This window comes from Tessaracoccus caeni, from assembly GCF_029211185.1.
GTDB classification, from domain to species: Bacteria; Actinomycetota; Actinomycetes; order Propionibacteriales; family Propionibacteriaceae; genus Arachnia; species Arachnia caeni.
This window is the reverse complement of sequence record NZ_JARGDO010000013.1, coordinates 54,665-110,448: the sequence shown is the minus strand read 5'-3', so window position 1 is coordinate 110,448 and position 55,784 is coordinate 54,665. Positions and strand designations below refer to the sequence as shown.

Sequence of the window (55,784 nt, the reverse complement as noted above, 5' to 3'; positions counted from 1 at the left end):
CCACGGAAGTCGACACGTGCCGCGGCCGCCTGCCACGACGGCTGCGACCGGCCGGGGTCGGCCGGGTAGTAGAAATGCGCACCACCGGACGGCGTGCGCACCACCGCCACCCACCCCTCCACGAGCCCCGCCCGGCGGGCACGACCGAAGGCGTCGAACCCGTTCCCGTCCGGCTTGCGGTCCACATCCACGACATCGACCCCAGACGCGGTGCCGGTGGGGACGCCGATGTTCGCGGACGGCCAGCGATGCCACCACGCCACAACCTGCGCCAGGTCAACGCTCGCCTCATGGAACCCATGCCGGGTGAGCGGACGCTTCTCGCCCGGCACGCACGGGAACACCGGCACCCCCGCCGCCGCGAGCCGCGCGGCGGCTTGCGGAAGCGGGAGCCCGCTGAGGGAGGCAAGGACGCTGGCGACGCTCATCACAGCCCCCTCACCACGGCATCCGCCGCACGCGAGGAACGCGCTGGCTCGACCAGTGCCGGAACTGTTCGCTCCGCCCCGGCCCCTCGCGACGGGGTGGCGGACTCACGGGTCAGGCCGGGTGGGTCGCCCGTGCCGACCTGGACGGTGTCGAGGGCATCGAGGATCGCCCCGGCGGTCTTGCGGACGCGTTCACCGGTGGCCTGCACGACCTCGGCCGGGTCCTTGTCCTTGACCGTACCCGCCCACCCGGAGATATACGGGATCGTGTAGGCGGTGGTGTCCATGCCGTGCGCGGCACCGATCATCAGCGCCACCGACTCCGCCTCGACTTCACCGATCCCGCGATGCCCGGTCGCATCCGGGTTGTCGGGGCCGTGGAGCTTCACATGTGCGAGTTCGTGCGCGAGTGTCTTCACCTGCGCGGCGTCGTCCATGTTCGACCGCACCGCCACCGTGCGGTTCGTGTAGTCCGTGACACCGTTCGCGCCACGAATCTCCCGCTCATCCGCGACGCGCGTCACCGTGAACCCTTCGGCCTCCACCAAGGAGGCAAGCCCTGCCCACAGCCCGTCGGGCGCCTCGCCTTCCAGGAGCGTCGGGGCAGGGCGCTCGGGCACGGGATCACCGCTGGTCTGCGACACATCCCAGACGTAGGCGGGCTTCGCGCCGACCATCCGGGAACGCACCACCTCGCCGGGCTTCGGCTTCTCGAACCGGCCCAGCCGCCGCCACGACTCAGAATCAGCCGGATTACTCGACGCGAACCGACCCGTCACCGGCGCGAAGATCACATACCCCGCCTGACCCCGCTCCACCTGCCGACCCAGCGACTGCCACTGCTTATAGCCCGCGACATAGGACGGCTCCGGCGACGCGACACGACCCTGCTCGTAAGCATCGAGATGCTGGGCGAGGATCAGCAGCGTGTTGCGGAACGAGCGCGCCCGGAACCGAGCAGCGAACTCCAGCGCACGCTTCCAATCCTCACCCGACACAAGCAGGTCGACCGCAGCCGTCAACCGCTCATGGAGCTGTTCGAGCTTCGCGTCGCGCGTAGCCCGTGCCTCCTCGTCCGTCGCCACCTGTGACCTCCTCCCGGCAAGGCCAACGGCACAAGCCGGTGACCCCTGCGACCATTAGGTGCGCCGGGGAGATCAGGAACGAGACGGACGGAACAGAGCGTGGCGACCGCCAGGCTCCACGATGAACCCGACGTGTCTCATCCGGTTTACCTGCGGTGCGGCGTAGAGTCGAAGTCCTTCAAGTGCTCAGGGTTCACACGACGAGAAGTACGCGACATACGGCGAGTCGAGGGGGTTGACGAGTCAGCCTGCCGGTGAGTGCGGAGGGTTTGCTTGGCGTCCTTCGGGACGCCCGCTGGCGCGGTACTGCGATGGCGTGATGCCGTAGCGGCGGGAGAACCAGCGTGAGGCGACCCGGGGATCGCGCCAGCCGACTGCGCCCGCAGCACGTGCCACAGTCCAGTCAGTCTCATCAATGAGCCGGGTGAACTCTGTCAGCCGTATCTCCGTGAGGTAACGCATCGGTGGAAAGCCGGTACAGGCAACGAACAGGCGGGTTAAGTGAGTACGGGAGACGGCGACGGAACGCGCGAGGGCCGTAGTCGTCCACGACTCAGCCATGCGGTCACGCAGAAGCTGCACTGCACGTCCCACGTGTCCGGCCAAGGAGATCGACATGAGTAGCCCGCCTGCCTGGCTCAACTCAGTACCATCTGAGTTGGCGGCCGCATCCGGCGCGAGGAACGCGGGAGTCACAAGGCCTACCCAACCGGCGAACAGTTCTACGGTACGTACTGCCACCACCTCCGGTGACTTCGTGCCGTTGCCGAGTACGCTCAGCTGCCGCCAGATCGGTTCGACACGGCGCAGGGTAGACACACCAGGATGCAGAACGAGTGGGCTCCCGTCCCAGTCGTGAGGATGCACGCCAGCGCGGAGCCGCGTCTTGTCGGGAAGGAACCATGCCATCTGTTCACGCAAGAAGCGTTCATCGCTGTACACCGCCCAGAGTCGGACGTATTGCCTCGGACGCATCTGGCACCATTCACCAGCTCCTAGAGCCAAGGCCATGCCAGGCATGAGAAGGTACCGGCCCTGTGCCGTCGAGATTTCAGCTGCGCCCTCAAGAATGTGCAGGATCTTTATCTCCGCAGGAATCACTCGCCTGGTCATTGCGCTGCGGGAGATTTCGATCGCCGTCAGAAGCCGTGCGCCGCGATTGATTAACCTCGTGCCGGGGTTGTCTGGTCTCGTAGACGACCCTTCATGTGGATCGCGGTATTCGCTTGCTCTCACAGTTCTCGCGCGTTGTTCCTATGTGCGGGTGACATGGCAACAGCCGCTATCAGCGCAGGGAGTCCTTTCTTAAGACTCTATTGAATGCGGTTGATATCATTTCGTAGAAACGTCTTTTGATGCCTCTTCCTTGGTGAGGGGGTGAGGAGCCGTTGTTTGTACGTGGTTGGCAGGTCGGTTCGCTGTCGAGAGTCGCCCGGTTCTTTCCATCCAGAGGTCGAAGGGGACGGTGAGGAACGGGAGCATCGAGGCGATGATGCCGGTGGGGAGTGCCCACCAGGTCCAGCGGAAGCGGATGGCGGCGGCGACGCAGGCGAGGACGAAGGCGATCCATGCGATTCCGTGCACCCACCCCCCAGATGGTGACGGGTAGGGGGCTGCCGTGGAGGGGGTATTTGATAGCGAGGGCGGTGAGCATGCCGAGCCAGCTGATGCCTTCGATGAGCGCGGTGGTGCGGAAGGCGAGTCGGAAGAAGCGTTCGTTTCGTGAGGGCGTGTGTGTCATTGATGCTCCGCGGCGTGGTTGCGGTGGTGACAATCCATAGGTCGTGATCCTCTTAGCGCGAGGCTTAGTGGGTGTTGTCTTCGTAGGCGGAGGCGGTGCTGCCGGGTCCGTACTGTCGGAGCAGCCACCCGGTGGTGATGACGCCTGCGGCGATCACGACGGCGATGATGATCATGATGGTCGTGTAGCCGCTGTTGAACGCGATAGCGGCGGCGTCGAGCAGGCCCGGATGGTCGCTGGCGAGGTCGCGGGCGGTGGCGATGCTGTCGGCGGCTTCGGCAGGGGCGCCCTGGGGGAGGTGGATGCGGGAGGTGTAGAAGAGGGAGAGGAGGCTGCCGAGGACGGCGACGGCGATGAGGCTGCCGAACTCGTAGGACACTTCCTCGACCGAGGCTGCCATACCGGCCTTGCGTGGGGGGACGTTCCCCACGATCGCGGTCGATGCGACTGACATCGTGGCCCCCAATCCGGCGCCGGTGACGGCGAGCCCGGCCACGAATACCGGGAACGCGGTCTGCACTCCGATGAGGGTGATGATCATGCCGATTGTGGCGAGGGTGAAGCCTCCGCTGATGATGATGCGCAGCCCGAGCCTGTGCAGGAACGCGCCGCCGAGAATCCCGGTGGGCAGAGACCCGATCGCGACAGCGGCCACGAGGAGTCCTGCTTGGAGTGGGGTGAACCCGTCGACGAGTTGGAAGCGTTGCGTGGTGACCAGTTGGATGCCGCCGATGGCGAACATTGCGGTCGCTGCGGTGATGATCCCGGCGCTGAACGCGCGGTTGCGGAACACCCCGAAGTCCAGCAGCGGATCGTTCGAGCGGAGCTGGCGTCTGGTGAACAGGACACCGCCGATGGCCGCGACGACCGTGGCGCCTGCGACGATCGCCCAGTTCTGCGGGGTGTGGGCGGCTTCTTTGATCGCGAGGACCGCGCCGGTGAGGGTGAGGAGGGCGTAGAGGGAGGAGATCGCATCCCACTTCTTCGCCCGGTCCCGGGTTCCTGCAGGGACGACGAGCGGGGTGAGGATGAGGGCTGCGATCACGACGGGGATGTTGATGAGGAACACCGACCCCCACCAGAACCGCTCCAACAGTGCACCCCCGACGATGGGTCCGAGCGCGGCGCCGACCACGGAGATGCTGCCCCAGATCGCGATCGCGATGTTCCGCTCCCGCACGTCATCGAACCCGAGCCGGATCAGCGCGAGAGTGGCGGGCATCATGCACGCCGCCCCCACCGCGAGGAGCGCACGCGCACCGATCAGGACCTCCGGTGTCGGGGAGAACGCGGCCACCAGCGACGCCGCCCCGAAGAGCGTGAGACCGACCAGGAAGAGACGGCGATGCCCGAACCGGTCACCCAAGGTTCCCGACCCCAGCAGCAGGCCCGCCATCACCAGCGGGTAGGCGTTGATGATCCACAGGCCTTGGGAGGCCGACGCGCCCAGGTCCACCGTCAGGGTGGGCAGGGCGGTGTAGAGGATCGAGTTGTCGAGCGTGATCAGCAACAGGCCGAACGCGACAGTCACCAGCAGCACCCACCGCCGCGATGACAGCGATGACGCTTGAGTGTTCACAGTGTTCATGTGCGGGGATGCCTTCTTGTGTCAGGAGTTCTTTCGATCATTGCGCCCGGCCGGTTGCCATAGATTCTTGTGTTCATCGCGCAGAGTCCGTGCTGGTGGTGTCCAGGGAGGCGGCGATGTGTTCCAGGAGCTGCACCCGCAGAGCCTGCGGGATGGGCTCCCCGGTGAGGGCTTCGTAGCTCCACAGCCCGTCGGCGGCCATCCGTGCGGTCAGCATCCGCAGCTCCTCCCGCGGATACCTGTCGTCCACGCCGGGCTGAGGGAGCGGGGTCGTCCACCGCGCGGCCACTTCCGCACAGGGTGCGAAGAGGTCACGGTGCGCGGCGCCGTCAGCCATGAACACCAGTTCCGCGCGGGTCATCGACCGGGCGACCCGCACATACGCCGCCAACCGCTCAGCACGGGTCGCCTCAGAAGCGGGTTTCCCGGCGGCTGAGACCATCTCCTTCTCCCAGTCGGCCGCCAACTGCTCATACACCCCACTCAGCAGTGCCGTCCGGCTCGGGAAGTGATACAGCAGGCCCCCCTTGGTGATGCCCGCCTGCTCGGCGACAGCGTCGATCGTCACCGCAGACAGCCCCTGCTCCTCAGCGACCCGCATCGCCGCCTCGACGATCGCAGACTTCTTACTCGGCCTCACCACCGTGCCGCCTCCTCCGTATCGACGCCGTACCTCACCAACCACTAGACTATACTAAATGGTACAGTAACCGTGTGTGGAGAGGAACGACAGCATGACGAAGTGGACGATCGGGACCGGGGCAGTCGTGACTGTGATCGGGATAGTCGCCTACATCGCGTCGGGGGCATCCAGCCTCACCGCGCTGATCCCCGCAGCCCTCGGCATCCTGCTGGTGATCGCCGGACTCATCTCCCGGAAAGAGGCGGCGCACCGGCACGCGATCCATGCGGCGCTGGCAGTCGCGCTCGTCGGCCTGGCCGGCACGCTCATGAACGTCCTCAAGCTCGGGGAGCTCCTCGGGGGCACCGCAGAGCGCCCTATAGCGGTCATCGCCAGCACCCTGACCTTCGTCGCGCTGCTGGTCTACCTGGTTCTCGGGGTGACCTCGTTCATCCGCGCACGCCGCTACCGCCGTGCCTGAAACCCGCCCCCTCGACACGCCCCACGTCGCCGGGCGGGGCGATGGTTGGCGGGCGCGGCTGTGGGAATGGGTCCGTGCCCGACCGCTCGTGTGGGCGAAGCTCTCCCTGGCCGCGAACATCCTGATCGTCGCGACCGGCGGGGCGGTCAGGCTTACCGCATCCGGGCTGGGCTGCCCGACCTGGCCGCTGTGCACCGAGGACTCCCTCTGAAGCGCCCCGGGTTTCAGTGTTCCAGTCGATGGTGGTGATGTCGCCGAGGTTGGGGGCGTCGGGCCAGTGGTGGGCGAAGACGCGGGCGACGGGCTCGTTGATCTCGGAGAACCAGATCGTGCGGGCGTCGAACACCTCCTCGACAGCGAGGTCGAGTCCGCCGTAGCCGGAGAACAGCGACCCGACCCGCAGGCGGCGGTCGCCCGGTTCGTCGCTGGCGTTCGGCATGAGGACTCCGGCAGATCGGTGATCCCCGGTCGCTGCCTCTGCGAGCGCTGACCGGGCTGGTTATCTGCCAGGTGCTCGCCGCGCCTCCCGCGCCTCCCGTGCCTCCCGTGCCTCGCTGACCGCGCCGCGCCCGGCCTCTGACGGAGCCTTCGTCTCCGCCTCCCTCAGAGCCACCACGCCTCTTGCAGATCGAGGTTGAGCCCGCCTTCGGCGGGCCGCTGCTCACCTCGTGAGCAGGCAGAGAGGGCGGGCCGGATGACGGTTTCGATGCGCGTGATGTCGGCGGGTGACGGGTATAAGTACCTGTTGCGCACTGTCGCGGCCGGCGACGGCGACCGCTCGCTCTCGACTCCGTTGACGCGCTACTACAACGCCGAGGGCACCCCGCCCGGTCGCTGGCTCGGTGCCGGGGTCGCCACACTCGGCGGCGGGCGGATCAGCGTGGGTGATCAGGTCTCCGAAGCCCAGCTCCAGCTGCTGGTCGGCATGGGTCGAGACCCGATCACCGGTGAACCGCTGGGCCGCGCGTACCCCGAATACCGAACCGTGGCCGAGCGGATCGAGGCACGTACCAGTGCGCTTGATCCCGCACTCGGGCCGGCGTCACGCGCGGAGGCGGTCGCGGCCATCGACACGGAGGAGGCCGGGCGCGGGACGCGGCGGGCGGTTGCGGGGTTCGACTTCACGTTCTCGATCCCGAAGTCCGCCAGCGTGCTCTGGGCGGTCGCGGACGCGGGGACGCAGGCGTTGATCGCGGACGCGCATCACGCTGCGGTTGCGGAGGTGGTTGCGTTCATGGAGCGGGAGGTTGCAGCCACCCGCACCGGCGCAACCGACCGCGACGGCGCGGTTGCACAGGTCGACGTCGCAGGTCTGGTCGCCACGGCGTTCGATCACTACGACAGCCGGGCGGGCGACCCGCACCTGCACACGCATGTCGTCATCAGCAACAAGGTGCAGACCGTCCTCGATGGCAAATGGCGGTCGCTGGATGGGCGGCCGATGCACGCCGCCGTGGTCGCCCTCTCCGAGCTGCACGAGGCGGTGTTCGCTGACCACCTCACTCGCTCGTTTGGCGTCTCGTGGGAGGCGCGCGACATGGGCCGCGACCGCAACCCCGCGTGGGCGATCGCCGCGGTGCCCGAGGCGATGGTGAAGGAGTTCTCCACCCGTGCCCGGCACATTGATGCCGAGACCGACCGCCTCATCGGCCAGTACGTCGACGCGCATGGGCGGCGGCCGTCGCCGGCGACGATCATGAAGCTCCGCGCCCAGGCCACCCTCTCGACCCGGCCGGAGAAGGAAGTCCGGTCGCTGGCTGACCTCACCGCCTCCTGGCGGGAACGGGCCGGGCAGGTGCTCGGGTCGGATACGACCTCGTGGGCGCGCGGCGTGACGGCAAACAAGGAGCCGTTGCTGCTGCGCGCGGACGACGTGCCGTTGGATGTGATCGACTCGCTCGGGGCAGACGTTGTGGCTGCGGTCGGTGAGAAGCGATCCACCTGGCATCGCTGGAACCTCACTGCCGAGGCCGCGCGGCAGACGATGGCCTACCGGTTCGCGTCGACAGAGGATCGCGAAGCTATCGTCGGCCTGGTCGTAGACGCCGCCGAAGCCGCTTCGCTGCGCCTGACCCCGCCCGAGCTCGCATCCAGCCCGGCCGCGTTCCGCCGACCGGACGGCACGAGCGTGTTCCGGCCGAAGCACTCCGCGCTGTTCTCCTCCGAGGAGCTGCTGGCCGCCGAAGACCGCCTCCTCGAACGCGCCCACACCACCACCGCACCGACCGTGCCGCTGACCACCGTCGAACGGGTTACGAAGCGGCCCGACAGCAAGGGCCGGATGCTCGGTGACGACCAGGCGGCCGCACTGACGAAGATCGCGCTCTCGGGCCGGGTGGTCGATGTGCTGGTCGGCCCTGCTGGGGCGGGGAAGACCACCGCGATGTCAGCGTTGCGGCGGGCGTGGGAACGCGAGCACGGACGTGGCAGCGTGGTCGGGCTTGCGCCGTCCGCGGTCGCCGCGCAGGTCCTGGCCGATGACCTCGGCATCCAGACCGAGAACACGGCCAAGTGGCTCGACACTCACGACCGCGCCGGCGAGACGTTCCGCAAGGGTCAGCTCGTCATCGTCGACGAGGCATCGCTGGCGGGCACGCTCTCCCTTGACCGCATCACCGCCTTGGCGGCGGAGGCCGGGGCGAAGGTGCTGCTGGTCGGGGACCACGCCCAGCTTCAGTCCGTCACCGCCGGTGGCGCGTTCTCCCTCCTCGTCCACGACCGTGACGACGCCCCGGAGCTGGTCGACGTGCACCGGTTCGTCCACCCGTGGGAGAAGACCGCGTCCCTCGCGCTGCGGCATGGGCGCACCGATGTCATCGACACCTACACCGAACACGGTCGCATCCGAGGTGGTGAGACGGAGGAGATGATCGACGTCGCCTACACCGCCTGGCGCAACGACACACTCGCCGGGCGAGCCAGTGTGCTCGTGACCGCCTCGAACGAGTCCGTCCAGGCGCTCAACAACCGGGCACGCGCTGATCTGATCCTCGACGGCACCGTGAACGCCCGCCGTGAGGTCGAACTGCACGACGGAATGAGGGCTGCGGTCGGGGATACGGTCATCACTCGCCGCAACGACCGCCGCCTCCGCGCGGGACGGTCCTGGGTCCGCAACGGCGATAGGTGGACGGTCACCGAGGTCCGTGACGACGGCGCTCTCACCCTCCGCCGCGCAGGGCGCACGTGGGGCGCCTCGGTCGTGGTCCCGGCCGAGTACGCGGCCGAACACCTCGATCTCGGTTACGCCGTGACGTCATACCGGGCGCAGGGCATCACCGTGGACTCCTCGCACGTCCTGGCGGATGCGTCGATGACCAGAGAGACGTTCTATGTCGCCATGACGAGGGGGCGCGAGCAGAACATCGCCTACGTCGCCGTCGACAAGCCCGACCCCGCCCACGACGGCCCTCGCCCCGGCGACAACACCGAGGCGACAGCCCGGTCCGTGTTGTTCGGGGTGCTGCAGCACGTCGGTGCCGAGCTGTCGGCGCACGAGACGATCACTGCGGAGCAGGACACCTGGGCCTCGATCGCGCAGCTTACCGCCGAGTACGAGACCCTGGCCGCCGCCGCCCAACACGACCGCTGGGCCGCGCTCGTCCGCTCGTCTGGGCTCAGCGACGACGACGCCGAGGACGCGATCGCCTCACCCGCATTCGGAGCGCTGACTGCCGAGCTCCGTCGGGCCGAGGCCAACCAGCACGACGTCGAGACCCTGCTGCCGCGCCTCGTGCGAGCACGCGGGTTCGGGGACGCCGACGACATCGCCGCGGTCCTGCACTACCGTCTTGCCCGCGCGACCGCCAGGCCAGCGGGAGCCGGGCGTGCACGCAGAACACCACGTCTCATCGTGGGCCTCATCCCCGAAGCCACCGGCATCATGCCATCCGAGATGCGGCAAGCGCTGACCGAGCGACGCGACCTCATCGAAGCCCGGGCCGATGCTCTCCTCGACACCGCACTCACCGAGAAACACGAGTGGATCACGAAACTCGGAACCCCACCCAAGACTGCACGAGCGGCCCAGGCATGGCGGAACGCCGCGCGCACCATCGCCGCCTACCGCGACCGCTACGGCATCACCGGACCCGCACCCCTCGGAGCACCCGCCGAAGCCGAGACGCAGAAGATCGACGTCGCCCGCGCCCGTGCTGCGCTTGACCGAACCCGCTCGCTCGAAAGAGAACCGAACAGCGCACGTCAATCGCCTGCTACTACTAGGCCGGTCCGACGCTCCTTGTAGCGCCTGAACGCCAACCTACGAAGCCCGCGACCTGGTAGCGTGAAGATGTGTCCCGTACAAGGAGGCTACGAGAAGATGCCGGAAGATAACGAGGTTCTGACCGCTGATGAAGCGGCAGCGCTCTTGCGTGTCTCCACCAAGACAGTGCTCTCACTCGCCCGCGCGGGGTCGCTGCCCGGAGAGAAGGTGGGACGCGCTTGGCGCTTCGTGAGGAGCGATGTCCTTGCGTACGTCCGCGGTTCACTGCCGCAGGCAGGAGCAGAGCACAATGAGTGAGGTCGTGACGGCACTGTCCGAGATGAACAGTGTCCTAGGCGGTGACAAATGCTAGATACTTCGAACTGGCCCGAAGTTGAGCTTGACGTCCTGAAAGAAATCCAACTCGATCCAAAAAACGTTCGCCTTGAAGTGGCCGACGCGAAGGTCGAGGCCGACATCATTGAAGACCTGTTCGTCAACGAAGATGCGTTAGCGCTTGTCGAGGGCATCTGCAAGGTCGGCTATCTGACACACGAGACGCCGGTCGTCCTAAAGCGACGCGGTAAGTATGTGATGGTTGAGGGGAACCGCAGGCTCGCTGCACTCAAAGCCATCCAGAACCCGATGTTGGTCCCCGACTATCAGGCGCGAGTCGCGTCGCTGGCGGCCCTTCTGCCAGACCGCTCTGCGCTCGCGAAGGTCCGGGTCATGGTTGCACCGAACCAGACCGAAGCGGATCAGTTGATCGCGGCTATCCACACCGGGAACCTGCGGCGGGCCTGGAGTCCCAGCAGGCAGGCGGCGTTCTTCCAGGCGCAGATCGACGCGGGGAGGAAGCTCCGTGAACTTCTGACTAGGTATCCCACGATCGACGTTCGCAAATTCGTCTTTCGAGCGCACATCATCAATCTCTTCAAGTCCGTGCATTACGACGAGGCCGAGCTTCAAGACTTCCTTGCAACAAAGAAGTGGGCCAGGGGCCTATCGACGCTGGCGCGCATCTACGAGTCGAAAGAGTTCCTTGACCTGACGGGGCTTACGATGGATTCAGACGGCAACGTCACGAAGACGCTCTCGGACGAAGTCTTCAAAGATGTTGCTACGGCAATCGTTCGCGGGATGTACGACGAGAACATCAACACGCGCAGCCTGAACTCGGTCTCAAGTCCTCGCTACACGCAGCTGATGAAGGAACTGCGTCAGATCGTTGCTGACGCGGGAGAAGCAGCTCCGCCTAACCCCACAACCCCAACTACAGGGACGACTCCCGACGGAGGGAACAACCCACCGCCCGGTGGCCCCGGCGCTAAGCCGACTCCGCCCACGGGGGCACCTGGTCTCGGAGAACCTCCGAGCGCTGCGCCTGGCACCGCGGAGCCGAAGCCTCCGAGGAAGCGTCCAGCCAAGAAGAAGCTCAGGAACCTCGACCTCGGGCAGATCAAGGCTCCCGCGAGTTACCCCGAAGGGTTGAAACTGCTGCTCGGCGAACTGTCTGAGGTCGACGTGCAAAAGTTCCCTAACGCCACCTTCCTAATGATCCGGGCCGTACTGGAAAAGTCGATCAAGGCGTATGCGGAGGCAAAGTCGATCGACATCAAGGGCTCCGGGAACAACCAGAACGGCCGTGTCCAACTTGGCCACGCCCTGAACTGGCTCTTGGAACACGTCAAGGCGAACGGCCCGAAGCACCTGATCCAGGTCATCGAGGGCGTCAGGACAGGGAAGCTCGTTACGTACACGAACTCAGGCGACTCGCTCAATGCGATCAACCACAACCACCACTTCCTAGTCGATCCCGACCAAACGTTCTCAATGTGGGCCTCCATCGACTCGATCATGAGATACGTGATGAAGCCATGAGCACGAGCGCCATCGGGGTGTCCACACGACGCCCGCGAATCTCACCGCTCCGGTACCCGGGCGGAAAGTCTGCCTTGTACTCGCGCCTGCGCAAGATGATCCGCGATATGGACCTCGCAGGCTGCACCTACGTCGAGCCGTATGCGGGCGGAGTCGGCGCCGGTCTCAGTCTCCTGGTAACGGGGCAAGTCGAGCGCGTCGTCATCAACGACCTCGACCCGGCTATCCACGCATTCTGGACTACGGTTCAGTCCGAGCCCGGATGGCTGATCGAGCGAATCCACAAGGCCAAGCTTGACGTCACCGAGTGGCGGCGGCAGCGCGAAATCTATGTTGCCGCCGACACCAGCGATCTGTCACAGCTCGGATTTGCCACCTTCTATCTCAATCGCACGAACAGGTCCGGGGTGCTCAACGGCGGCCCGATCGGCGGGCTAGACCAAACGGGTAATTACAAGATCGACGCCCGCTTCAACCGGGACGGCCTTGCTGAACGTATCCGAATACTGTCGCTCTATGCAGACAACATCGTCCCGACGTCGCGCGATGGTATTGAGGTCATCGCTGAGTACGCTCCCAAGGACGATGTCTTCATCTACGCCGACCCGCCCTACTTCGAGAAGGCCGGTTCGTTGTACCTCAACGCCTTCTCTGCAACCGACCACGAAGACCTTGCGCGGGTCCTCAACTCCGTCGCAGACAGGCCGTGGATTCTTACCTATGACAACGCTCCACAGGTGGCGGAGCTCTACGCGGCGCGTCGGCGTCGAGAGTTTGAGCTCCACTACTCAGCGCATCGCGTCGGCAAAGCCACTGAGGTCGCCGTGCTCTCTGAATCCGTTCCGGAGATCGGACAGGGCTGGCCGCTCACGCCGACAACGTTGACGTAGCCAGCTCCTACGGGACGAGGGCCGCCCACCGCAGAGGAGGCGGAAGAACTATGCCTCCTCGCGCTCGGGCGGACGGATCAGCCGCACGTTTGATACGCCGCCTTGGTTGACGCAATCCTGAGCGAGGTCGTGAACACGCCAGTAGAAGTCAAGGTCGGCAGCCGCCGCGTTCACGGTGCTCTCGACAGGCATGTAGCGGTGCAACGGTGTGGAGACACCACCGTAGGAGTGGCCGAAGTTATCCACCGTGAGGATCGTCAGGGCCTCTGATCCGGTCCACTCGATCCCGACGCGCACGTCGTACTCGTCGTTGCCCGTCGCGTCGGCGGTCGTCCGGATGAGAGCCATCAGGCCTGCGACGCCGCACTCGACCGCGTCCGACTGGACCTGCGATCCCTCGAAGTACCCGTCGCTACTCATGCGGTGGCCGCCGATTGCGGCTGCGAGCGTGACTGATCCGTCGTGGTGGAGACTTGCCCATGCTTCCTTCCACTGTGATCTGTCGCCCGTTGCGGTGTTGACGGCGACCCAGCGCCGCGATCCCGGTCGTGGGTTGTGCCGGTCGACGTTTTCCAGCGGGTGCACACCTCCACGTCCGGCGTAGAACAGGGCGAGGCCTTCGGCCTTGGTCAGTACGTCGCGCGCTCCGTCGCGCGTCAGGCGGTTGTGGAGGCGAGGGACGCGCGGGTGGGCGACAGCGATCAGCCAGGCGCGTTCGCTCGTGGCGCGGCCGCCCGCGGTCTCGGCATACAGGTTGTCGAGCGCTTCGCTGGCGTGGCGGCGTTCATCGAAGCGTGCTCGGTACATCGCCTCGATCTGTCGTTCCTTCATCCATACGGTGTCGGAGTCGTTGCGCACCGGAGCGCCGAAGTAGTCGTTGCGGTAGATCAGGTGTGGCCCGTCAACGCTTGCCGGCACTTCCACGACGACAGCGCGGGCACCCTCCGTTCCGAGGCGGTGCACGTTGAGGCCGAAGACGGGCGGGGAGATAGCGGTGATCGCTGCGGAGCGCAGGGATCGCTCGTACGCTTCATCGAACTCTCCGACGTCGACTCGCTCTGTCGCGGCCTTCTGCGACTCGCGTACTCCGAACACGATGACGCCGCCGCCGCTGTTCGCCATCGCTGCAACGTCCTTGGGGAAGTCTGTTTGCGGTAGTCCCTTCGCCGGGGGCAGCTCTGACTTCCAGTCCAGGTCGGTCGTCTCCATGACTCCGCTGCTCACCGCCGCATCCAGCAGTTCGTCCGTCAGAGGTCCAGGAGCGACCCCGAGGGCGCGATGCAGAGCGGTGAAGATCATGACCCCCAGCGTAGGGATCACCTGCGACAACTGGCGGTGACGCCGACCAGTGGCTGCCTACAGCGCGCGCCCCTCCCGATGAGCGGACGGGGTGATGCCCGACTCACGCGCGAATGCCTGCCCGCCGCCACCTGCGGGCGAGTCGAGGAGGGCCGTGACGTCTGTGGCGTCGGTGATGAGGGACGCGATGCCTTCGCGCAGGAGCCGGTGCGTGCCGGAGCTGGCGGCACTGGTTACCGGGCCGGGCACGGCGCCGACCGGGCGTCCGAGCTGCGTAGCGCGGGCGGCGACGTTGAGGGAGCTGGAGCGATAGCCGGCCTCCACGACGACGGTTGCACCGGAGAGGGCACCGAGGATGCGATTGCGGGCGAGGAAACGCCACTTGGTCGGCGCGGAGCCGGGCGGCATCTCACTGGCGAGCAGGCCGAGGTCTCCGACTCGTGCCAGCAGCTCACGATTGCCGGATGGGTAGAGGCGATCCAAGCCGCCGACCATGACGGCGAGGGTCTGCCCGCCTGTGGCGAGTGCGGCTCGGTGTGCGGCGGCGTCGATGCCGTAGGCGCCGCCGGCCACGATGATCCGCTCAGCATGGGTCAGATTGGAGGCGAGTTCGCCCGTGACGTGCTCGCCGTAACTAGTGGCGGCGCGGGCTCCGGTGATCGTGACGCGATCGTTCAGCGGCGCGGTGAGGTAGGAGACAGCGCCTCGCAGCCATAGAGCGGTGGGGGCGCGGTTGCCCAGATCGTTGAGGGCGGTCGGCCACTCATCGTCGCTGGGGATGAGGATGCGCAGCCCGAGGCGGTCAGTCTCCGCGAGTGCCTGCGTGACCGTGCGGGCATCCATTCGCGGGGCGACCTTGTTGCGCCACAGCCTGGCCTCGACCGCATCGACGTTCTTCGGGAGTGCGCCGGCACCGGCTGCCAGGCGCACGGTCTCGACCGCGCCGACCGCGGCGAGGAGCCTGCCGGTCACGGCGTCGTCGGGCTCCAAGGTCGATGCCAGGGCGACCCGTGCGGAGCGTTCGTCCTTGGCGAGAGAAGTGATCGTGACCATGCCCGGCTCCCATCCGTGTGTGCCAGACAGGTGCGCGAGCGCCGCCCGAATCCCCGGGCGCACCTCTTACGAATGTCGCCGGAGCGTCGTACTCTGGAGGGGAGGCAGATTCCTCCTTGATGTGGCGTCCCTCGCGGACAGGCCCTCGGGCCACTCTCTACGCACTGTCTCGTCACCTGACCGTGCCACGAGAGGAAACGCCATGATCCGACTGCTCTGGGCGCTCAGCGCCCACGCCCGCTACTACCTGCGGCGTTACATGCCCACCAACATCGCGCTCGACGCGATCCGCACCCGCCGCGGCCTGAAGTGGGGCATCCTCGCGATGCTCCTCGCGGTCCCGTACTTCCTCGCAGCGAACTACTGCATCACGCTGATCGAGGGCGGCGGCCCGGGCTGGCTGAACCTCCTCGTGCTCCTGTTCTGCTGGAATGCGCTCAAGTTCCTCATCATGGGCCTGGTCAGTGTCATCTTGCTCGTCCGCGCCCGCGTCCAGGAGGCCGTCGAGCGTCGCCGCCCGCCGCATGAACGAGGCACAGTCCCTCAAGTACCCGATGGCGAGTGTGGCGTGATGGGCGCCGTGATCTACACCCGCAGCGCACGCCCGAACTGGGCAACCCACGCTCACCAGCGGGCCGCCTGCCAATGCCTGGCCGCCGAGCTCGGCTACGAGGTCAGCGGCGAGTTCCACGACAACGGCCGGACACGACCCGCGCTCGACCAGGCCCTCGCCACCATCCGCGACGGGCAGGCATCGGCGCTCATCGTCGCGGACCTCTACCGACTCAGCCGACCGTCTACCGAGTTCGCCCGCATCATCGAGGCGCTGGACGAGGCCGACGTGCCCCTCTACGTCGTCGGGCAAGGCCGCGTGAGCCTTCCCGCGACTCCCGAGCTCGGCATCATGCTGGCGATCGCCGAGTACGAGGCCAAGCACTCCGAGGAGGACTTCACTCTGTAACCGCCACCCGACGTCCCCGAGGGCGGATGGTCGCACCTGCTGCGGCCACCGCCCTCTTCACTGCCCCCTGACTCACCCCGAAATGCAGACCAACCTCCATCAAGGTCATCCCGCCCTCGTAGAGCCTCACAGCCTCGCACGTGTGCTCCTCAGCCAGCCCTCGCACGCGCATCGGGACGGAACGGCGGACGAGGTGCGCGGCCACCGTTCGGTGGTAGACGCCGAACCGCTCACCGAGCTGCGCTAGCGTCATGCCCTGCTCGTACAGCGCCACCAGCTCATCAACCTCGGCGGCGCTCAGAGAGGTTTGAGTCTTCCCAACTGACCGCACCACACGACCCCGCGAGTCGGTCACCGAGGGTTCGGATGGCCGTTCGCTACGCTCGTAGGCACCCCGAGACAGGCGAGAAGCCACGGTTTTCAGGGCCGGGCCAGGGTTCTCAAACTCTCTACGGAGGTGCACCGACGTCTACCAGCGTGTTCGGGATTGTTCGGGTTAGGCCCGGGGCGTTCCGTGTTTTGGACGGAGCGCCTGAAGCTATGGGGAAACGCCATCCGTCGAACGCCTCAGGGGGACACCATGGCTTGGACTCATTGTCGCATCGTGGTCGCCACCGTGGCGGCCGTCGTTGGTGTGGGCCTGGTGGCCTGCTCCGCGACTCCCGGCCCCGAGACGCCTTCTCCGACGGTGAGCTCGTCGCCGTCGACGGCCGCTCCCAAGGCCACGGATCTCAGCATCACGTGGCTGGCGGTCGCGGGATCGGAGGGCTCGACGGGCACCACCGTGATCAGCAGGAAGGAGCCCGCCGAGAAGGGCGACTTCAGGGTGGAGTTCTCCGAGAACGAGGTGGGAGGCATCGGTTCTCAGTCGCAGGCAGGGGCCTGGAACGCGGCGATCATTTCCACCCTGCTGCTGGGACAGCCCCTGGAAGGCGAGTTCCGGTTCGAGACGGACGGGCGGATCGACGGTCCCAGCGCCGGCGCGCTCACCACGGCCGGGCTCATCGCGGTGGCTCGCGGCGACGAGTTCCTGGACAACGTGACAATGACCGGCACGATCAACGCGACGGGCACCATCGGACCGGTTGGGGGGATTCCGGAGAAGGTCGGCGCGGCCGCTGACGCCGGCATCACGAAGGTCCTGATCCCGCTGGGTCAGCGGATGACACCCGATCACAAGGGCAAGCTGGTCGACGTCATCAAGGCGGGGGAGCGCGACGGCGTCGAGGTGGTCGAGGTGGGCGACATCTACGAGGCCTACGGCCTGCTGACGGGCGTCAACATCGATCTGCCCGGAGTCTCGCGGGATCCGCGGCTCGACTCAGCGTCTTACGACAAGGTCAAGCCGCAGGCCGATATCGCGATGGCTCGCTACTCGTCGGCGAAGAAGGACTTCGACCGACTCCCCGACGAGATCCAGCAGGTCTTCATCGAGGCCGGCCTGATCGACCTCGTGAAGGACTACGCGAACAAGGCCGAGGATCTCCAGCGCCAGGGGCTCCAGGCCGGCGCCTACAACCTTGCCAGCCAGGCGGCGAGCGCCCTCGAGGCGGTCGTGGCAACGGGCGAGCTCACGGTGCCGCTCTACACCAAGGGCCTGGCGGGGCTCGACGTGCTGTTCGAACAGGCCCTCGACTCGTCGACGGCGGAGCGGGAGTTCTTCGCGTTCCTCGACCGGCTCTCCACCTACTCGCCGAAGAACGTCGCGGACGCCGAGGGGCTCATCAACGCGTATTCCGGCGCGTTCGATGCCTACTCTCTCGTGCTCTTCTCGCAGACCAGCATCGAGACCATCCAGGCGCGCTACGAGGCCGACGACTACTCCTCCTTGGATGAGTTCTTCAGCGCGCTGGTGACGCCGGTGCTCTGGTCTCAGCTGGCGCGCTCGCAGCTGACGTCGACCTCCGCCGTCTTCGAAGCCGGACGCGACAACCCCGGCGCCGCCTTCTCGGATGAGATCGATCTCGAGCAGGTGGGACACTTCTTCCGGCGCGGCGCTGACGCCAACCTCACCGCTTTCACAGAGAACGTGGTGGCGCCGCTCGCCGACTCGCGTGGGGTCTCGACCGAACAGATGCTCGCGGCGCTGTCGAACGTCGACATCTCCATCGCCGCCGCCGTGACGCAGCAGCAGGTGCAGCCCGGGATCGCCGACTACATCGGCGAGGGCAAGCCCAACGCGGCCTATGCGACGCTCGGCTATGGCCTCATGAACTACGTGCGAAACCAGTCGCTGGTGGACAAGTACTACAACAACGCGGTGCTCGACGAGAACCTCGCCGTCGTCGACGTAGAGTACGACGCCGTCCTCGGGCATGCGCTCGACCTGGGCAAGCAGCAGGTGGCCGCGGAGATCGGCCGGCTGCGCGAAGGAGGCACTGAGCCGGTGCTGAGCGTCGCCGGATACGAGGTGGCCGGGCTGCTGCGCGGCGGCGATGTGCTCGAGCAGTTCCAGGCCGTGACCCAGTACAACTCGGTGTTCCTCATCACCCGTACCATGAGCTACCTGTCCGGCGATCCGGGAGGCACGATCGAGTGAGGGATTCCGCCAGCAGGTGCCATCTGCTGGCGGGATTTCTTGGAGGTGCCCCATTGATCAGCGCTTTCCTAGGTTCTCGATCGTCCGTCCGGATAGCGTGGGGAGAAGGATCTTGGAGGTCAGGTGAGTGATGTGTGGAGGCCGTGGGTGCCGCCGACGAGCCTCGACGAACTGGTCGCCCGGCTGCGTGCGCGCCGCGTGGAGGCGGGGTCTCCCTCGTACGCAGATCTGGCGCTGCGCATCGCGGAGGCGAGGGTGGCCCGCGGCGTCGCGCGTTCCCGGTTGCCGGGGCGGGTCACCGTCTACGACTGTTTCCGTGACGGCCGACGGCGCATCGACGCCGAACTGCTGCTCGATATCGTGCGTGTCCTGGGCGCCGATGACGACGAAGTCTCCGTCTGGCGGCAATGGTGCGGCGCGCTTCCCCATCAGTCGCAGTCGGATGCCGTCGTGTCGTCGCGTCTGGGCGTGCCGATGGAGTCGTCCAGTTTCATCGGCCGCGACCGGGAGGTCGCGCTGGCGAGCAGGGCGGGTCGGATCCTCATCACCGGAATGGGCGGGGCGGGCAAGACCCGGCTCGCGGGGGAGGCACTGCGTCGGCTGCGGGCCGCCGGGCGCCTGAACGATGTGCTGACGATCGACGTGCGGGGCACTGAGACCGACCGGCCTGCCCGCGTCACCGCCGTGCTGGACGCGATCGAACGGGCGCTCGAACTGGTGAGCCCCGGCGACTCGCTTCACGATCGGGTCGTGGCCATCGCTGGCTGCCTTGCGACGCGACGAGTCGGGCTGCTCCTCGACGACGTCGCGGCCGCCGATCAGGCCCGCGATCTCCTCAGATGGTGCCGCAGCACGCCGATGATCCTGACCAGCCGGATGACGTTCGACCTGCCTTCTTACGTCAAGGTGATCGACCTGTCCCCGTGGAGCGCCAAGGAGGGGCTCGAGCTGCTGAGCGACCGGATCGGTCCCGCGCGCGTGATGGCGGAGCCCGACGCTGCGGCGGAGATCGTCGAACTCACCGGCGGTCTGCCCCTGGCGGCCGACCTCGTCGCCGCCAGGATCGCCGAACGGCCGTCGTGGACGCTGTCCGACCACGCCGCGGCGATGCGACGACGCAGCGAGGCCGCGCAGCTGGATCAGGCCATTCAGTCCGCGATCGCCGGGTCGTACCAGGCCCTCTCGGAGGGGGAACGCCAAGCGTTGCGCCTGCTGGCGACGCAGCCTTGCGAGGATCTGTCGGCCAGGCAGTTCGCCGCGCTGTTGGGTGCGTCGCCGGATGCGTCGGAGGTGATCGCCGAAGGGCTGGTTCGTGCGCACTGCGCGCAGCTTCCCGCCGAGGGCCGCATCGGATTGCACGACCTCATCAGGGCCTTCGCCGCGGCCAGGTCCTGGGATGAGGATGCGCAGAGCACCCGCGATGCGGCGCTGTGCCGGCTCGGCGAGGATCTTCTGGAGGGTGCGTGGACGGCGGCCGAGTCGCTGTATGCCGGGTCGGTGGCGCGGTCGCGGATGCCGGGTCGTATCGTCGCCGAGATCCCCGGTCGAGAGGCGAGCATGTGGCTGCGCAGCGAACTCGGCCGCATCGTCGCCGTCTCGAGGGCGCTCGCACCCTGGCATCCCGCCGGCGTCGTCGACCTCGTCGAGGCGGTCGGCAGGTTCGTCTACGAGCAGACGCCGCTCGCCTTCGCCCGGGACTTCTTCCAGGAGGCCATCGACGCGGCGAACCGATTGGGCGACTCCGCGGCGGCAGCCGTGACGCACTCATTCTTCACGCAGGTGCTGGTCGCGGCAGGCGACCCGGGAGCGCTGGACGAACTGCGGATCGTGCGCCGGCACGCGAAGGAGGCCGGCATCGCGCGGATCGACCTGGCGGCCATGAACAGTATCGGGATCGTGCACGGCCGCGCCGGCGAACTCGTCGAGGCGAGAGACGTCTTCCTCGAGGTGGCGCGCGCCACCGACGGGGTGCCAGGCGGCGATATGGTGCGAGCGGTGGTGCGGGACAACGCTGCCATCGCTATGCACCGTTTGGGCGATCACGCGGGATCGGCGGAGGAGCATCGCGCCCTGATCCGCGAGGCCTGGGCGTCCGAGGGCGTGCCCGTGCCGGTGATCGCCCTGGCACATGCGAACCTCGCCGAGCCGCTGTTCGCGCTCGGAGACATCGACGGCGCGGAGACGGCGGCAAGGGAAGCGCTCGCCTTGGCGGAGGGACGCAGCGCGCGCATCTCGCTGCAGGCGTTGGTGGCGCTCGCCTTGGCCCGGCTCGCTCGGGGCGACGCGGCGGGGGCGCTCCCGGGTCTTCGTCGCGTCCAGGAGCAGAAGGATCAGATCTCCGATCCCAGCCAGCGGGCGAACCTGCACATTGCGCTCGGCGACGTGCTCGTCGCGGTTGGTGAAGAGGCCGAGGCCGTGGAGCATTGGGAGCGGGCGCTCGGCGTCGCGTCGCGGGCATCGTTCACCTACGAGATGGCTCGGGCGACGCTGCGGCTCGCCCGCCGGGCCGCGCGCGACGACGCCCGCCGCGCCCGTCGACTCTACGACGAGGCGGTCACCCTGTTCGCCCAGTCGGGAGGCGCCGAGCCGGACGCTGCGGTTGCAGAGAGTTCCCAGCTGCCGCGATCCCGGGCTCAGCGGTAGTGTCACGTTCGTGCGCCTCGGGAACACCGGTGGCGTGAGAGTCATTCGGCAAGGGCGGGGCATCGAGATATGGCACGGGAGATTCTGCTCGTCAGGCACGGTGAGGCGTACAACAGCGTCGAGCCTGATGGGTTGCGGGAGGTGAGCGACCGCTCCAACCCGCCGCTCACGCCGAGGGGTGAGGCGCAGGCAGAGGCGGTGGCTCGTCGGGTGGGGCAGTTCGCGCCTGACCGGGTGGTGGCCAGCCCGTTCCTGCGCACCTCGCAGACGGCGTTCGCGTATCTGGAGTTGGCTGATGCTCTGGGGGCCACCGACGTCCGGCTGTCGGAGCACTTCATGTTCCGGTCGCTGCTGGATTTCCCTGGCGTCGATCTGGAAGACCACCAGGCCCGCTTCGCAGACCGGCTGAGCGTGGCGCCCGAACTCACGACGCGAGATGCGTTTCCGGCCTTCCCCGAGTCCGACGCTTCCGTGCTGGCCCGTGCTTCCGACCTCGTCGACGAGTGGCTGGCTCGCGACGACTGGTCGCGCCTGGCGTTCTTCTGTCACTGGGCGACGGTGGTTGCGGTCACCCGGGCATTCCTGCCGGAGGCCGACTTCGAGCCGATGCACTGCTCCGTGACGCACCTCGTCGAGGAGGAAGATGGCTCCTGGCGGGCCATTGACATCAACGCGTCGGACCACCTGCCGGAGCAGCTCCGCACCCTCTAGGACATGCTGTTTTCGGGCCGAGTGGGACGGCATAGGGATGTCCGTCGGTGAGCAGACCTGGGCTCGCGGCGAGTCACATAGCCGATGATCCAGAGCCCACTAGATCCTTAATAGCTCCCTCGCGCCCTCCGGGTACAGGGGCCAGCCGTCGTCGATGGGGACCCAGCCGATGGGGCTGCCTTCGTCGAGAACCTTCAGTCGGGCGTCGAGGGGGATCGCGTCGATCTCGTCGGAACTGACGGCGAACACGTGGGAGATCTCGTGGCCGGGGTTGCCCTCGTATTCGAAGATGTTCTCGATCACGCCCAACAGTGTGACCTCGCCCAGGGACACGCCCAGTTCTTCCCTGAACTCGCGCCGCAGAGCGGCCTCCGCTGTTTCGCCGAACTCGATGCCGCCCCCGATCGCACGGTGGAAGACCTGGCCCTTCACGGGATCCTCCCCGTCCAGAACGAGGATGTGGCCGTCGCGGGTGGGGAGCCCGACTGCAATGTTGCGGATCGAGCGGTGGGGCGTGGGCATGCGTGAAGTCTAGATCCGGCCAGGCGATTGTCAGTACTCTTGGCGTCCGTGCGTCCGTGCGTCCGTGCGTCCGGGCTCAGCGGCGACCCCATTCCCACGTCGGGCGGCTGAGGAGGCCTTGGCCTTCGACGACCGTCTCGCCGGTGTCCTTCTGCAGCTCGACGACGGACAGGTCGGGTTCGAGCAGCAGGTCGGACAACTCCTCGACGAGGCGCTCGGAGTGGGTGACCACGACGATCTGTGTGTCGGCGCTGGCGTACGCGATCAGCCGGGCCAGCGGAGGAAGCAGGCTGGGATGCAGGCTGTTCTCGGGCTCGTTGATCGCCATCAACGGTGGGCGTACAGGGGCGAGTAGGGCCGCCAGCCACATCAGGTAACGCAGGGTGCCGTCGGAGAGTTCGGCTCCTCGCAGCGGGCGGAGCATCCCGGGCTGGGTGAGGCCGACATCGAATAACCCGCTCACAGCGTCGATAGCCAGGCGGCTTCCGGGGAAGGCGTCAGCGACGTACTCGTCGACGGGCTCTTTGCCGCGCTCGACGATGGTCTGCAAGGCGGCAGCAACGTCGCTGCCATCGCCGGCCATGGCCCAGGTGCGGGTGCCGACGTGCGGCTGCCGGGCGGGAGCCGCGGCGTCGGTGCGCAGCGCGTCGTAGAACCGCCAGGACGCGAGCTCGTCGCGGAGGGTGCGGGCGTCCGACAGTTCGCCCAGCATGGAGCGGTGGCTGGGAAGCTGGCTGCTCACCTCCTGCCAAGGACGACCGTCCTTGACTTCCAGCCTGGCCAGCCGACGGCGTGCCAGCAGCGTGTTGGCCCTCATGACGGGGCCGAGCCAGATGGCCTCGCGCTTGATCTCGGGATCGTGGTCGAAGGCCGATCTGCCCGGGATGGGGATGCCCAAGTCGATCAGGTAGGAATAGCCGTCGGCGCCGAAGCCGAGGCGCAACGAGATGGGGCCTTTTCGGACGGTGCCCTGCAGTATCCCCGTGCGGCGAGCCCCCACCAACGACTCCGGCCCGGCCCAGAGCACCGAGTCGAGGCCGCCTTCGCGGGCCAGTGACCCGATCGCGTCGCCCAGCGCGCAGCCGGCGAGCAGACGAAGGGCGCGATACAGGCTGGACTTGCCGGACCCGTTTGGCCCCGTGACGACGGTCACCCGCCCGAGCGGGATGGCCACGTCCCGCAGTGATCGGTACCCGGCGACGGCGATGGTGCGATACATGGCTCGCACTCTAGGAGGCGGGGCTGACAGTCTTGTCGCCCAGCGCCTCCGGTGCGCCTTACGACCGGATTTGGGCGAGGGAAGTCGTTGTAAGGCGCACGGGAACGATCACCAGCTCGACTTGGTGATGCCCGGCAGCTCGCCCTTGTGGGCGGCATTGCGGAAGTTGACCCTGGAGAGCCCCGCCTTGCCGAGGTAGCCCCGGGGGCGACCGTCCACCTGATCCCGGTTGCGCACCCGCACGGGTGACGAGTCGCGCGGCAGTTTGGCGAGCGCCCGCATCGCGGTCTCGCGCTCCTCCGGGCTGAGCGAGGCATCCTTCACTGCGGCGCGCAGCGCGTCGCGTCGCTCCCTGTACCGCTCGACGAGCGCCTTGCGCTTCTCGTTGGCGACGATCTTGGACTTCTTGGCCATCTGTGTGTTTCTCCCGTTGTGTCTCGGTGCAATCCGGCGATTGCGGATTGCACCGCCGATATGAATAGAATGAGAACCGTTATCGGTTAAGTGTGTCCAAGTGTCGTCTCCCGTGCAAGTCGTCGGTCTTGCCCTCGGAGTGCTGGTCACCTGGTGAAACGGAGAATCCATGGCTGTCCCCAAGCGGCGCATGTCGCGCAGCAACACGCGCCACCGGCGCTCGAACTGGAAGGCGACTCCCGTCGACCTCGTGCCAGTGCGGATCCAGGGTCAGGTCTATCGCGTTCCGCGCAAACTGGTCCGCGCCGCCCACGCCGGCTACCTCGACCTCAGTACCTTCCAATAAGGAGAATGAAGATGAACAAGCATGCGCTGGCTGAAGCCGTGGCCAACGACGCCGGGCTCGATCGAGCAACCGCCGAGAAGGCCGTCGTTGCGGTCGTCAGGGCTGTGACCTCCGCCCTTGCGGCGGGGGAGCGGGTCTCGATCCCTGGGTTCGGCACGTTTGAGACGCGTACCCGCGCCGCCCGGACCGGGCGCAATCCCCAGACGGGCGAGCCCATCGATATCCCCGCGGGTGTCACGCCCGCGTTCAAGCCATCCGCCGCGTTGAAGCAGGCTGTGGCTGGATCCTGAGGCGATATGAGTCGCTGGAGGGGTGAGCGGATTTCCGTTCACCCCTCCTTGTGTGTGCCGCGCGCCGGTATGTGGGGCGGATAAACTGAGGCGGTAGCCGTTCTCATTAAGAAATGGTTATATTGCAATCTATTTATATGTGTGATGGAATGAGGCCATGGAGATGGAGGCAGGCCTTGTCGAGGCAGCGCAGCTCTTCAAAGTGCTGGGCAATGAGTCTCGCCTGCTGCTTCTGAGGTTGATCGGCGAGCAATCGCGGACCGTGGGGGCCCTGGCGGAGGCGACGAACATGTCGCAGCCGCTGGTGTCGCAGCACCTGCGCACCTTGCGCGGGGCTGGCCTGGTCGCGGCGAATCGCCGCGGCAAGGAAGTGGTCTACGAGATCGCCGATCTGCACGTCTCCCATGTGGTCTCGGATGCGCTTGAGCACGTCCGGGAGCCTCGTTCGGCGTCGCTCGACGCCGAGCAGAATCTCACCCCGTCCCGGAAGGATGCATCATGAGCACCGACGTCCACGCCACCCATCACACCACCGCCGAGCACGCCCATGGCGACGACTGCGGCCACGAGGCCGTCGAGCACGGGGATCACGTCGATTACGTTCACGACGGCCACAAGCACGCCGTTCATGGGGATCACTACGACGAGCACTGACCTCATGCACTGACCTCGCGAGGTGACGAGGGGGCGAGCGCAACACCCGCTCGCCCCCTCGTCGTCTTTGTGTTCGCCCTGCGTGGCTCTCAGTTCTTCAGTGTCGCTGGAGCAGCCAGAACGGGGTCTGATCGAGCTGCGCGGCGCTGAAGCCGGCCTCCTTGGCCTCCCGGGCGAACAGCTCGGGGGCGGGATGGTGGTAGACGTGCTCCGTCGTGTCCTCGGTGAGCACCCGTTCGCCCTCGAGGGAGAGGTAGGTCATCCGCCAGCGCATCACCTCGGTGCTCACGGGCCAGGCCTCGGCGATCCCGCGGTAGGTGACGTCTCCGATGGTCGCCACCGTGAACTCGTAGGGCTCCACCCGCTGGGGGCGTTCGGGATGCTGCAGGTCGACGAGCACCGCCCCATGCGCGGGAAGGCGAGACGCCAACTCCGCGAGAACGGCGGCTCGCTCGCCCGCGTCGAAGTGCCCGATCACCCCCAGTGCGATCGCTCCGCCGATCCTGGCGGGCAGCGTCGCGTCGAAGAATGCCTCGGGTCGCACCGTCACCCGCGCGAACCACTCCGGGTGGGCGGCGATGCGCGCGAGAAGGAGCGCGCGCATCGCCGGGCTCGGTTCGAGTGCCAGTGCGCTCCCGGCGGGCAGCTCCGCCAGGATCCACTCGGTGAACGCGCCGGACCCCGCTCCGATGTCGAGGATCGGGCCCTCATCCGGGCGAAGGTGGGGGAGCAGGCGCCCGAGTGCGGCGTACTGTGCGTCGCGATAGGGGCGCGCGAACAGCTCGTAGGCGCTCGCGGTGGCGGCGTAGCGGTCGGTCACGACGCCTCCGTCATGCTGCCGCGGTGGATGGGCCCGAGCCAGGGCTCGAAGCCGTCCTCGAAGGCCTCCCAATAGGGGCCGTGCTCCTCCATCTCGGCGTCGGTGAGCAGGCAGGCCTCGAAGGCCGCGGCGAGCGCGTCGCGTCCGCCGTCCAGCCCGACGACGGTGATCCGGGTCAGGGGAGACTCGTCGCGACCCCAGTCCTCCTCGGTGCCGACGCTCAGCTGGCCGCCGGCGCCGTTCCAGATGCAGAGCTGGTGGGGGCGCGTCGGAAGCCAGAAGCATCCGCGGGAGCGTCGGGGACCGCCGCCGAGAACGGCGATGAACTCCATGAGCCGGTCGGGGTGGAACGGCCGGTCGGAGTGCACGTCGAGCACCCAGGCCTCGCCTTCGGGGGAGGGGAGTGGGCCGCGTCGTACCTCCGCGACCCACTCGTCGCTGGTCTCGCAGTGGTGAAGCCCGGTGGTCAGTTCGGCGCCGTCGAGCGCGCTCACCGAATCGAGGAGGCGGGCGCCCGGCCGCATCAGGGCGTTGATCAGGTCACGGCCGTCGGTCTCGATGTCCCCGGGGGTGAACACCACGTCGGCGTACTCGACCAACGCGCAGGCGGTCTCGGCCAGGCCTCGACGGTCGTCCTCGCGAACGGGCAGGTCCACCTCGCACAACAGCTCGTCGCCGAGCAGGTCGCCCTCGAGCGTGGTGTCGCTCAGTGCGGCGACCACCGCGCTGATTCGCACGTGCGGCACTCGTGCCGGATCCCATGCGGAGACGCGGCATACCTGGGCGGGGCTCGCCGTGGCGGGGAGCTGTGCGACGATCGCGTCCCATTGCCCGGACGAGGCGAGCCGTTCGAGGGTGGGGACGACGTCCTCGCGCAGCGCGCAGCTGGCGCACGCGTGATCGAGCTCCAGCTCTTCCTTCTCGATCAGGCCCGTCGCGTCGGAGACGGTGCGGGTGAGGGTGTCGCGGGTGGGGTCGAGGTCATGGCGCACGGCGACGGCCTTTGGCAGATCCCAGCCGAGGGCCATGGTGGCGATCGCCATGGTGTCGGCGTCGAAGCCGGCCACCAGGATCACGGGCACCTTGAGGGGCGAGACGTTATTCACCGATCACCCCTGACGGGCCTTCATGCGCGGGTTGCGCTTGTTGATCACGAAGACCCGGCCACGGCGCCGGACCACTTGGGCGCCCGGCTGCATCTTGAGTGCACGTAGCGAGTTGCGAACCTTCATCGGTTGTTCCTCCCCTCCGCGGTGGTGCGCGAGGACTGGCCGTAACGCCGCTGGAAGCGCTCGACGCGGCCCTCGCTGTCCAGCACGCGGCTGCGGCCGGTCCAGAAGGGATGGCTGGCGCTGGAGACCTGCACATCGATCAGCGGGAGGGTTTCGCCGTCGAACTCGATGGTCTCGGTGGCGGGTGCCGTGGAGCGGGTGCGGAAGACCAGGTCGGCGGACTTGTCCCGGAAGACCACGTCCCGGTACGGGGGTTCAATGGTGTGTTTCATAGTTCCTGCTAGAATAATCGATAATGATTCTCGATACTAGCATGAGGAGCGACATGGCACGCAGATGTCAGGTCACCGGGGCTGAACCCCAATTCGGAAACAACGTCTCGCATTCGCAGCGGCGCACCCGTCGTCGGTGGAACGTGAACGTGCAGTCCAAGCGGTACTGGGTGCCGACGCTGGGCCGCTTTGTGACGCTCACGGTGAGTCCGCGCGGCATTCGGACCATCGATCGCCGGGGCATCGACGCGGTCGTCGCCGATCTCCGTGCCCAGGGGGTGCGGCTCTGATGGCGAAGAAGGGAAAGGACGTCCGAGGGATCATCAAGCTGCGCTCGACGGCCGGCACCGGCTACACCTATGTCACGCGCAAGAATCGTCGCAATGATCCCGACCGGATGAGCCTGCGCAAGTACGACCCCGTGATCCGCCAGCACGTGGAGTTCAAGGAGTCGCGTTGACGTGAATCGGGTGCCGGTCATCGCCGTCACCGGGTATCTCGGTGCCGGCAAGACCGCCCTGCTCAACCACCTGCTGCGCACTCCGGGCGCGCGGCTGGGGGTGATCGTCAACGACTTCGGTGAGCTCAACGTCGACGCGGCCCTCGTAGAGGGGCTCGTGGACGAGGTGGCATCGATCTCCGGTGGCTGTCTCTGTTGCCTGCCAGACTCCGGTGGGCTGGATGAGGCGCTCGAGAGGTTGTCTCATCCGCACCTGCGTCTCGACGCCATCCTGATCGAGGCCAGCGGCGCCGCCGATCCGCTGGCCTTGGCTCGGGTGATCCGCTTCAGTGGGGCGGAGCACGTGCGGCCGGGTGGCCTGATCGAGGTGATCGACGCCGTGCAGCACTTCCGCACCGTCGACGTGCATCCGACACCGCCCGCTCGCCATCGTGCGGCAACCCTCGTGGTGATCGGCAAGAGCGATCTCCTCCCCGAAGGAGATCGCGATCGCGTGCTGGCGCGGATCGAGCGGCGCGTGCGGGCGAGGAATCCCGACGTCCATCTGGTCGTCGCGAAGAACGGTCGTGTCGACCCGGACCTCCTGTTCGATGTTCTGGCAGAGGGTGAGGTGCAGGATCGGTTGCCCTTCGCGGAGGGGCTGCGCGACATGGATCCGGATCATGGCGAGCACCACCACGAGCATGCTGCAGCGGTATCGCGGGAGCTGGCTGGTCCGCTCTCCCCGTCGGCACTCCTCGACCTGCTGCAGAGCCCGCCCCCTGGGGTGTATCGAATGAAAGGCCGAGTTCGGGTGCGAGGGCCGCGGGGTGATCGGGGGTACCTGGCGAACCTCGTCGGTGGCTCGATCCATATCTCGCCGCTGCCTCAGCCCCCGTGTTTCGGCGAACTGGTGGCCGTCGGCATGTCTCTCGACGTGGCGCAGGTGGGGGCGCATCTCGACGAGGTGCTGCGCGCGCCTGCCGACCGGCCCGATGTGGCCGGGCTTCGGCGTCTCTTTCGTTACGTGAGGCTCAGTCGCTGAGCCGGGGTGCGAGAAAATAGTTAATTGAGAATCATTCTCGATTAGGCTAAGTTGGGTGGTACTCCGATCGTCCGAAGCAAGGAAGATACCCATGCCAGATCCTCAACAGTTCGCCCGATTCGAATCCGCGCGCGGGTTCATTGCCGCCCTCGATCAGAGCGGCGGCAGCACCCCCAAGGCGCTGCGCCAGTACGGCATCGACGACTCGCAGTACTCCAGCGAGGAGGAGATGTTCGATCTCATCCAGGAGGCGCGCGCCCGGATCATCACCAGCCCGGTGTTCACGAGCGACCGGATTCTCGCCGCGATCCTGTTCGAGGGCACCCTCGACAGGCAGATCGATGGTCGTCCTGTCGCCGAGTATCTCTGGTCGGTGAAGGGGACCCTGCCCTTGCTGAAGATCGACAAGGGCCTTGCCGATGAGCGGGGCGGCGTGCAGCTGATGCGCGACATCCCTGGCCTGGAGGAGACGCTCGCTCGTGCCGCGGCGCAGGGCGTCTTCGGCACCAAGGAGCGCTCCGTCATTCACGCCGCCAATCCTGAGGGGATCGCGCAGGTCGTCGATCAGCAGTTCGAGGTGGGTGCTCGTGTGCTGGCCGCCGGCCTGGTGCCGATCCTGGAGCCGGAGGTCAACATCGCGGCTCCCGACAAGCAGCAGGCAGAAGAGCTGCTGAAGGCGGCCCTGTTGCGCGGGCTGGATGGACTGGGCGACGAGAAGGTGGCCCTCAAGCTGAGCATCCCCACGGTGGACGGCTTCTACACCGATCTCATCGAGCATCCCAAGGTGGCTCGCGTCGTCGCTCTGTCCGGTGGCTACAGCCGCGACGAGGCCAATGAGCGTCTGGCTCGCAACCCGGGCCTCATCGCCAGCTTCAGTCGTGCGCTGCTCGACGGGTTGACGGCGCAGCAGTCGGCCGAAGAGTACGACCGCACCCTCGACGCCTCGATCGAGTCGATCTACCAGGCCTCGATCGCCTGATCGTCGCCATCCCCAGACGTGCCGTCTGGTCCGGGAAGGGCATTGCCCGGGCCAGGCGGCCACTTTTTACCCATATGCTTCTTGCGGACAGCCCACTTGCCCCAGGAAGGACACACGATGAAGCGTCAACTCCCGAACCTGGCGGAACTGCTTGAGCTCGTGCAGTTCAGAAAGCCCGAACTCAGCGCCAAGAAGCGTCGTCTCGACGCGGCCCTCACCATCTACGACCTGCGCACGATCGCGAAGCGCCGCACCCCCAAGGCCGCCTTCGACTACACCGACGGCTCGGCTGAGTACGAGCTGTCGCTCACCCGGGCGCGCCAGGCGTTCGAGGACATCGAGTTCCATCCCGACATCCTGCGCCCCGCGGCCAACGTCGACACCTCGACCGAGATCCTCGGCGGACGCAGCGCGTTGCCCTTCGGCATCGCCCCGACGGGGTTCACCCGTCTCATGCAGACCGAGGGCGAGATCGCCGGCGCGACCGCAGCCGGTGAAGCCGGCATTCCCTTCACCCTCTCGACGCTGGGCACCACCTCGATCGAGGACGTGAAGGCCGCGAATCCTCACGGCCGCAACTGGTTCCAGCTCTACGTGATGCGCCAGCGCGAGATCTCCTACGGCCTCGTCAAGCGTGCGGCGGAGGCGGGCTTCGACACCCTGATGTTCACCGTCGACACCCCGGTCGCCGGCGCCCGCCTGCGCGACAAGCGCAACGGTTTCTCGATCCCCCCGCAGCTCACGCTGGGCACGGTCATCAACGCGATTCCTCGCCCGTGGTGGTGGATCGATTTCCTCACCACCCCGACGCTCGAGTTCGCTTCGCTCTCCAGCACGGGTGGCACCGTCGGTGAGCTGCTCGATTCGGCGATGGACCCGACGATCAGCTACGACGACCTCAAGATCATTCGCGAGATGTGGCCCGGCAAGATCGTGATCAAGGGCGTGCAGAACGTCGCCGACTCGGTGCGCCTCGTCGACTACGGTGTGGACGGCATCGTGCTGTCGAACCATGGCGGTCGTCAGCTCGATCGGGCGCCGATTCCCTTCCGGCTGCTGCCCGAGGTGGTGCGAGAGGTGGGCAAGGACGCGACGATCATGGTCGACACCGGCATCATGAACGGCGCAGACATCGTCGCCTCGGTCGCCCTCGGCGCGAAGTTCACCCTGATCGGCCGGGCCTACCTCTACGGCCTCATGGCAGGCGGGCACGCGGGCGTCACCCGCACCATCGACATCCTCCGCTCGGAGATCGAGCGCACGATGAAGCTGCTCGGTGTGTCGTCTCTTGAGGAACTCGAGCCACGGCACGTCACCCAGCTCACCCGGCTGGTTCCGGTGGGCGAGGCGACGAGGCAGGCGGCCGTCCAGATCGGCTGAGTTGGCCACGGCCTCTCCGCCCGATTCTCCGGTCCGTCGAGTACGGCCACGTAGTCACCGAGGTTGCCGCTCCGTAAGTGGCCTGCCGGTGGCTCCGAGTGGACGCCTTTGCGCGCGGTAATGGTAACGATTATCATTTTTAGAGTCCGGTCGATGTGCCGGGCGAGAAAGTGATGGACTCATGACCGAAGCTCTCAGACTCGACGACCTCAAGGTGCGCGTCGGCGGCACCTCGCTGCTGCACGGCATCTCCCTGACCCTGTCCCGCGGGGAGAGCGTGGCTCTCCTCGGCCACTCGGGGTCGGGCAAGTCGCTGACCGCCGCGACGATCGCCGGCTCGCTCTCGCGGCTGCTCGACGCCACCGGCGACCTCACGATCGAGGGGGAGCGGGTCGATGTGATGTCGAGCCGGCGCCCGGCCGGCCGGATCGCCTGCGTGCAGCAGGACAGCGCGAGTGCGCTCAACCCATTGGTGCGGGTGGGCCGGCAGCTGGGGGTTCCGCTGAGCAACGCGGGACTGGCCCCGGTCGCGGCCCACGCGCGCGCCGTCGAGGTGCTGGACGCGTGCGGCATCGAGGAGCCGGAGCGCGTGCTGCGCTCCTACCCCGCCGAGCTGTCCGGCGGGCAGCGTCAGCGGGTCTGCATCGCGCTCGCCCTGCTGTGCGAGGCGAGCATTCTGGTGGCCGACGAGCCCACCACCGCGCTCGACGTGGTGAGCCAGGCCCAGGTGCTGGGCACCCTCTCGGCCGCTCAGGAACGGGCCGGCATGGCGCTGCTGTTCATCACCCACGACATCGCCGCGGCCTCCCAGATCTGCGACCGTGCGGTGGTGCTTCAGGGCGGCCGCGTGGTGGAGGAGGGCGACTTCGAGACGCTCATCACCGCCCCGCGACACCCGTACACGCGCGAGCTCGTCGACGCGGTGAGGGCCGCATGAGCGCGCCGGCCTACGCAGCCGACGCCGCACTCGAGGCGGCGGGGCTCACACACCACTACCGCCGGGTCAGCAGCTCTCCCTTCCGTCGGCCCGAGCACGTGCACGTGCTCACCGGGCTCGACATCCGGATCGGCACCGGCGAGGCGCTCGGCATCGTCGGGCGGTCGGGCTCGGGGAAGTCGACGCTGCTGCGCATCCTGCTCGGTCTGGAGCGCCCCGACTCGGGCGAGGTGCTGGTGGGCGACGAGCCGCTGCGCGGCCGCTCCACCCGGGGGCTCCGCCCGTTCCGGCGCCACGTGCAGTACATCCCGCAGGATCCCGCCACCAGCCTCGACCCACGGATGACCGTCGAGCAGCTCGTCGTGCATCCGATGCGACGCCTCGGCGTCCCCGGTGACCACCGCGCGCTCGCCCGGCAGGCGCTGGCCAGCGTGCACCTCGACGAGCACCTGATCGGACGACGCCCCGGCGAGCTATCCGGCGGGCAGGCGCAACGCGTGGCCATCGCACGGGCGCTCGCGACGGGGGCCCGGATCCTGCTGGCGGACGAGCCGGTGAGTGGCCTGGACCGCCCTCTGCGCGACGAGGTGCTGCAGCTGTTCGGCGACATCGTGCGCGAGCAGGGCGTCGGCGTGGGTTTCGTGAGTCACGACCTCGACGCCGTGCGACTGCTGTGCGGCAACTCGTGCGTGCTGGCGGACGGCCGGATCGTCGAGGAGGGCGTGACCTCTGAGTTGCTGACCAACCCCAAGCACGACGCGACCCGCGCGATCGTCAACTCCCGTCCCCGGCTGCGCGTCGTCGAGCCCGAGGCGGGATCGGCGGAGTGACCATCACCGCCTCCGACGCCACCGCGCCGGCGGATGCCCGCTCGGCGGCGCCCCGCGCGGGGGTGCTGCTCGGCACCCAGCTGCTGTTCAACGTGGGCTTCTTCGCGGTGGTGCCCTTCCTCGCGGGGATCCTGCGCAACGACTTCGCGCTCGCCGGCGCCACCGTCGGTCTCGTGCTGGGCCTGCGCACCGCGGCCCAGCAAGGCCTCTTCCTCTTCGGCGGGGCCTTGGCCGATCGGTTCGGCGCGCGGGCCCTGATCCTGATCGGATGCGCGGTCCGGGTGACGGGGTTCTCGCTGCTGGCCTGGTCCACCGCCGAGGTGCTCGCCCTCGGGCAGGGGCTGCGGCTGGCCGTCTTCGTCGCCGGCACCGTGCTCACCGGCATGGGCGGGGCGCTCTTCTCGCCCGCCGTCGAGGCGCTGGTGGCGCGCGCCGACGCGCGACGCCTGGATCTGGGCCGCAAGACCACGCTGTTCGCGCTGCTCGCCGTCTTCGGCGAGGCCGGCGCCGCGATCGGGCCGCTGGTGGGCGCGGCGCTGCTGGGCTGGGGCTTCGCCGCCGTGGCCGGATGCGGGGCGGCCCTGTTCGTCGTGATCGCGATCGCGCTCTCACTGCTGCTTCCTCGCGAGATTCCGGCGCGGGGCGCCCGGCGGCCGGTCTTCGTGAGCTTCGGCATGGTGCTGCGCAACCGTCGCTTCGTCGCGCTGGCCGTGCTGGCCTCGGTCAACCTGCTGGCCTACAACCAGCTCTACCTCGGCTACCCCGTCGAGCTGGAACGCGCCGGGGCGGACGACGGGGCGCTCGCGCTGGTCTTCGCCGTCGTCTCCGTGCTCACCATCGCCCTGCAGCTGCCCGTTGCCCGGTTCTCGCGCTGCTGGGGCGAGGCCCGAAGCCTGCGGCTGGGCTATCTGTTGCTGACGGCTGCCTTCGCGGTGCTCGCGGCCGCGGCACCTCGAGAGCCCGCTGAGGGCATCGCGGCTTTGGCCCCTGCCTTCGCCTCCACCGTGCTGCTGACGCTCGGCCACCTCATCCTCACTCCGTTGGTGCTGTCCCTCGTTCCGCGATTCGCAGACCGCGAGTGCTGGGGCGCCGCCTACGGCCTGCTGGCCACCTGCGGAGGGATCGCGGTGCTCGTCGGCAACACCGCCCTCGGCGGCCTCTACTCGCTCGCGGATGCGCCGGCTCCCTCGGCGGCCTGGGTGTGGCTCGTGCTCGCCGCGCTGCCGGTGATCTCCGCCTGGCTGGTGCCCCGCCTCGTTCCCGACTTCGCGACCGCGTAGCCCCCATCTCCCCCGAAACCCGACAACGAATCAGACATCGAACAAGAAAGCGACACAACCATGCGCAAGACCCCGTCCCCCCGGCGGATCATCACCCTGCTCGCCGTCGCCGGCCTGGCCCTGCCGCTCAGCGCCTGCTTCTCCGACACCACCCAGCCCGGCGCAAGTGCCTCCGGCACCGCGGGTGCGTCCGGCGACGCGAGGATCAGCATCGCCATGCTGCAGCCCCCGCGCAGCGGCCTCACCCCGCTGAGCGATGACGCCTTCAAGCTGTCGCGGTGGAGCATGGCGGAGACCCTCATCACCCTCGACGAGAACGGCGACGCCCAGCCCGGCCTGGCCACCGAGTGGAATCAGACCAGCCCCACCGAGTGGCGGTTCACCATTCGCGAGGGCGTGAAGTTCCACGACGGCACCGACTTCACCGCCGAGCGCGCCGCGGCGTCGCTGACCGCCGCCACCAAGGCCACGCCGCTGCCACGCATCCTGAACGGCGTCGGGATGGTGGTCAAGGCCGACGGCACCGACGTGATCGTGACCACCGAGAACCCCGATCCGCTGGTGCCACAGCGCCTCTCCAGCCCGCAGCTCGCGATGCTGGCCGAGGCCGCCTACGGGGCCGACGGCGTGGTCGACCCTGTAGGCCACGGCACTGGGCCGTTCGAGCTGGTGGCCGTCGATGGCACCGCCGGCGCGACGCTGAACCGCTACGACGGCTACTGGGGCGAGAAGGCCGCCTCCGCCGGGATCGACGTCAAGTTCGTTCCCGACGGCACCGCTCGCGCCGCCGCGCTGCGCACCGGCACCGCCCAGGTGGTGGAGGCGATCCCGGTCGGTCAGGTGGCGCAGATCGAGGAGAGCCTGGTGCACGAAGTGCCGATGCCGCGCACCAACACCCTCTACCTGAACACCGAGTCCGGGCCGTTCGCCGACCCGGCGGTGCGCGCTGCTGCGGCGGAGGCCATCGACCGAGCCACCGTCGTCGACACCGTCTACGAGGGTCGAGCCGACGTGGCCGCCGGCCTGCTGGGCCCGGCGCTGCCGTGGGCCGCCGACCTGCGCAGCGGCGCCGCCTACACCGAGGAGCTCGAGCACCACGCCACCGCGCCGGCCAAGGTGGACGGGGTGAAGATCACGCTGGGCACCTTCACCGATCGCGCCGAGCTGCCCGAGGTGGCCGTGCTCATCGCGCAGCAGCTGGAGAAGGCGGGCTTCGTCGTAGAGCAGGACGTGCGCGAGTACACCTACATCGAGGCGGATGCCCTGGAGGGCAAGTTCGATCTGTTCATCCTGTCGCGTGCCACGATCATCGACTCCGGCGACCCGGTGGCCTACCTGGCCAGCGACTTCTCCTGCGAGGGCACCTTCAACATCTCCCAGTTCTGCGACGAAGAGGTGGACGCCCTGATCCAGAAGGCGTCCGAGACGGAGGCCGGCCCGGAGCGCCGGGAGGCGATCATGATGGCCGAGGCCGCGATCCTCTCCCGCGACGCGGCCATCCCGATGCTGCACGAGCGCGTCATCCAGGGTGAGGCCGCCGGCGTCTCCGGCGTCGACCGCGATCCGCGCGAGCGCACGCTGATCACCTCGAAGAGCGTCGTGGAGTGAGTCCCGTGGGATCCCTGCGCGGTATGAGCGGCCCGCTGATCGTCGGCGCCTCGCGCGCGGCGGCCATCGCGGGCGTGGTGGTGCTCATCGGCATGCTGCCGTGGCTGTCCGGGCGCAGCCCCGAGTACACGGTGCTGCGGGCGCGCTATGCCGACCTCGAGGCGACGCCCGAGGCGCTGGCGCTGGTGCGCCAGGAACTCGGCTTCGACCGCGGGCCGTGGCTGATGTTCCTCGACTGGCTCGGCGGCCTGCTCCGGGGCGACGCCGGGGTGTCCTGGATCAACGGGAAGCCGGTGCTGCCGGGCATGATCGGGGCACTGGGGATCTCGCTCACCCTGATGCTGTTCGCCATCACCATGGCGCTCACCTTTGCCGTGCTGCTCGCTGCGCCCGCGCTGCGGGCCGGCCTGCGGGGCGTGCCGTCGCGAGGCTCGGGTGCCGCCGCGGTGGTGATGACGGCGCTGCCGGAATTCCTGCTGGCCTCCGTGCTGCTCGTCGTCGGCGCCGTGTGGCTGGGCTGGTTCCCGCCCTACGGGTGGAACGGGCCGCTGTACGCGGTGCTGCCCGGCCTGGCGCTCGGCATCCCCGCCGGTGGCCTGATGGGCCGGCTCATCGCCGACGCCATCACCGCCACCTTCGCGGAGAAGTGGATCGTCACCTGGCGGCTCGCGGGCTTCGGCAACCGCCGGATCGCGCTGGCCGTGATCCGGCGGGCCCTGCCGTCGATCCTCAGCCAGGTGGGCCTCGCGCTGATCGGGCTGACCGGCGGAGCGGTGGCCGTCGAGGAGGTGTTCGCCATTCCCGGGCTGGGACGGGCGACGCTGGGCTCGGCGGCGTCGCAGGACATCCCTGCGCTGCAGGCCGGCATCCTGTTGCTGCTCCTGCTGGCCGTGACGGTGGGCATCGTGGTGTCGGCCTTGCGGTGGGTGCTGCTGGGCCCGGCCTTGCGGCTGGGCAGCCTGCCGGTGCCTGCGCCGGAGGTGCGCTTCCGGCGGCGCGACCTGGTCGCTCCGATTCTGAGTGGAGCCGCGCTGGTCATCATCGTCGTCGCGGGCCTGTTCCGCGACCCGTACGCCGCGGTGCACGGCCGGCTGGCGCCCCCGAGCCTTGAGCTGCCGTTCGGCGCCGACGCCCTTGGACGCGACCTGTTGGGCCGCGTCGGCCACGGGGCGGTGACAACGCTGGGCGTGGCGGTGCTCGTCGTGCTCGTATGTCTGGTGATCGGGCTGATTCTCGGCTGCTTCCCGAGGGCTGTCACCGGTCCGCTGGAGGTGACCAACGCGGCCCCGCCGATCATCGCCGGCCTCATCGTCGCCGCCATCTCTGGTCCGTCGATCGAGGGCGCTGCCATCGCCGTGGCGCTGGTGAGCTGGGCGCCGCTCGCCGCGCACACCGCGGCGCTGGTGGTCGAGGCTCGGGCGCAACCCTACGTCTCGCTGCTTCCGGTGCTCGGCGTCGGCAGGGCACGCATCCTGTTCCAGCACGTGCTGCCGGCGGTGATCGGCCCGGTGTCGCGGCACGCGGTGCTGCGGCTCCCCGGCATCGCGCTGGCCTTGGCTGCTCTGGGTTTCCTCGGGCTCGGCCCGCATCAGCCCACCCCCGAATGGGGGCTGGTGCTGGGAGAGGGCATGGGCTACGTGGAGCGCGCGCCGTGGACGGTGCTCGCCCCCGCGGCGGCCCTGATCCTGGCCTCGGTGCTCGCGGTCTCCCTGGCCTCGCTCCCGGTGGGCGGTGCCTCGCGACGCGGACGCTCCGGCGCCGCAGCCAAGGCGCGTTCGGTGGCCCTGGAGAGCGTCGGATAGCCGGATAGCCGGTGGCCCCGTCCGGACTGTCTGGAGGCACGACTATGGTCGAGGCGTGAACTCCTCTTCCCGCGCCCCGTCGGCGCGCGCGCTCAGCCTGCCGGTGAGTGCGCGAGCCCGACGGGGCGTCGTGCTTCAGGTGCTGGGCGGCGTGATCGGATCGCAGATGCTGGCCTGGTTCCTGATCGTGCTGGCCGACCTGATCGCGGGGGAGCGGTGGCTGTGGTTCGGTGACGCGCGCGTGTGGGCGGCCGTCGCCTTGCTGATCGTCGCTGCGCTCGCCCAAGGGCTCGCCGCGCTGGTCGGCGATCGCAGCTCGACGCAGGAAAGCGCGCGGCTGCACCGGTTGGTGCTGAGCCATTGCTTCGACCTGGGCCCGGCGGAGTTCCGCGCTCAACAGACGGGGCGCACGGTGGCGCTGCTCACCGACGGCGTCGAACGCGTCGCGCAATACCGGGGTAGCTTCCTCGGTGGCGCGATCGGTGCGGTGGCCGGCCCGCTGCTGATCGTCGTCGCCATCGCCGTTGCGATCGACCCGCTGAGCGCGGCCGTGCTGGCGCTCTGCATCCCGTTCATCCCGCTCGCCATCGGCGGCTTCCAGCGTGCGTTCCGCAAGGTCTCGACGGCGTCACGGGCCGCCCGCGGCAAGCTCGCGGCCGACTTCCTGACGGCCATCCAGGGCCTGCCGACGCTGACGCTGCTGCGCGCCGCGCATCGGGCGGGCGATCGACTGGCCGCCACCGGAGAGGAGAACCGGCGGGCGACGATGGCTTTGCTGGCGCGCAATCAGGCCATCTTGTTCGTCACCGACCTGGTCTTCTCCCTCTTCATGGTGGGCGCGGCCGCCCTGCTCGCCTTCTGGCGGCTGGATGGCGGGGCGATCGATGCGGGCCGGGCGCTCGCGTTGGTGCTCCTGTCCACTCTGCTGGCCGCGCCCGTCGACAAGGTAGGCAGCTTCTTCTACATCGGTATGGCCGGGCGCGCCGTGCAACGCCAGTTGGCCGGCCTGCTGAGCCGGCCGGCGCCGGCTCCCGTGCCGGGCGCCCGGGTGGGCGCGGACGACGGGGTCGTCGTCGAGATCGAGGATCTGGCCTTCGGCTACAGCCCGGGGCGGCCGGTGCTCGACGGCGTGTCCATGCGGGTGCCGAAGAACTCCCGGGTCGCCGTGTTCGGGCGCTCGGGTTCGGGCAAGTCGACGCTGATCTCGCTGCTCGGCGGCGACCTGCTCCCGCGGCGCGGGCGCGTGATCGTCGGCGGGGTGCCGCTCGTTCCCGGCTCGCAGGACGAGGTGCGCGCCCGGTCGGCGGTGATGCGTCAGCACACCTGGCTGTTCTGCGGATCCCTCGCCGAGAACCTCCGGATCGGCCGGCCGGAGGCCTCCGACGAGGAACTGTGGCGGGCACTCGAACGGCTGGGCCTCGACGGCTGGGCTCGCCGGCTGCCCGAGGGGTTGAACACCCCGTTGGGGGAGCGGGGACTCGCCGTCTCCGGTGGCCAGGCGCAGCGCATCTCGCTGGCCCGCGCGATGCTGTCCGGGCGTGAGCTCCTGCTGTTGGACGAGCCCACTTCGCAGGTGGACCTCGAGTCCGAGCGGATCATCTGGGACACCCTCGACGAACTGGCCGCCGATCACACGATCGTGATGGCCAGTCACCGGGGCTCCGCCGCGGCGCACGCCGACCGGACGTTCCGCGTCGAGAATCGCCGGCTCGTCGAGGGGAGGGCCGATGGCACCGACGCGTGAGGCCGTGGGCTGGCTGCTACGGGTGACCAGGCCGGTGCTCAGCCCGCTGGGGCTCTCGGTGGTGTTCCGGCACGTCGAGCGGCTGGCCGGGCTGGGACTGCTGGCCGTGGGCGCCGGGGCGGTGACGCGGCTCGCCGCCGATGTCGGCGGTCTGTCGATGGTGGATCCCGGGTGGCTGCCTCGCACCGCTACCGGGCTCGTGATCCTGCTGGTGGTGCTCGCCCTGGTCAAGGGTGTCAGCCGCTACCTGGAGCAGTTCTTCGCCCACCTGGTGGCGTTCACGGCGCTCGAGCTGCTGCGCGTCGAGCTGTACCGGGCGCTGGTGCCGCAGGCGCCGATAGTGATGCACGCCTCCACCTCGGGCGACCTGATGGTGCGCGCCACCAAGGACGTCGACCGGATCGAGGTGTTCTTCGCGCACACCTTCCCGCCCGCGATCACGGCGGTCACCATCCCGCTGATCGGGGTTGGCGTCGTTGGGGCGGCCGTGTCCTCGCCGGTCGCGGGTCTGCTCGCCGTCGGGCTGCTTGTCAGCGGCCTGGCTGTTCCTTGGCTCGGGGCCTCCCGTTCGCTCGTTGCGGCCGGTCGTGCCGCCGAGCGACGAGGCCGGTTGGGCCAGCACCTCACCGACTCGCTGCAGGGCATGGCCGAGGTCACCGGCTACGGCCATGCGACGCGGCGGCTGGACGAGATGGCCGCGCTGGACGCGCAGATCGCCGCCGACGAGGCGCCCCGTGCCCGCATGCAGGCGGTCCGCGCGGGCCTGCAGACCGCCGTCATGGCAGGCACCACGCTGGCCGTCGCGCTTGCAGGGCTGGCGGCCGGGCTCGACATCGTGTCGCTCGCGGTGACGGTGGCCGCGGCGTGGAAGCTGTTCGACAGCACCGCTCCGGTGAGCGAGTTCATGGCCGGCCTGGACGCGTCGCTGGCCGCCGCGCGGCGCGTGCATCAGGCCGTGACCGCGCCGCCGGCCGTCAGCGACCCGAAAGATCCCCGCTCCTTGCCCGCAGGCCCATTGAGCGTGTCGTGGCAGGGCATCGGCTACCGCTATCCCGGCGCGGGCGTCGCCAGGGAGGCAGCCCTCGACGACGTCACCGTCGAGGTGCCTGCGGGCAGCCACTGCTGCCTGGTGGGCGTATCAGGCTCCGGCAAGTCCACGTTGATGAGCCTCGCGCTCCGCGTCGACGATCCATCCGACGGGGCGGTCCTCATCGGCGGGATGGATGCCCGCCGAGTGCGCCTGGATGAGCTTCGTTCCCGGCTGGCGCTGGTCAGCCAGCAGACTCATCTGATGCCCGGCACCATCGCCGAGAATCTGCGGCTCGCCGCCCCCCAGGCTGGCGAGGAACAGCTGTGGGAGGCACTGCGTATCGCTCACCTCGCTGACGAGGTCCGCGCGATGCCCGACGCGTTGGCCACCGTCGTCGGCGAGCACGGCCAGCGGCTCTCGGGAGGGCAACGGCAGCGGCTCGCCCTGGCGCGGGCGCTGCTCGGCCCCGCCGACGTGTTCCTCCTCGACGAGTTCACGGCCCACCTCGATCCGGCGCTCTCCGCTCGGGTGCGCTCCAGCCTCCGCGCCGCCCGACCCGGGGCCACCCTCATCGAATCCACCCACGATCTGGACCGGATCGCCGATGCCAACCAAGTGGTCGCCCTCGATCGTGGACGGATCGCCCCCGAACTGTTGGAGCGGCTACGCGGCCATTGATCTCACGAGATGGCGACGCCGAAGATCAGACCGATCACATGCGTGGTCGCCATCGTGGCCGAGCCCATCAGCACGTTGCGGCGGATAGCCGGCCAGCGCGGCGCGTCGCCGAGGGCCGAGCTGATCCACCCCGTCGCCACCAGGCCGACGATCACCGCGGCGACAGCGACCAGGCTTGAGCTGGTGCCGAGCGGCAACAGGATGGCCACCAGCGGGATGAGTGCGCCGGCGAAGAACGCGACGAACGACGACAAGGCCGCATGCCAGGGGCTGGTCAGCTCGTCGGGATCCAAGCCCAGCTCGAGTTCGGCGTGCGCGGCCAGCGCGTCGTGTCTGCTCAGTTCGCGTGCCACCTGCCGGGACACCTCGGGCGAGACACCGCGTCGGCGGTAGAACCCGGCCAGCCCGTCGAGTTCCTCGTCCGGATGGTGGGAGAGATCCCAGCGTTTGCGGTCGAGCAGGGCGCGTTCCGTGTCGCGCTGAGTGCTGACCGAGACGTATTCGCCGCCGGCCATCGAGAAGGCGCCCGCGACGAGAGCAGCGATGCCGGCGGTGGCGATGGCCACGGTATGTCCGGGTGTGGCGGCGGCGACACCGATGACGACGCCGGCCACCGAGACGATGCCGTCGTTGGCCCCCAGCACGCCGGCGCGCAGCCAGTTGAGCTTCGACCCGATGCGAGCGGGGCGCTCGACGCTTTCTTCGCCCACCGATTGTTCGAGCACGCTGGTCATGTCTTTTCCCTCCTTATCCGCCAATTCTTCTCCGGAATTGCTTTTCCCTCAAGGCAGGAATGGCTTCCCTCAGTTGCCAGTCCTCCTTAGTGTTGCCTTTCCTTAGTGAGCTGAAATGGACGATGCGCGATCTTTTTCGGCGCCTCGAGAAAGGAAAGGCGTGCATGTCTGCTAGATGAGGCGATGCCCACGGACGGAGCGGCGCCCGGTCGCCGAGGGGCGACACCGGATTGCGGGAGAGTCGCCTCTCTTGGCCGGTCCCCTACAATGGAGGTCACTCCCTGTGTGACAGAGACAAGAAAGCAACGTGCACCATGGCAAATCCCATCATCGGACGGCCGGACGCCTTCGCTCACGGCGGCGCCCAGCAGCAGGGTCACCTGCAGCAGGGCTATGGTCCTGACCCGTACCTCCAGCAGCAGATGCCGCAGCCCGGCGGCGTGATGACCCTCGACGACGTGATCGCCAAGTCGGCCATCACGCTCGGCACCGTTTTCGCCGCCGCGATCGCCACCTGGATGCTGCTCCCCATGCAGTTCCTGTACCCCGCGTGGATCGGTTCGGCCATCGCAGGCCTGGTCGTCGTCTTCGTGGTCGCTCGCCGCCCCAACATCTCGGCCGGTGGCGTCCTCTTGTACGCCCTTGTCGAGGGCGTTTTCGTGGGTGCGATCTCGAAGTTCTTCCAGGTTCTCTACCCCGGCATCGTCGTGCAGGCCGTGCTCGCCACCTTCGTGACGGCCGCCGTCACCTTGGCCGCGTACAAGTTCTTCAACCTGCGCGTCACCCCGAAGTTCCGCAAGATGGTCACCATCGGCACCATCGCCTTCGCGGGCGTCATGATCGTCAACTTCGTCGTGTCCCTGATCTCGGGATCCAACACCGCTCTCCGTGAGATCGGCCCGCAGGCCGGGTGGATCTCGATCGCCGTGTCGCTGCTGGCCGTCGCGCTGGCCGTGATGAACCTCGTGGTCGACTTCGACAGCATCGAGCAGGGCATCGCGATGCGCGCTCCGGCGTCCGAGTCCTGGCGCGGCGCCCTGGGCATCACCGTCACCCTGGTGTGGCTCTACGTCGAGATGCTGCGCATCCTGTCCTACTTCAGGGGCGACTAGCCTTAGAGATCCCGCAAGTAGGTGGCACCTACCTGCGGAACCTTTTAGCTCTCCTGAAATGTGCCCCGCGGTTCGCCGCGGGGCACATTTCTTTTCCAAGGATGCTCATAAAGATGCCTATTCGGCGCGGCCTGTACCTATTTCGCAGCTTGCGCCAAATAACCAGCGTTATGATCGGTTAATCGGGTTTTCAGCTCGCGAGACGCGGCAAATGGCGCGAATAGCGGGCCAGCAGCATCCGGGAGGCGTTGGTCCACTGCAGCCGGCGCCAGGTGTGCAGCGGAATCCAACCCGCGGACGCGGTGGACCCGCCGACATCGTGCACGACCGGGTCGCTGGGGGAGGGGCAGGTTGCGCCGTAGATGAGCCGGAGGGCGTGGAAGTCTTCCAGTCGTCCGGCCAGGGAGTGTCCCACCCAGTGCTCGGACTCGAGGGCAAGGACGCGCTCGATGACGATGTCCTGACCGGTCTCCTCGTAGATCTCGCGGAGCAGCGCATCGGAGGGCGACTCGCCGGGGTCGACGCCGCCGCCGGGCAGCGTCCAGACGCCGGGGGCGCCGGTGAGGGAGGAGTTCACGGTGCCGAGGAGCCCGCGCGACGACGTCACCAGTGCATAGACGCCGACGCGTTGGTAGTCGACGGGAGTGCCCTGGCCTTTGACATGCACGCTGTGTCGCTCGACGGGCCGTCGATCGGACGGCCTGGCCTCGCGCACCAGGCAGGTGTAGACGATATCCCCGTCGCTCCCGAGCACCGCAGACAACGGGCGCAGGGGGATGAAGCCGCGCTCGAACAAGGTGGTCTGCGGATGCGCCCCGTGACGCACGTCGAACTGCACAACGGGGACACCCACAGGACTGGTGACACCGACGACGCGCATCCGCTCAGTCTACCGGGGGTGAGGATGGGACACCGGTAGCATGGCGTTCACAGCTGGTCCGGGGCACCCAGGAGGCGTCATGGAGTATCGCGACAATGCGCGCATCGATCACTCGCGCGTGCGCTACGGAGGCGGCAGCGGCGGTGGCGGCCGCCGGCGTGGGGGTCTCGCGATCGGCGGTGGCGCCGGCGGCATCGTGCTCCTGCTCTTGGCCGTCTTCCTTGGGCCCAGCCTGGGGATCGACCCCATGGCATTGCTGGGCGGGACGGATTACGAACCCGAGCCCCAGGTGGTGCAGCAGAAGTCCGGGTGCGTGACAGGGGCGGACGTGGCGGAGAACCGCGACTGCCGCTGGGATGCCTACTACGTGGCCCTGGACGACTACTGGTCGAGCGTCGTCGATGGCTACGAGTCGCCGGAGATGGAGATCTTCAGTGGCCAGGTGTCCACCGCCTGCGGCATGGGTGCCACCGAGATGGGGCCGTTCTATTGCCCCGGCGACAAGACCATCTACGTCGACTCCACCTTCCTCGGTCAGCTGCTCGATCAGCTCGGCGCGAAGGGTGGCGACGCCGCTGAGCTCTACGTCGTCGGGCATGAATGGGGCCATCACATCTCCAACCTGACCGGCGACATGGAGCGCGCGCGTTCGCGCAACGACGGCAGCGGTCCGACGTCGGGCCAGGTGAGGCTGGAGCTGCAGGCCGATTGCTACGCGGGGGTGTTCTTCGACAACACCGTCCGTGATCCGGAGTCGCCCATCGAAAAGGTGACGGCCGACGACCTCAAGCGCATCGCCGACGCGGCCAGCGCCGTGGGCGACGACCACATCCAGAAACAGCAGGGCGGCCGCGTCGTGCCGGAGAGCTGGACGCACGGCTCGTCGGCGATGCGCCAGTACTGGGTGGACAAGGGCTTCTCGTCCGGCGACCCGCGCTCCTGCGACACGTTGAACACCGACGAGCTGGGCGGCTGACCGGCGCCGCTGGTTTGTTATCGAACTGCAACCTAGAAATCCTCGTTCGCCCTTGACGGTGAGAGCGCTCCCAGGATGTAATGGAAGCGCTCTCAGTGGTTCGCAACAACGCAACCCCGCCGGCACATCCCAGACGAAGGAGTCACCATGCGCTCACATATCCTGCTGCGAGGAACGGCGTTGGCCGGCGCAGCGGCCCTCATGCTCGCCGGATGCTCTCCGAGCACCCCGTCCAACGAACCCTCCGGTAGCGCCAGCAGTAGCGGGGGCGCCGTCGACGGCGAGATCACGCTCACCGTCGCGACCTTCAACGAGTTCGGCTACAACGACCTGCTGGCCGAGTACAGCGAGCTGAATCCCGGCATCAAGGTGGTGGAGAAGAAGGCCGCCACCTCCGACGAGGCGCGCGAGAACTTCATGACCAAGCTGGCCGCGGGCTCGGGCCTGTCCGACATCGAAGGCGTCGAGGTGGACTGGCTTCCCGAGATCATGCAGAGCGCGGACCTGCTCTACGACCTCACCGACTCAAGCGTCGCCGATCGTTGGCTCGACTGGAAGTCGGCCCAGGCCACTACCGCGGACGGCAAACTCGTCGGCTACGGCACAGACATCGGCCCGGAGGCCGTCTGCTACCGCTCCGACCTGTTCAAGGCCGCGGGCCTGCCGACCGACCGCGAAGAGGTCGCCACCCTGCTCGGCAGCACGTGGGAGGACTACTTCGCCGTCGGCAAGACCTTCGTCGCCACGTCCGACGCCGCCTGGTTCGACTCCGCCGACGCCATCTTCCAGGGCATGGTGAACCAGATGGAGAACCCGTTCTCCTCCACCCAGCCCGAGGAGACCCTGATCCCGCTCGACGAGAACACCGCGATCCGGGCCACCTACGACCAGCTGCTCGCTGCCTCCGTCGACGATCAGCTCTCGGCCGGCCTGCAGCAGTGGACCCCCGACTGGCAGAACGCCTTCCAGAACAAGGAGGAGAAGGGCAGCTTCGCTACCATGCTGTGCCCGGGTTGGATGCTCGGCGTCATCGAAGGCAACGCGGCCGGCATGGAAGGCTGGGACATCGCCAACCAGTTCCCCGGCGGCGGCGGAAACTGGGGCGGCTCGTTCCTGACCGTGCCCGCGCAGGGCAAGAACGTCGAGGAGGCCAAGAAGCTGGCCGCGTGGCTGACCGCCCCGGAGCAGCAGATCAAGGCCTTCAAGCTGAAGGGCACCTTCCCGAGCCAGGTGACCGCTCTCGAGAGCGAGGATCTGCTGTCGGTGACGAACCCGTTCTTCAACGACGCTCCCACCGGTCAAATCCTGGCCGATCGGGCGAAGGCCGTCACCGTCAACCCGTTCAAGGGCCCGAACTACTTCGCCTACCGCGCCGCCATCTCCCAGGCGATCAACCGCGTCGACGTCGACAAGACCGATAGCCCGGCTGATTCCTGGGCCACCGCCGCGTCGGACATCTCCGCCCTCGGGTAGGGCCTGACGAGCAAAGACGTGGGGCGGGGCCCCTCCGAGCCCCGCCCCGCTCACTCCCGACCATCGCAGCCCGAGGAGCCGTCCGTGTCCGTCGCATCCCCCTCATCGCCGCCGCCCGTCTCTTCTTCAGGGCGCGCCTTCTGGAGCAAGCTCGACGTGAAGTCGGCGCCCTATCTCTACATCGCCCCGTTCTTCATCCTGTTCGCGCTCGTCGGCCTCTTCCCGCTGCTGTATACGGCGTTCGTCTCCGTGCACAAGTGGGGGCTGATCACCGGCAACCAGGGCTTCATCGGGCTGAAGAACTTCCAGGACGTGCTGAGCCAGCCCCGCTTCTGGCAGGGCATGCGCAACACCTTCAGCATCTTCCTGCTCTCGTCGGTGCCGCAGGTGATCATGGCGGTCTTCATCGCCGCGGTGCTCGACGCCAACCTGCGCGCCAAGACCTTCTGGCGGATGGGTGTCCTGGTGCCCTACGTCGTGGCCCCCGTCGCTGTGGGCTTGATCTTCAATCAGATGTTCGCCGATCAGTCGGGTCTGGTGAACGCCGCCCTCACCTCGCTCGGCCTGCCGACCATCGGATGGCACGCCGAGTCCTGGGCGGCCCATGTCGCGATCGCGACGATGGTCAACTTCCGCTGGACGGGCTACAACACCCTGATCGTGCTGGCGGCGATGCAGGCCATTCCGCGCGACGTGATCGAGGCCGCGGTGGTGGACGGCGCGTCGCGCATCCACACCTTCTTCTCCGTCACCATCCCGATGCTTCGTCCCACGTTGATCTTCGTGATCATCACCTCCACCATCGGCGGGCTCCAGATCTTCGACGAGCCGCGCATGTTCGACCAGATCGGCCTGGGCGGCAACGACCGGCAGTGGATGACCATCACGATGTTCATGTACGAGGTGGGCTGGGGAAGCCAGCGAAACTTCGGGCGCGCCGCCGCGGTGGCATGGATCCTCTTCATCGTGATCGTGGCCTTCGCCCTCATCAACTACTGGCTGACCAGCCGGATCGCCAACTCCGGCGGGGCTGCGCCCCGTGGACGCAAGGCCAAGAAGGGAGGCGCGCGATGAGCGCCCCGGACATGTCGATCGGGATGATCGAGCAGGTCGCCGGCAAGGGCGCCGCGCGCGCCGCCCGTCGCAAGCGCGGCATGGAAGGCGGCATCCGCAAGCCGGGCTGGGTCACCTACCTGCTGCTCGCCGTCGTCCTGGTGATCTCCGCCTTCCCGCTGTACTACGCCTTCCTGCTCGCCTCGAGCACCGCCGCGTCGATCGCGCAGAACCCGATCCCGTCGCCGATCCCCGAAGGCCACTTCGTCGAGAACGTCATGCGCGTGCTCACCGCAGACATTGACTTCTGGCGGGCGGTGCTCAACTCGGTGATCGTCGCGGTGGTCACGTCGATCTCGGTGGTTTTCTTCTCGACGCTGGCCGGCTACTCCTTCGCGAAGCTGCGTTTCCGCGGGCAGAAGGGTCTGCTCGCCTTCGTGGTGGGAACCATGGCCGTGCCCACTCAGCTCGGCATCATCCCGCTGTTCATCGTGATGGCCAAGCTCGGCTGGGTGGGCAACCTGGCCGCCGTGATCGTGCCGGGCATGGTCACCGCCTTCGGCGTGTTCTGGATGACCCAGTACCTCTCGGAGGCGCTGCCGTATGAGTTGATCGAGGCGGCGCGCGTGGACGGGTGCTCGATGATCGAGACCTTCTGGCATGTGGCCCTGCCCGCCGCGCGTCCGGCGGCCGCGATGCTCGCGCTGTTCACGTTCGTGGCGTCGTGGACCAACTTCTTCTGGCCGTTCGTCGTCTTGGGGTCGACCAACCCCACGCTGCCGGTGGCGCTGCAGCTGCTGCAAGGAACGTATTTCAAGGACATGGCGCTGATCATGGCGGGTGTGGTGCTGGCCACGATCCCGCTGCTGGCGCTGTTCGCGCTTGCCGGACGACACCTTGTGTCCGGCATCATGGCAGGAGCGGTGAAGGGATGACGATGCTGCTATTTCCGGAGGGATTCCGATGGGGGACGGCCACGGCCTCCTTCCAGGTCGAGGGTGCGGCCGACGAGGGCGGACGTCGGCCGTCGATCTGGGACGAGTTCTGCGAGGTGCCTGGTGCGATCGCTGGCGGTGACGACGGCCGGCGCGGCGTCGATCACTACCACCGCTATCGCGAGGACGTGGCGCTCATGGCGCGGCTCGGGTTTGGAAGCTATCGGTTCAGCGTGTCCTGGTCGCGGGTGCTGGATGGGGATCGGATCAGTCCCGAGGGGATGGACTTCTACTCCCGGCTCGTCGACGAGCTGCTCGAAGCTGGCATCGATCCGTGGCTGACGCTGTTCCACTGGGATCTTCCCGCCTCACTTCCCGGTGGGTGGACCAACCGCGATACGGCATACCGTTTTGTCGACTACGCCCTTGCGGTCCATGAGGCTCTGGGTGACCGGGTGAATACCTGGACCACCCTGAATGAGCCCTGGTGCTCGTCCTTCCTCAGCTATGCCGGGGGAGAGCATGCGCCGGGACACACGGATCCCCGAGAGGCGGTGCGGGCGGGACATCACCTGCTGTTGGCGCATGGCCTGGGAACGCAGGCCCTGCGTGAGGTGCTCCGTCCAGAGGCGACGCTCGGCATCACGCTCAACTTCACGCCGGCGATCCCGGCCACCGACGATCCGGCCGATGTGGATGTGGTCAGGCGGCTCGACGGCACGGCCAACCGCTTCTTCATCCACCCGATCTTCACCGGCGAGTACCCGTCCGATGTGCGCACCGACTTGGATCAGTGGTGGGAGGACGACCTTGTGGCCGACGGGGATCTGGCGGCGATCTCGACTCCGATCGACGTGCTGGGCGTCAACTACTACACCACCAGCCTGGTGCGCGCCGCGCGTCCAGGGGAGGAGATCGCCTCGCGGGTGGTGCGGGGCCGGCAGATGGGCGTGCCCGACATCGCCGCCACCGACGCGGTGCACGTTCCGCGCGGACTGCCTCTCACCGACATGGGCTGGGAGGTGGAGCCCGACGGGCTCCGTCGCCTGCTGCTGTGGCTGCACCGCGACTACACGGGCCCCGCGGGGGTGCCGCTGGTGATCACCGAGAACGGCGCCGCCTACCCGGACACGGTGACGGCGGACGGCCGCGTCGAGGATCTCGATCGGATCGGCTACCTGCGAGACCATCTTGCAGCGGTGCACGCCGCGATCGAGGAGGGAGCGGACGTGAGGGGCTATCTGGCCTGGTCTCTGCTCGACAATTTTGAGTGGGCCTGGGGGTTCGACAAGCGGTTCGGTATCGTCGCCGTCGATGCGGAGATGAACCGTATCCCCAAGGCGAGTGCCGAGTGGTTCGGCACCGTGGCCCGAAGCGGCGTGGTGGAGAGATAGGGGCGACGAGGTGGACGCGATGACGCACGAGCACCCCGGGGTCGGGCGCGCGTCCCCCACCCTCGACGACGTCGCGCGCGCCTCCGGCGTGTCTCGGGCCACCGTGTCCAGAGTGGTCAACGGAGGACACCTGGTGTCGTCGGCCACGATGGCCGCCGTGCATGAGGCCATCACGCGGCTCGGCTATCGGCCCAATCGTGCCGCTCGCGCCCTGGTGAGCCGCCGCACGGGAGCGGTGGCCGTCGTGGTGCCGGAGACCAACGACCGCGTGTTCTCCGACCCCTTCTTCGGCATGGCCTATCAAGGTGCCCTCGAGGCTTTCCGAGGCATGGACGTCCAGGTGCTGCTGGCCATGGCGCAGCCTGGCGAGGAGGCCGCGTCGATGGCCCGCTACCTCGGCAGCGGCCACGTGGACGGCGCCATCGTGCTGTCCCACCACGGGCCGGAGGTCGCCCGCCAGCTGGCGACGGGATCCCACCCCGTGGTCTTCATCGGCGACCCCGAAGTGCCAGGGCTGCCCTACGTCGATCTGGATCAGCCGGAGGCGTCCGCGATGGCAACGCGCCATCTGATCGAACGGGGCGCCACCCGGATCGCGTCGATCACCGGTCCGATGGACATGCATGCCGGCATGGAGCGGCTCAGCGGGTTCGAGGCGGCGCTGGCCGAGGCGGGCCTCGCGCCCGTCGCCGTCGCAGAGGGGGACTTCACCTTGCGCGGCGGCGAGGAAGCCGCCGCCCAGCTCCTGGAACGGGCCCCGGATCTGGATGCCCTGTTCATCGCTTCCGATCTGATGGCGCTGGGGGCGCTGAGAACCCTGCGTCGCGCGGCGCGGCGCGTGCCGGAGGACGTGGCCGTCGTCGGCTTCGACGACTCCAGCGCGGCTCTGCAGGCCAGCCCCCAACTCACGACGGTGACCAACCCCGCGTGTGAACTCGCCCGCACCGCGAGCGAGATGCTGCTTCGGATGCTGTCGGGAACCAAGCCGGAGAGCCCGGCGATCCTGCACAGTCAACTGGTGGTGCGCCAGTCCGCGTAGCGCGTCTGGACCGAAGGGTCAGCCGACGAGGTCGGTCATATCGCGGCCGTCCATGTCGGTATAGGTGACGGTGCCGGAGCAGTCGAACCGCATCACGGGCGCGGAGCGCTGCAGACTCATGTCGATGGTGACGTCGCAGGTGGATTCAGGGGACTTCCGGTACTCCGCGATCAGCTGGGCCAGCAGGCTGGGCGTGATGAGCGCCGGATCGAAGGGGGTGAGCGTCGTCGTCTCGGTGCGCTGTGTCGCGAAGACCGGGAATGCGCCCATCCTGGTGCGGGTGAGGATGGTGCCCTCGCCGTCGGGGAGTTCCGAGCGGTAGCCGCCGGCCTCCGTGATCGACACCGAGTACACCTGCGCGGAGTCCTGCACCACGGCCGCGATGCCTTGTTCGAGATCCGCGACGCTGGTGATGCCCAACGGGGAGACGGCCGACCCGTCGGGATTGAAGAAGAGCGTGCTGGTCTCCGGACGCGAGGTGACCGTCATCAGCACGGTGCCGTCGCGGTAGTCGAGGATCTGGAGCACCAGGTCCCCGCTCACGCCATTGAGGTTGGCGACGTCGAACATGCGCGCCACCGAGTCCAACGGGAAGGCGGTGGGATTGAAGGTGGCCTGCCCGAGGTACTCGAAGTCGCTGTCGGTGGTGTTGATCTGGCCGTCGCTCCAGCGGTAGCTGATCACCTTGTCGTCGGGCGTCCGCGCGGTGAGCGTGGCCTGCGTCGCCGTGATGTCGAGCTTCAGCACGGGGAGGTGGTCGGCCGCCATCTGGAGAGCTTCCACAACGGCCGGCACATTGTCGACGAGCGGCCCGACGATGCGGAACGTGAACGGCAGGCGGTCGGCTCCCCAGGGCGAGGCGGTGACCGTCGGGCTGGGGGAGGGGCTCGGGCTGGGACTGGGCGTGGGGCTCGACGAGACGGAGGGTTTGCTGGTCGGTGCCGTTGTCGGCCCATGCTCGGGGCTGCAGCCTGCCAACACGGCCAGCGCACCGAGTGTTGCTGCCAGCCGCCTGAAGATCATGCGCGCCAGTCTATGGGGAAGCGGTGACGGGCCAGATCGTACCGAGGTCTCACCGTCGAGGGTCGTGGTGGGTGATCTCCCGGGGCTCGGGGCCTACGGCGGGTGCGGCCGTCGCCCGACGAAGTGTTCCAGTGGGAGATGTTCCACCACAGACGGGGGAACATCTCCCACTGAAGCCATTTGTCTGGTCAGGCGGGCGGGCCGCAGGTGACGCCGGTGGCGTGAGCGGGGCAGTAGCCGTAGGGGTTCTTGTCCAGGTACTGCTGGTGCTCGTCTTCGGCGTAGTAGAAGCGCTGGTTGCGAAAGATCTCCGTCGTGATCGTGCCGTAGCCCGCCTCGGTCATGCGCTGCTGGAAGGCGTCACGGCTGGCGATCGCGGCCTGCTCCTGGGCGTCGTCGACGGGGAAGATCGCCGAGCGGTACTGGGTGCCGACATCGTTGCCCTGGCGGTTGAGCTGAGTGGGGTCGTGGTTCTCCCAGAAGATCCTCAGTAACTCGTCGTAGCTGACGCGGGCCGGATCGAAGACCACCTGGACGGTCTCGGTGTGGCCGGTCAGACCGGTGCACGTTTCCTTGTAGGTGGGGTTGGGTGTGAAGCCGCCCATGAACCCGACGGCGGTGTTCACCACGCCGTCGGTGCGCCAGTAGAGCCGCTCCTCGCCCCAGTAGCAGCCGAGAGCGAAGTAGGCCACCTCGCAGCCCGGCGGAACCTCGTCCAGGGGCAGGCCCAGGACGGTGTGCCGAGGGATTGGGTCGAGGATCGGTGTTTCGCGTCCAGGTAGGGCATTTTCGGCCGTGACCATCTCCGTCTTGCGCCCAAGCAGCCAGCCCATCACGTCGATATCCATGTCTCGAGCTTAGTTCCACACTCTTCGAGGTGCCCCCACCTACGCTCTTCGAGGTGTGAGGCCGTCCGCGGCCGAGCCTCGAGGAGAGCGCGACCGTGTCTGGGGGCTTGTGGTCGGGTTTCGGTGGTTGGGTTCGTCGTGTTTCGGATGGGGTCCGCTCCTGCCCGGCCGTGTTCCGGCGCTTCGCGCGGGCTCACGGCTTTTACGCCCACCAAACCCACTCGCGGACCCCATCCTCCACGCGACTACGTGTTTGGCTGCCGATCGCTCTCCTCAAGGCTCCGCTGCGCTCTGCACCTCGAAGAGCGTGGTGTGGGCGTCAGTCGAGGGACCAATCGATGGGGGATGCGCCTTGGGAGGTGAGGGCCGCGTTGGCGCGGCTGAAGGGGCGCGAGCCGAAGAAGCCGGAGCGGGCTGACAAGGGGGAGGGGTGGGCGCTGGCGATGACGGGGATGTCGCCGAGCAGGGACTGGGCGCCTTGGGCGTCGCGACCCCAGAGGATGGCGACCAGCGGGCCGCCGCGCTCGGCCAGGGCCTGGACGGCTCGGGTGGTGACCTGTTCCCACCCCTTGCCGCGATGCGAACCCGACGCACCCGGGCGCACCGTCAGCACCCTGTTGAGCAGCAGCACGCCCTGCTCGAACCAGGAGCTGAGATCGCCGTGCTGGGCGGGCGGGATACCCAGGTCGTCCTGGAGCTCTTGATAGATGTTGATCAGGCTGCGTGGGATGGGCCGCACGTCGCGATTGACCGAGAAGGACAGGCCGACGGCGTGTCCCGGAGTGGGGTAGGGATCCTGGCCGACGATCAGCACCCGCACGTCGGCGAGCGGCCGGGAGAAGGCGCGCAGCACGTTCTTGCCTTCCGGCAGGTATCCGCGGCCTTCCGCGAGTTCAGCGCGGAGGAACTCGCCCATGTGGGCGACATCGGCTTCAACGGGGGCCAGGGCTTCGGCCCAGTCGGGCGCTACGAGTTCGGAGAGCGGCTTCGGCATGGTCCAACCCTGCCACCAGTGGCCGGTCGCGTGCACAGATCTGCGTATACGCGAAGGCCTCGCTATATACGGGAGGCCGTGACGCATACGCAGTTTTGTGTACGGGCGAGCCGGGAGTTGCGCGCGGCGCCAGAGCAGGACGGGACCAAAGGAGGCTCGGGAATGCGAGAACAGAAAGTGTTTCTTGCCAGAATGAAAAGAGTGATTAAACTATCTGCATGGCAAAGCTGAACTTAGGTCCCATCCTTGACGAGCTCGCGGCGGGCAAGATCACCGCCGAAGAGGCGAGCCGTCGCATCGAAGAGCTGAAGCGTGTCGCCGCTGAGGCCAAGGCCGCTGAAGAAGAGATCAACGGTCCCGAGGAGCAGCCCCAGCAGGAGGGTGCCAAGAGCGGGGCGCTGGCTCGCATCTCGGTGAAGTCGGTGGGGCGGCGGGTGCGCATCGAGGGGGACTCGTCGGTCAGCACCCTGGTAGTCGACGGCCCGCACGTGCTGCGTCGCATCGGCACCACCATGGAGGTGCAGGCCACCGGCGAGGTCGGCCCCAGCTTCGGCGGCTTCTCCATCGTCAATCCGCCTCGCAGCTTCGGCGATTTCGGTGACATCGCGCTGGGCAAGGAACTGCTGATCCGCGTGAACCCCCGGCTCATCGTCGATGTGGAGGTGACGACGGGCGGCCTCAAGACCAGCCATGTGCCGCACCTCGGCCGCATCCGGGTGACCGCCGGTGGGTCCACCCTGGAGGACGTGGTGCAGATCGAGGATCTGCTCAGCCAGGCGGGTGGGGTCTCCGTCGAGGGTCCTATCAGCGTGGGTCGCTCGCGGCTGCGCGTCGAGTCCGGCGCCCTGACCATCAACCTCACAAAGGGAGCCAACGTCAGCATCCGCGGCGAGGCGTCACTCGGCCGGATCTCCTGGCCGGGGGATACCGACTCCGCCGCCGACGAGGTCACGGTCGGGGCCGGAGCCGCGCGGATGGACGTCAGCGTGCTGATGGGCATGGCCACCATCCGGAGCGCCGAGTGACCATGGCCGGCCATTCGCTCTACCACGCTCCCGCCGACTGCCCCGTCTGCGGCGACGACCTCATCACGACGCGCAAGGGGTGCCGCACCTGCGGCACCCAGATCACCGGCGAGTTCGCCAGCTGCGAGTTCTGCTCGCTCGGCGAGGCCGAGCTGCAACTGCTGCGAGTGTTCCTGTCCTCGCGGGGAAACCTGCGGGAGGTGGGCAAGTTCCTTGAGGTCTCCTACCCGACGGCCCGTGCCCGGCTCGACGCCGTGCTCGACAAGCTCGGCCTCGCGCCGCAGTCCACGGACGACGCTGAGGATGACGATGCCGAGGTCAGCGCCGAAGACCAGATCCTTGCTCGCGTCGCGGCCGGCGAGATCACCCCGGAGGTCGCCCAGCAGCTGCTGGGGTAGGGGATGCTAGAGGGTCTCGACCTTCAGGATCTTGACCATGATGTTCTTGCCGTTGGGGGCCGCGTAGGTGGCCTCCTGGCCGGCCTTCTTGCCGAGCACGGCCGCGCCCAGCGGCGACTGCGGCGAGTAGACCGAATGCTCGAGTGACGGATCGACGCCCATCACCTCGCGCGAGCCCAGCAGGAAGGTGTCGGTGTCGTCCTCGTCGCCGAAGAAGGCGATGGTGATCAGCTTGCCGGGGGCCACCTCGTCG

The 55,784-nt window shown here is 68.0% G+C and carries 56 protein-coding genes and 2 pseudogenes (2 of these 58 running past the window's edge); 35 read left to right on the top strand and 23 right to left on the bottom strand.

Going from position 1 to position 55,784, the window contains the following annotated elements; genetic code table 11:
- From P0D62_RS12635 to P0D62_RS12615, 6 genes and pseudogenes are all read right to left on the bottom strand, one after another.
- On the bottom strand, positions 1–428 hold the 5' end (the start) of the coding sequence (locus P0D62_RS12635) for a bifunctional DNA primase/polymerase (protein WP_144317188.1). It extends 469 nt beyond the left edge of the window; only the first 428 of its 897 coding nucleotides appear in the window; it begins with the start codon at positions 426–428; its stop codon lies beyond the left edge, outside the window.
- Positions 428–1,513, bottom strand: coding sequence for an ArdC-like ssDNA-binding domain-containing protein (locus P0D62_RS12630; protein WP_144317187.1), 1,086 nt, complete (start codon positions 1,511–1,513; stop codon positions 428–430). The genes P0D62_RS12635 and P0D62_RS12630 overlap by 1 nt, the downstream gene beginning before the upstream one ends.
- Positions 1,514–1,756: 243 nt before the next feature.
- Positions 1,757–2,455 carry an AraC family transcriptional regulator gene (locus P0D62_RS12625; RefSeq protein WP_259801350.1) on the bottom strand — a complete coding sequence of 233 codons (699 nt, stop codon included), beginning with the start codon at positions 2,453–2,455 and terminating at the stop codon, positions 1,757–1,759.
- A gap of 390 nt (positions 2,456–2,845) precedes the next feature.
- Positions 2,846–3,109: pseudogene (locus tag P0D62_RS19190) on the bottom strand (DUF3817 domain-containing protein); the annotation flags it as partial.
- A 209-nt stretch (positions 3,110–3,318) separates the two neighbouring features.
- Positions 3,319–4,842, bottom strand: coding sequence for an MFS transporter (locus tag P0D62_RS12620; protein WP_275702904.1), 1,524 nt, complete (start codon positions 4,840–4,842; stop codon positions 3,319–3,321).
- Between the two features lie 73 nt (positions 4,843–4,915).
- The gene (locus P0D62_RS12615; protein WP_259804121.1) at positions 4,916–5,485 is read right to left on the bottom strand and encodes a TetR/AcrR family transcriptional regulator; all 570 of its coding nucleotides are present in this window, start codon (positions 5,483–5,485) and stop codon (positions 4,916–4,918) included.
- A gap of 91 nt (positions 5,486–5,576) precedes the next feature.
- Here P0D62_RS12615 and P0D62_RS12610 point away from each other — a divergent pair, with 91 nt between their 5' ends.
- Both P0D62_RS12610 and P0D62_RS12605 read left to right on the top strand, forming a co-directional pair.
- Positions 5,577–5,945 (top strand): hypothetical protein, encoded by a 369-nt coding sequence (locus P0D62_RS12610; RefSeq protein WP_144317182.1) that lies wholly within the window; start codon positions 5,577–5,579, stop codon positions 5,943–5,945.
- Positions 5,938–6,156 carry a COX15/CtaA family protein gene (locus P0D62_RS12605; RefSeq protein WP_376783098.1) on the top strand — a complete coding sequence of 73 codons (219 nt, stop codon included), beginning with the start codon at positions 5,938–5,940 and terminating at the stop codon, positions 6,154–6,156. Before P0D62_RS12610 ends, P0D62_RS12605 begins: the two co-directional genes overlap by 8 nt.
- Positions 6,157–6,189: 33 nt before the next feature.
- Here P0D62_RS12605 and P0D62_RS12600 read toward each other — a convergent pair.
- Positions 6,190–6,384: pseudogene (locus tag P0D62_RS12600) on the bottom strand (DNA cytosine methyltransferase); the annotation flags it as partial.
- A 255-nt stretch (positions 6,385–6,639) separates the two neighbouring features.
- On the opposite strand from P0D62_RS12600, the gene mobF reads away from it, so the two are divergent.
- Genes mobF through P0D62_RS12585 form a run of 4 tightly spaced genes read left to right on the top strand, consistent with a single transcriptional unit; the run spans position 6,640 to position 12,920 of the window.
- The gene (gene mobF / locus P0D62_RS12595; protein WP_259914337.1) at positions 6,640–10,191 is read left to right on the top strand and encodes a MobF family relaxase; all 3,552 of its coding nucleotides are present in this window, start codon (positions 6,640–6,642) and stop codon (positions 10,189–10,191) included.
- A 45-nt stretch (positions 10,192–10,236) separates the two neighbouring features.
- A complete protein-coding gene (locus P0D62_RS19185; RefSeq protein WP_313420503.1) occupies positions 10,237–10,467 on the top strand; it encodes a helix-turn-helix domain-containing protein in 231 nt (76 codons plus the stop codon).
- 48 nt (positions 10,468–10,515) lie between these two features.
- The gene (locus P0D62_RS12590; protein WP_144317179.1) at positions 10,516–12,030 is read left to right on the top strand and encodes a hypothetical protein; all 1,515 of its coding nucleotides are present in this window, start codon (positions 10,516–10,518) and stop codon (positions 12,028–12,030) included.
- A complete protein-coding gene (locus tag P0D62_RS12585; RefSeq protein ID WP_144317178.1) occupies positions 12,027–12,920 on the top strand; it encodes a DNA adenine methylase in 894 nt (297 codons plus the stop codon). The genes P0D62_RS12590 and P0D62_RS12585 overlap by 4 nt, the downstream gene beginning before the upstream one ends.
- A gap of 48 nt (positions 12,921–12,968) precedes the next feature.
- Here P0D62_RS12585 and P0D62_RS12580 read toward each other — a convergent pair whose 3' ends face one another.
- Together P0D62_RS12580 and P0D62_RS12575 are read right to left on the bottom strand one after the other, a co-directional pair.
- Complete coding sequence (locus tag P0D62_RS12580) at positions 12,969–14,219, bottom strand: AlbA family DNA-binding domain-containing protein (RefSeq protein WP_144317177.1); 1,251 nt, start codon at positions 14,217–14,219, stop codon at positions 12,969–12,971.
- Between the two features lie 57 nt (positions 14,220–14,276).
- Positions 14,277–15,272 carry a DNA-processing protein DprA gene (locus P0D62_RS12575; RefSeq protein ID WP_144317176.1) on the bottom strand — a complete coding sequence of 332 codons (996 nt, stop codon included), beginning with the start codon at positions 15,270–15,272 and terminating at the stop codon, positions 14,277–14,279.
- Positions 15,273–15,474: 202 nt separating this feature from the next.
- Between P0D62_RS12575 and P0D62_RS12570 the strand changes: the two genes are divergently transcribed.
- The gene (locus tag P0D62_RS12570) at positions 15,475–16,233 is read left to right on the top strand and encodes a recombinase family protein (protein ID WP_275702903.1); all 759 of its coding nucleotides are present in this window, start codon (positions 15,475–15,477) and stop codon (positions 16,231–16,233) included.
- Here P0D62_RS12570 and P0D62_RS12565 read toward each other — a convergent pair.
- Entirely contained in the window at positions 16,223–16,486 is a 264-nt protein-coding gene (locus P0D62_RS12565) for a hypothetical protein (protein WP_275702902.1), read from the bottom strand. The two genes, P0D62_RS12570 and P0D62_RS12565, sit on opposite strands and share 11 nt — an antisense overlap.
- Before the next feature lie 327 nt (positions 16,487–16,813).
- Between P0D62_RS12565 and P0D62_RS12560 the strand changes: the two genes are divergently transcribed.
- The 3 genes from P0D62_RS12560 (at position 16,814) to P0D62_RS12550 (ending at position 22,126) form a co-directional block, all read left to right on the top strand.
- Positions 16,814–18,772: a S16 family serine protease gene (locus P0D62_RS12560; protein WP_275702901.1), complete on the top strand. Its 1,959-nt coding sequence runs from the start codon at positions 16,814–16,816 to the stop codon at positions 18,770–18,772.
- Positions 18,773–18,895: 123 nt separating this feature from the next.
- Positions 18,896–21,415: an NB-ARC domain-containing protein gene (locus P0D62_RS12555; RefSeq protein WP_275702900.1), complete on the top strand. Its 2,520-nt coding sequence runs from the start codon at positions 18,896–18,898 to the stop codon at positions 21,413–21,415.
- Between the two features lie 69 nt (positions 21,416–21,484).
- On the top strand, positions 21,485–22,126 hold the full coding sequence (locus P0D62_RS12550; RefSeq protein ID WP_275702899.1) for a histidine phosphatase family protein: 642 nt from the start codon (positions 21,485–21,487) through the stop codon (positions 22,124–22,126).
- Between the two features lie 99 nt (positions 22,127–22,225).
- Here the strand turns inward: P0D62_RS12550 and P0D62_RS12545 are convergent, their stop codons facing one another.
- The 3 genes from P0D62_RS12545 to rpsN form a co-directional block, all read right to left on the bottom strand.
- Complete coding sequence (locus P0D62_RS12545) at positions 22,226–22,648, bottom strand: NUDIX hydrolase (protein WP_275702898.1); 423 nt, start codon at positions 22,646–22,648, stop codon at positions 22,226–22,228.
- A gap of 76 nt (positions 22,649–22,724) precedes the next feature.
- Positions 22,725–23,867, bottom strand: a complete 1,143-nt coding sequence (locus P0D62_RS12540) for an AAA family ATPase (protein WP_275702897.1) — start codon at positions 23,865–23,867, stop codon at positions 22,725–22,727.
- Positions 23,868–23,975: 108 nt separating this feature from the next.
- Entirely contained in the window at positions 23,976–24,281 is a 306-nt protein-coding gene (gene rpsN / locus P0D62_RS12535; RefSeq protein WP_275702896.1) for a 30S ribosomal protein S14, read from the bottom strand.
- A gap of 169 nt (positions 24,282–24,450) precedes the next feature.
- On the opposite strand from rpsN, the gene rpmF reads away from it, so the two are divergent.
- The 4 genes from rpmF (at position 24,451) to P0D62_RS12515 (ending at position 25,571) form a co-directional block, all read left to right on the top strand.
- Positions 24,451–24,627, top strand: a complete 177-nt coding sequence (rpmF, locus tag P0D62_RS12530; protein WP_275702895.1) for a 50S ribosomal protein L32 — start codon at positions 24,451–24,453, stop codon at positions 24,625–24,627.
- Positions 24,628–24,632: 5 nt separating this feature from the next.
- On the top strand, positions 24,633–24,917 hold the full coding sequence (locus tag P0D62_RS12525) for an HU family DNA-binding protein (RefSeq protein ID WP_455153236.1): 285 nt from the start codon (positions 24,633–24,635) through the stop codon (positions 24,915–24,917).
- Between the two features lie 157 nt (positions 24,918–25,074).
- Positions 25,075–25,419 (top strand): ArsR/SmtB family transcription factor, encoded by a 345-nt coding sequence (locus P0D62_RS12520; protein ID WP_275702894.1) that lies wholly within the window; start codon positions 25,075–25,077, stop codon positions 25,417–25,419.
- The gene (locus P0D62_RS12515; RefSeq protein ID WP_275702893.1) at positions 25,416–25,571 is read left to right on the top strand and encodes a zinc transporter permease; all 156 of its coding nucleotides are present in this window, start codon (positions 25,416–25,418) and stop codon (positions 25,569–25,571) included. The genes P0D62_RS12520 and P0D62_RS12515 overlap by 4 nt, the downstream gene beginning before the upstream one ends.
- A gap of 97 nt (positions 25,572–25,668) precedes the next feature.
- Here the strand turns inward: P0D62_RS12515 and P0D62_RS12510 are convergent, their stop codons facing one another.
- The 4 genes from P0D62_RS12510 to P0D62_RS12495 are packed head-to-tail and all read right to left on the bottom strand — an operon-like array spanning position 25,669 to position 27,895.
- Positions 25,669–26,391, bottom strand: coding sequence for a class I SAM-dependent methyltransferase (locus tag P0D62_RS12510; protein WP_275702892.1), 723 nt, complete (start codon positions 26,389–26,391; stop codon positions 25,669–25,671).
- Positions 26,388–27,497, bottom strand: coding sequence for a CobW family GTP-binding protein (locus tag P0D62_RS12505; RefSeq protein ID WP_275702891.1), 1,110 nt, complete (start codon positions 27,495–27,497; stop codon positions 26,388–26,390). Before P0D62_RS12505 ends, P0D62_RS12510 begins: the two co-directional genes overlap by 4 nt.
- Positions 27,498–27,500: 3 nt before the next feature.
- On the bottom strand, positions 27,501–27,623 hold the full coding sequence (gene ykgO / locus P0D62_RS12500) for a type B 50S ribosomal protein L36 (protein ID WP_275702890.1): 123 nt from the start codon (positions 27,621–27,623) through the stop codon (positions 27,501–27,503).
- Positions 27,620–27,895 carry a type B 50S ribosomal protein L31 gene (locus P0D62_RS12495; protein ID WP_275702889.1) on the bottom strand — a complete coding sequence of 92 codons (276 nt, stop codon included), beginning with the start codon at positions 27,893–27,895 and terminating at the stop codon, positions 27,620–27,622. The genes ykgO and P0D62_RS12495 overlap by 4 nt, the downstream gene beginning before the upstream one ends.
- A 53-nt stretch (positions 27,896–27,948) precedes the next feature.
- On the opposite strand from P0D62_RS12495, the gene rpmB reads away from it, so the two are divergent.
- The 12 genes from rpmB (at position 27,949) to P0D62_RS12435 (ending at position 41,647) form a co-directional block, all read left to right on the top strand.
- The gene (gene rpmB, locus P0D62_RS12490) at positions 27,949–28,185 is read left to right on the top strand and encodes a 50S ribosomal protein L28 (RefSeq protein ID WP_275702888.1); all 237 of its coding nucleotides are present in this window, start codon (positions 27,949–27,951) and stop codon (positions 28,183–28,185) included.
- On the top strand, positions 28,185–28,355 hold the full coding sequence (gene rpmG, locus P0D62_RS12485) for a 50S ribosomal protein L33 (RefSeq protein ID WP_275702887.1): 171 nt from the start codon (positions 28,185–28,187) through the stop codon (positions 28,353–28,355). The genes rpmB and rpmG overlap by 1 nt, the downstream gene beginning before the upstream one ends.
- Before the next feature lies 1 nt (position 28,356).
- Positions 28,357–29,379, top strand: a complete 1,023-nt coding sequence (locus P0D62_RS12480; protein ID WP_275702886.1) for a CobW family GTP-binding protein — start codon at positions 28,357–28,359, stop codon at positions 29,377–29,379.
- A 91-nt stretch (positions 29,380–29,470) separates the two neighbouring features.
- Positions 29,471–30,358, top strand: coding sequence for a fructose bisphosphate aldolase (locus tag P0D62_RS12475; protein ID WP_275702885.1), 888 nt, complete (start codon positions 29,471–29,473; stop codon positions 30,356–30,358).
- Positions 30,359–30,475: 117 nt separating this feature from the next.
- On the top strand, positions 30,476–31,738 hold the full coding sequence (locus tag P0D62_RS12470) for an alpha-hydroxy acid oxidase (RefSeq protein WP_275702884.1): 1,263 nt from the start codon (positions 30,476–30,478) through the stop codon (positions 31,736–31,738).
- A gap of 181 nt (positions 31,739–31,919) precedes the next feature.
- Positions 31,920–32,675, top strand: coding sequence for an ATP-binding cassette domain-containing protein (locus tag P0D62_RS12465; RefSeq protein WP_275702883.1), 756 nt, complete (start codon positions 31,920–31,922; stop codon positions 32,673–32,675).
- Positions 32,672–33,505, top strand: coding sequence for an ABC transporter ATP-binding protein (locus P0D62_RS12460; RefSeq protein WP_275702882.1), 834 nt, complete (start codon positions 32,672–32,674; stop codon positions 33,503–33,505). Before P0D62_RS12465 ends, P0D62_RS12460 begins: the two co-directional genes overlap by 4 nt.
- Positions 33,502–34,785: an MFS transporter gene (locus tag P0D62_RS12455; protein WP_275702881.1), complete on the top strand. Its 1,284-nt coding sequence runs from the start codon at positions 33,502–33,504 to the stop codon at positions 34,783–34,785. Before P0D62_RS12460 ends, P0D62_RS12455 begins: the two co-directional genes overlap by 4 nt.
- Before the next feature lie 60 nt (positions 34,786–34,845).
- A complete protein-coding gene (locus P0D62_RS12450; protein WP_275702880.1) occupies positions 34,846–36,393 on the top strand; it encodes an ABC transporter substrate-binding protein in 1,548 nt (515 codons plus the stop codon).
- Entirely contained in the window at positions 36,390–38,195 is a 1,806-nt protein-coding gene (locus tag P0D62_RS12445) for an ABC transporter permease subunit (RefSeq protein WP_275702879.1), read from the top strand. The genes P0D62_RS12450 and P0D62_RS12445 overlap by 4 nt, the downstream gene beginning before the upstream one ends.
- Positions 38,196–38,250: 55 nt before the next feature.
- Positions 38,251–39,939, top strand: coding sequence for an ABC transporter ATP-binding protein/permease (locus P0D62_RS12440; protein WP_275702878.1), 1,689 nt, complete (start codon positions 38,251–38,253; stop codon positions 39,937–39,939).
- Positions 39,923–41,647: an amino acid ABC transporter ATP-binding/permease protein gene (locus P0D62_RS12435; RefSeq protein WP_275702877.1), complete on the top strand. Its 1,725-nt coding sequence runs from the start codon at positions 39,923–39,925 to the stop codon at positions 41,645–41,647. Before P0D62_RS12440 ends, P0D62_RS12435 begins: the two co-directional genes overlap by 17 nt.
- A gap of 2 nt (positions 41,648–41,649) precedes the next feature.
- Here P0D62_RS12435 and P0D62_RS12430 read toward each other — a convergent pair whose 3' ends face one another.
- Positions 41,650–42,381, bottom strand: a complete 732-nt coding sequence (locus P0D62_RS12430; RefSeq protein ID WP_275702876.1) for a VIT1/CCC1 transporter family protein — start codon at positions 42,379–42,381, stop codon at positions 41,650–41,652.
- A gap of 314 nt (positions 42,382–42,695) precedes the next feature.
- Here P0D62_RS12430 and P0D62_RS12425 point away from each other — a divergent pair, with 314 nt between their 5' ends.
- Complete coding sequence (locus tag P0D62_RS12425; RefSeq protein ID WP_275702875.1) at positions 42,696–43,493, top strand: Bax inhibitor-1/YccA family protein; 798 nt, start codon at positions 42,696–42,698, stop codon at positions 43,491–43,493.
- 190 nt (positions 43,494–43,683) lie between these two features.
- Here P0D62_RS12425 and P0D62_RS12420 read toward each other — a convergent pair whose 3' ends face one another.
- Positions 43,684–44,373 carry an NUDIX hydrolase gene (locus P0D62_RS12420; protein ID WP_275702874.1) on the bottom strand — a complete coding sequence of 230 codons (690 nt, stop codon included), beginning with the start codon at positions 44,371–44,373 and terminating at the stop codon, positions 43,684–43,686.
- 79 nt (positions 44,374–44,452) lie between these two features.
- On the opposite strand from P0D62_RS12420, the gene ypfJ reads away from it, so the two are divergent.
- The 6 genes from ypfJ (at position 44,453) to P0D62_RS12390 (ending at position 51,243) form a co-directional block, all read left to right on the top strand.
- Positions 44,453–45,349, top strand: coding sequence for a KPN_02809 family neutral zinc metallopeptidase (gene ypfJ / locus P0D62_RS12415; protein WP_275702873.1), 897 nt, complete (start codon positions 44,453–44,455; stop codon positions 45,347–45,349).
- 147 nt (positions 45,350–45,496) lie between these two features.
- On the top strand, positions 45,497–46,822 hold the full coding sequence (locus P0D62_RS12410; RefSeq protein WP_275702872.1) for an ABC transporter substrate-binding protein: 1,326 nt from the start codon (positions 45,497–45,499) through the stop codon (positions 46,820–46,822).
- An 84-nt stretch (positions 46,823–46,906) separates the two neighbouring features.
- Positions 46,907–47,896, top strand: a complete 990-nt coding sequence (locus P0D62_RS12405) for a carbohydrate ABC transporter permease (protein WP_275702871.1) — start codon at positions 46,907–46,909, stop codon at positions 47,894–47,896.
- A complete protein-coding gene (locus P0D62_RS12400; protein ID WP_275702870.1) occupies positions 47,893–48,810 on the top strand; it encodes a carbohydrate ABC transporter permease in 918 nt (305 codons plus the stop codon). The genes P0D62_RS12405 and P0D62_RS12400 overlap by 4 nt, the downstream gene beginning before the upstream one ends.
- Complete coding sequence (locus P0D62_RS12395) at positions 48,807–50,204, top strand: GH1 family beta-glucosidase (RefSeq protein WP_275702869.1); 1,398 nt, start codon at positions 48,807–48,809, stop codon at positions 50,202–50,204. Before P0D62_RS12400 ends, P0D62_RS12395 begins: the two co-directional genes overlap by 4 nt.
- Positions 50,205–50,223: 19 nt before the next feature.
- Positions 50,224–51,243 carry a LacI family DNA-binding transcriptional regulator gene (locus P0D62_RS12390; RefSeq protein WP_275702868.1) on the top strand — a complete coding sequence of 340 codons (1,020 nt, stop codon included), beginning with the start codon at positions 50,224–50,226 and terminating at the stop codon, positions 51,241–51,243.
- An 18-nt stretch (positions 51,244–51,261) separates the two neighbouring features.
- On the opposite strand, the gene P0D62_RS12385 is transcribed toward P0D62_RS12390, so the two are convergent.
- The 3 genes from P0D62_RS12385 to P0D62_RS12375 all read right to left on the bottom strand — a co-directional run bounded on the left by P0D62_RS12385 (position 51,262) and on the right by P0D62_RS12375 (position 54,108).
- Complete coding sequence (locus tag P0D62_RS12385) at positions 51,262–52,266, bottom strand: hypothetical protein (protein WP_275702867.1); 1,005 nt, start codon at positions 52,264–52,266, stop codon at positions 51,262–51,264.
- 188 nt (positions 52,267–52,454) lie between these two features.
- Positions 52,455–53,114: a peptide-methionine (S)-S-oxide reductase MsrA gene (msrA, locus tag P0D62_RS12380; RefSeq protein WP_275702866.1), complete on the bottom strand. Its 660-nt coding sequence runs from the start codon at positions 53,112–53,114 to the stop codon at positions 52,455–52,457.
- A gap of 319 nt (positions 53,115–53,433) precedes the next feature.
- Positions 53,434–54,108 (bottom strand): uracil-DNA glycosylase, encoded by a 675-nt coding sequence (locus tag P0D62_RS12375; RefSeq protein ID WP_275702865.1) that lies wholly within the window; start codon positions 54,106–54,108, stop codon positions 53,434–53,436.
- Between the two features lie 218 nt (positions 54,109–54,326).
- On the opposite strand from P0D62_RS12375, the gene P0D62_RS12370 reads away from it, so the two are divergent.
- Both P0D62_RS12370 and P0D62_RS12365 read left to right on the top strand, forming a co-directional pair.
- Entirely contained in the window at positions 54,327–55,133 is an 807-nt protein-coding gene (locus tag P0D62_RS12370) for a hypothetical protein (RefSeq protein WP_275702864.1), read from the top strand.
- 2 nt (positions 55,134–55,135) lie between these two features.
- On the top strand, positions 55,136–55,531 hold the full coding sequence (locus tag P0D62_RS12365; protein WP_275702907.1) for a DUF2089 domain-containing protein: 396 nt from the start codon (positions 55,136–55,138) through the stop codon (positions 55,529–55,531).
- A gap of 6 nt (positions 55,532–55,537) precedes the next feature.
- Here P0D62_RS12365 and greA read toward each other — a convergent pair whose 3' ends face one another.
- On the bottom strand, positions 55,538–55,784 hold the 3' portion of the coding sequence (gene greA / locus P0D62_RS12360; protein WP_275702863.1) for a transcription elongation factor GreA. 257 nt of this gene lie beyond the right edge of the window; only the last 247 of its 504 coding nucleotides appear in the window; its start codon lies beyond the right edge, outside the window — the gene reads right to left on this strand; the stop codon is at positions 55,538–55,540.

Coding starts and splice junctions, on each gene's coding strand:
- P0D62_RS12610 (WP_144317182.1), top strand. CDS start 5,577: ATGACGAAGTGGACGATCGGGACCGGGGCAGTCGTGACTGTGATCGGG.
- P0D62_RS12620 (WP_275702904.1), bottom strand. CDS start 4,842: ATGAACACTGTGAACACTCAAGCGTCATCGCTGTCATCGCGGCGGTGG.
- ypfJ (WP_275702873.1), top strand. CDS start 44,453: ATGGAGTATCGCGACAATGCGCGCATCGATCACTCGCGCGTGCGCTAC.
- rpsN (WP_275702896.1), bottom strand. CDS start 24,281: ATGGCCAAGAAGTCCAAGATCGTCGCCAACGAGAAGCGCAAGGCGCTC.
- P0D62_RS12515 (WP_275702893.1), top strand. CDS start 25,416: ATGAGCACCGACGTCCACGCCACCCATCACACCACCGCCGAGCACGCC.
- P0D62_RS12575 (WP_144317176.1), bottom strand. CDS start 15,272: ATGGTCACGATCACTTCTCTCGCCAAGGACGAACGCTCCGCACGGGTC.
- P0D62_RS12425 (WP_275702875.1), top strand. CDS start 42,696: ATGGCAAATCCCATCATCGGACGGCCGGACGCCTTCGCTCACGGCGGC.
- P0D62_RS12460 (WP_275702882.1), top strand. CDS start 32,672: ATGAGCGCGCCGGCCTACGCAGCCGACGCCGCACTCGAGGCGGCGGGG.
- P0D62_RS12390 (WP_275702868.1), top strand. CDS start 50,224: ATGACGCACGAGCACCCCGGGGTCGGGCGCGCGTCCCCCACCCTCGAC.
- P0D62_RS12550 (WP_275702899.1), top strand. CDS start 21,485: ATGGCACGGGAGATTCTGCTCGTCAGGCACGGTGAGGCGTACAACAGC.
- P0D62_RS12375 (WP_275702865.1), bottom strand. CDS start 54,108: ATGCCGAAGCCGCTCTCCGAACTCGTAGCGCCCGACTGGGCCGAAGCC.
- P0D62_RS12580 (WP_144317177.1), bottom strand. CDS start 14,219: ATGATCTTCACCGCTCTGCATCGCGCCCTCGGGGTCGCTCCTGGACCT.
- mobF (WP_259914337.1), top strand. CDS start 6,640: ATGACGGTTTCGATGCGCGTGATGTCGGCGGGTGACGGGTATAAGTAC.
- P0D62_RS12570 (WP_275702903.1), top strand. CDS start 15,475: ATGATCCGACTGCTCTGGGCGCTCAGCGCCCACGCCCGCTACTACCTG.
- P0D62_RS12435 (WP_275702877.1), top strand. CDS start 39,923: ATGGCACCGACGCGTGAGGCCGTGGGCTGGCTGCTACGGGTGACCAGG.
- P0D62_RS12400 (WP_275702870.1), top strand. CDS start 47,893: ATGAGCGCCCCGGACATGTCGATCGGGATGATCGAGCAGGTCGCCGGC.
- P0D62_RS12560 (WP_275702901.1), top strand. CDS start 16,814: ATGGCTTGGACTCATTGTCGCATCGTGGTCGCCACCGTGGCGGCCGTC.
- P0D62_RS12420 (WP_275702874.1), bottom strand. CDS start 44,373: ATGCGCGTCGTCGGTGTCACCAGTCCTGTGGGTGTCCCCGTTGTGCAG.
- P0D62_RS12430 (WP_275702876.1), bottom strand. CDS start 42,381: ATGACCAGCGTGCTCGAACAATCGGTGGGCGAAGAAAGCGTCGAGCGC.
- P0D62_RS12385 (WP_275702867.1), bottom strand. CDS start 52,266: ATGATCTTCAGGCGGCTGGCAGCAACACTCGGTGCGCTGGCCGTGTTG.
- P0D62_RS19185 (WP_313420503.1), top strand. CDS start 10,237: ATGTGTCCCGTACAAGGAGGCTACGAGAAGATGCCGGAAGATAACGAG.
- P0D62_RS12585 (WP_144317178.1), top strand. CDS start 12,027: ATGAGCACGAGCGCCATCGGGGTGTCCACACGACGCCCGCGAATCTCA.
- P0D62_RS12540 (WP_275702897.1), bottom strand. CDS start 23,867: ATGTATCGCACCATCGCCGTCGCCGGGTACCGATCACTGCGGGACGTG.
- rpmG (WP_275702887.1), top strand. CDS start 28,185: ATGGCGAAGAAGGGAAAGGACGTCCGAGGGATCATCAAGCTGCGCTCG.
- P0D62_RS12565 (WP_275702902.1), bottom strand. CDS start 16,486: ATGACGCTAGCGCAGCTCGGTGAGCGGTTCGGCGTCTACCACCGAACG.
- msrA (WP_275702866.1), bottom strand. CDS start 53,114: ATGGATATCGACGTGATGGGCTGGCTGCTTGGGCGCAAGACGGAGATG.
- P0D62_RS12520 (WP_275702894.1), top strand. CDS start 25,075: ATGGAGATGGAGGCAGGCCTTGTCGAGGCAGCGCAGCTCTTCAAAGTG.
- P0D62_RS12465 (WP_275702883.1), top strand. CDS start 31,920: ATGACCGAAGCTCTCAGACTCGACGACCTCAAGGTGCGCGTCGGCGGC.
- P0D62_RS12410 (WP_275702872.1), top strand. CDS start 45,497: ATGCGCTCACATATCCTGCTGCGAGGAACGGCGTTGGCCGGCGCAGCG.
- rpmB (WP_275702888.1), top strand. CDS start 27,949: ATGGCACGCAGATGTCAGGTCACCGGGGCTGAACCCCAATTCGGAAAC.
- P0D62_RS12495 (WP_275702889.1), bottom strand. CDS start 27,895: ATGAAACACACCATTGAACCCCCGTACCGGGACGTGGTCTTCCGGGAC.
- P0D62_RS12370 (WP_275702864.1), top strand. CDS start 54,327: ATGGCAAAGCTGAACTTAGGTCCCATCCTTGACGAGCTCGCGGCGGGC.
- P0D62_RS12590 (WP_144317179.1), top strand. CDS start 10,516: ATGCTAGATACTTCGAACTGGCCCGAAGTTGAGCTTGACGTCCTGAAA.
- ykgO (WP_275702890.1), bottom strand. CDS start 27,623: ATGAAGGTTCGCAACTCGCTACGTGCACTCAAGATGCAGCCGGGCGCC.
- P0D62_RS12475 (WP_275702885.1), top strand. CDS start 29,471: ATGCCAGATCCTCAACAGTTCGCCCGATTCGAATCCGCGCGCGGGTTC.
- P0D62_RS12450 (WP_275702880.1), top strand. CDS start 34,846: ATGCGCAAGACCCCGTCCCCCCGGCGGATCATCACCCTGCTCGCCGTC.
- rpmF (WP_275702895.1), top strand. CDS start 24,451: ATGGCTGTCCCCAAGCGGCGCATGTCGCGCAGCAACACGCGCCACCGG.
- P0D62_RS12525 (WP_455153236.1), top strand. CDS start 24,633: ATGAAGATGAACAAGCATGCGCTGGCTGAAGCCGTGGCCAACGACGCC.
- P0D62_RS12470 (WP_275702884.1), top strand. CDS start 30,476: ATGAAGCGTCAACTCCCGAACCTGGCGGAACTGCTTGAGCTCGTGCAG.
- P0D62_RS12365 (WP_275702907.1), top strand. CDS start 55,136: ATGGCCGGCCATTCGCTCTACCACGCTCCCGCCGACTGCCCCGTCTGC.
- P0D62_RS12545 (WP_275702898.1), bottom strand. CDS start 22,648: ATGCCCACGCCCCACCGCTCGATCCGCAACATTGCAGTCGGGCTCCCC.
- P0D62_RS12395 (WP_275702869.1), top strand. CDS start 48,807: ATGACGATGCTGCTATTTCCGGAGGGATTCCGATGGGGGACGGCCACG.